The organism is Pseudomonas prosekii, from assembly GCF_900105155.1.
Taxonomy (GTDB): Bacteria; Pseudomonadota; Gammaproteobacteria; order Pseudomonadales; family Pseudomonadaceae; genus Aquipseudomonas; species Aquipseudomonas prosekii.
This window is the reverse complement of the sequence record NZ_LT629762.1, coordinates 4,215,136-4,272,806: the sequence shown is the minus strand read 5'-3', so window position 1 is coordinate 4,272,806 and position 57,671 is coordinate 4,215,136. Positions and strand designations below refer to the sequence as shown.

At 60.3% G+C, this 57,671-nt stretch carries 42 protein-coding genes and 1 pseudogene (1 of these 43 running past the window's edge); 20 read left to right on the top strand and 23 right to left on the bottom strand.

The genetic code is table 11. From position 1 onward, the window contains the following. The 3 genes in view from aauS to BLU01_RS19505 are tightly spaced (at most 8 nt apart) and all read left to right on the top strand, a layout consistent with a single transcriptional unit that may run on beyond the window. A protein-coding gene (aauS, locus tag BLU01_RS19515; protein WP_092278596.1) for a two-component sensor histidine kinase AauS crosses the window boundary here: on the top strand, positions 1 to 216 show its 3' end. The gene continues 1,686 nt to the left of window position 1, outside the view; 216 of the gene's 1,902 nt are visible here — the last part of the coding sequence; its start codon lies beyond the left edge, outside the window; its stop codon occupies positions 214 to 216. Next, positions 213 to 1,541, top strand: coding sequence for a two-component response regulator AauR (gene aauR, locus BLU01_RS19510; protein ID WP_092278594.1), 1,329 nt, complete (start codon positions 213 to 215; stop codon positions 1,539 to 1,541). The genes aauS and aauR overlap by 4 nt, the downstream gene beginning before the upstream one ends. Positions 1,542 to 1,549: 8 nt before the next feature. Next, on the top strand, positions 1,550 to 1,879 hold the full coding sequence (locus BLU01_RS19505; RefSeq protein WP_178076567.1) for a GlpM family protein: 330 nt from the start codon (positions 1,550 to 1,552) through the stop codon (positions 1,877 to 1,879). Positions 1,880 to 1,918: 39 nt separating this feature from the next. Here the strand turns inward: BLU01_RS19505 and BLU01_RS19500 are convergent, their stop codons facing one another. The 4 genes from BLU01_RS19500 to BLU01_RS19485 form a co-directional block, all read right to left on the bottom strand. Further along, positions 1,919 to 5,476, bottom strand: a complete 3,558-nt coding sequence (locus BLU01_RS19500) for a hypothetical protein (protein WP_157720174.1) — start codon at positions 5,474 to 5,476, stop codon at positions 1,919 to 1,921. 123 nt (positions 5,477 to 5,599) lie between these two features. Beyond that, positions 5,600 to 7,147: a dermonecrotic toxin domain-containing protein gene (locus BLU01_RS19495; protein ID WP_092278588.1), complete on the bottom strand. Its 1,548-nt coding sequence runs from the start codon at positions 7,145 to 7,147 to the stop codon at positions 5,600 to 5,602. Between the two features lie 139 nt (positions 7,148 to 7,286). Further along, positions 7,287 to 7,952 (bottom strand): DsbA family oxidoreductase, encoded by a 666-nt coding sequence (locus BLU01_RS19490; RefSeq protein WP_092278586.1) that lies wholly within the window; start codon positions 7,950 to 7,952, stop codon positions 7,287 to 7,289. Between the two features lie 207 nt (positions 7,953 to 8,159). Further along, positions 8,160 to 9,179 (bottom strand): alpha/beta fold hydrolase, encoded by a 1,020-nt coding sequence (locus BLU01_RS19485; protein ID WP_092278584.1) that lies wholly within the window; start codon positions 9,177 to 9,179, stop codon positions 8,160 to 8,162. Positions 9,180 to 9,495: 316 nt separating this feature from the next. Between BLU01_RS19485 and BLU01_RS19480 the strand changes: the two genes are divergently transcribed. Continuing rightward, positions 9,496 to 10,608, top strand: coding sequence for a hypothetical protein (locus BLU01_RS19480; protein ID WP_092278582.1), 1,113 nt, complete (start codon positions 9,496 to 9,498; stop codon positions 10,606 to 10,608). A gap of 34 nt (positions 10,609 to 10,642) precedes the next feature. After that, the gene (locus BLU01_RS19475; protein ID WP_092278580.1) at positions 10,643 to 13,546 is read left to right on the top strand and encodes a carboxypeptidase-like regulatory domain-containing protein; all 2,904 of its coding nucleotides are present in this window, start codon (positions 10,643 to 10,645) and stop codon (positions 13,544 to 13,546) included. 78 nt (positions 13,547 to 13,624) lie between these two features. Here the strand turns inward: BLU01_RS19475 and metE are convergent, their stop codons facing one another. Beyond that, entirely contained in the window at positions 13,625 to 15,949 is a 2,325-nt protein-coding gene (gene metE / locus BLU01_RS19470) for a 5-methyltetrahydropteroyltriglutamate--homocysteine S-methyltransferase (RefSeq protein ID WP_092278578.1), read from the bottom strand. Between the two features lie 119 nt (positions 15,950 to 16,068). On the opposite strand from metE, the gene metR reads away from it, so the two are divergent. Continuing rightward, positions 16,069 to 16,986 (top strand): transcriptional regulator MetR, encoded by a 918-nt coding sequence (gene metR / locus BLU01_RS19465; RefSeq protein WP_092278575.1) that lies wholly within the window; start codon positions 16,069 to 16,071, stop codon positions 16,984 to 16,986. A gap of 95 nt (positions 16,987 to 17,081) precedes the next feature. On the opposite strand, the gene BLU01_RS19460 is transcribed toward metR, so the two are convergent. The 4 genes from BLU01_RS19460 to BLU01_RS19445 form a co-directional block, all read right to left on the bottom strand. Further along, positions 17,082 to 17,615: a GNAT family N-acetyltransferase gene (locus BLU01_RS19460; protein ID WP_092278574.1), complete on the bottom strand. Its 534-nt coding sequence runs from the start codon at positions 17,613 to 17,615 to the stop codon at positions 17,082 to 17,084. Positions 17,616 to 17,617: 2 nt separating this feature from the next. After that, the gene (locus BLU01_RS19455; RefSeq protein WP_092278573.1) at positions 17,618 to 18,256 is read right to left on the bottom strand and encodes a LysE family translocator; all 639 of its coding nucleotides are present in this window, start codon (positions 18,254 to 18,256) and stop codon (positions 17,618 to 17,620) included. A gap of 25 nt (positions 18,257 to 18,281) precedes the next feature. Beyond that, a complete protein-coding gene (locus tag BLU01_RS19450) occupies positions 18,282 to 18,704 on the bottom strand; it encodes an NUDIX hydrolase (RefSeq protein WP_092278572.1) in 423 nt (140 codons plus the stop codon). Positions 18,705 to 18,841: 137 nt separating this feature from the next. Next, entirely contained in the window at positions 18,842 to 20,203 is a 1,362-nt protein-coding gene (locus BLU01_RS19445; RefSeq protein WP_092278571.1) for an HD domain-containing phosphohydrolase, read from the bottom strand. Positions 20,204 to 20,466: 263 nt separating this feature from the next. Between BLU01_RS19445 and BLU01_RS19440 the strand changes: the two are divergent. The 5 genes and pseudogenes from BLU01_RS19440 to BLU01_RS19420 all read left to right on the top strand — a co-directional run. Further along, positions 20,467 to 21,027: pseudogene (locus tag BLU01_RS19440) on the top strand (two-component system response regulator); the annotation flags it as partial. A gap of 53 nt (positions 21,028 to 21,080) precedes the next feature. Beyond that, positions 21,081 to 22,955 (top strand): putative bifunctional diguanylate cyclase/phosphodiesterase, encoded by a 1,875-nt coding sequence (locus BLU01_RS19435; protein WP_092278569.1) that lies wholly within the window; start codon positions 21,081 to 21,083, stop codon positions 22,953 to 22,955. 34 nt (positions 22,956 to 22,989) lie between these two features. Next, a complete protein-coding gene (locus BLU01_RS19430) occupies positions 22,990 to 23,952 on the top strand; it encodes a cytochrome-c peroxidase (RefSeq protein ID WP_092278568.1) in 963 nt (320 codons plus the stop codon). Further along, positions 23,949 to 25,760, top strand: a complete 1,812-nt coding sequence (locus BLU01_RS19425; protein WP_092278567.1) for a DAHL domain-containing protein — start codon at positions 23,949 to 23,951, stop codon at positions 25,758 to 25,760. Before BLU01_RS19430 ends, BLU01_RS19425 begins: the two co-directional genes overlap by 4 nt. Next, positions 25,757 to 27,160, top strand: coding sequence for an ATP-binding protein (locus BLU01_RS19420; protein ID WP_092278566.1), 1,404 nt, complete (start codon positions 25,757 to 25,759; stop codon positions 27,158 to 27,160). Before BLU01_RS19425 ends, BLU01_RS19420 begins: the two co-directional genes overlap by 4 nt. Before the next feature lie 285 nt (positions 27,161 to 27,445). Here the strand turns inward: BLU01_RS19420 and BLU01_RS19415 are convergent, their stop codons facing one another. Both BLU01_RS19415 and BLU01_RS19410 read right to left on the bottom strand, forming a co-directional pair. Beyond that, the gene (locus BLU01_RS19415; protein WP_092278565.1) at positions 27,446 to 28,771 is read right to left on the bottom strand and encodes an APC family permease; all 1,326 of its coding nucleotides are present in this window, start codon (positions 28,769 to 28,771) and stop codon (positions 27,446 to 27,448) included. A gap of 565 nt (positions 28,772 to 29,336) precedes the next feature. Further along, entirely contained in the window at positions 29,337 to 30,158 is an 822-nt protein-coding gene (locus BLU01_RS19410) for a carbon-nitrogen hydrolase family protein (RefSeq protein ID WP_092278564.1), read from the bottom strand. 126 nt (positions 30,159 to 30,284) lie between these two features. On the opposite strand from BLU01_RS19410, the gene BLU01_RS19405 reads away from it, so the two are divergent. Continuing rightward, positions 30,285 to 31,085, top strand: coding sequence for a helix-turn-helix transcriptional regulator (locus BLU01_RS19405; protein WP_092278562.1), 801 nt, complete (start codon positions 30,285 to 30,287; stop codon positions 31,083 to 31,085). A gap of 261 nt (positions 31,086 to 31,346) precedes the next feature. Continuing rightward, positions 31,347 to 32,966 (top strand): FMN-binding glutamate synthase family protein, encoded by a 1,620-nt coding sequence (locus BLU01_RS19400; RefSeq protein ID WP_092278560.1) that lies wholly within the window; start codon positions 31,347 to 31,349, stop codon positions 32,964 to 32,966. Between the two features lie 12 nt (positions 32,967 to 32,978). On the opposite strand, the gene BLU01_RS19395 is transcribed toward BLU01_RS19400, so the two are convergent. Together BLU01_RS19395 and BLU01_RS19390 are read right to left on the bottom strand one after the other, a co-directional pair. Continuing rightward, positions 32,979 to 33,350, bottom strand: a complete 372-nt coding sequence (locus BLU01_RS19395; protein WP_092278558.1) for a GtrA family protein — start codon at positions 33,348 to 33,350, stop codon at positions 32,979 to 32,981. 109 nt (positions 33,351 to 33,459) lie between these two features. Further along, the gene (locus BLU01_RS19390; RefSeq protein WP_092278556.1) at positions 33,460 to 34,959 is read right to left on the bottom strand and encodes a glucosyltransferase domain-containing protein; all 1,500 of its coding nucleotides are present in this window, start codon (positions 34,957 to 34,959) and stop codon (positions 33,460 to 33,462) included. Between the two features lie 226 nt (positions 34,960 to 35,185). Between BLU01_RS19390 and BLU01_RS19385 the strand changes: the two genes are divergently transcribed. Next, positions 35,186 to 36,334, top strand: coding sequence for an OpgC family protein (locus BLU01_RS19385; RefSeq protein ID WP_092278554.1), 1,149 nt, complete (start codon positions 35,186 to 35,188; stop codon positions 36,332 to 36,334). A 68-nt stretch (positions 36,335 to 36,402) separates the two neighbouring features. On the opposite strand, the gene BLU01_RS19380 is transcribed toward BLU01_RS19385, so the two are convergent. Beyond that, complete coding sequence (locus BLU01_RS19380; protein ID WP_092278552.1) at positions 36,403 to 37,824, bottom strand: amino acid permease; 1,422 nt, start codon at positions 37,822 to 37,824, stop codon at positions 36,403 to 36,405. 758 nt (positions 37,825 to 38,582) lie between these two features. Between BLU01_RS19380 and BLU01_RS19370 the strand changes: the two genes are divergently transcribed. Both BLU01_RS19370 and BLU01_RS19365 read left to right on the top strand, forming a co-directional pair. After that, the gene (locus BLU01_RS19370; RefSeq protein WP_092281666.1) at positions 38,583 to 39,041 is read left to right on the top strand and encodes an REP-associated tyrosine transposase; all 459 of its coding nucleotides are present in this window, start codon (positions 38,583 to 38,585) and stop codon (positions 39,039 to 39,041) included. A 611-nt stretch (positions 39,042 to 39,652) separates the two neighbouring features. Then, positions 39,653 to 42,778: a transglycosylase domain-containing protein gene (locus BLU01_RS19365; protein ID WP_092278548.1), complete on the top strand. Its 3,126-nt coding sequence runs from the start codon at positions 39,653 to 39,655 to the stop codon at positions 42,776 to 42,778. Here BLU01_RS19365 and BLU01_RS19360 read toward each other — a convergent pair. The 6 genes from BLU01_RS19360 to BLU01_RS19335 form a co-directional block, all read right to left on the bottom strand. Further along, positions 42,775 to 44,013: a hypothetical protein gene (locus BLU01_RS19360; protein ID WP_092278546.1), complete on the bottom strand. Its 1,239-nt coding sequence runs from the start codon at positions 44,011 to 44,013 to the stop codon at positions 42,775 to 42,777. The two genes, BLU01_RS19365 and BLU01_RS19360, sit on opposite strands and share 4 nt — an antisense overlap. Then, positions 44,010 to 44,504, bottom strand: a complete 495-nt coding sequence (locus BLU01_RS19355) for a CS1 type fimbrial major subunit (RefSeq protein WP_092278545.1) — start codon at positions 44,502 to 44,504, stop codon at positions 44,010 to 44,012. The genes BLU01_RS19360 and BLU01_RS19355 overlap by 4 nt, the downstream gene beginning before the upstream one ends. After that, positions 44,501 to 45,241 carry a pilus assembly protein gene (locus tag BLU01_RS19350; RefSeq protein WP_092278543.1) on the bottom strand — a complete coding sequence of 247 codons (741 nt, stop codon included), beginning with the start codon at positions 45,239 to 45,241 and terminating at the stop codon, positions 44,501 to 44,503. Before BLU01_RS19350 ends, BLU01_RS19355 begins: the two co-directional genes overlap by 4 nt. Positions 45,242 to 45,291: 50 nt before the next feature. Continuing rightward, the gene (locus tag BLU01_RS19345; protein ID WP_092278541.1) at positions 45,292 to 46,515 is read right to left on the bottom strand and encodes a hypothetical protein; all 1,224 of its coding nucleotides are present in this window, start codon (positions 46,513 to 46,515) and stop codon (positions 45,292 to 45,294) included. A 3-nt stretch (positions 46,516 to 46,518) separates the two neighbouring features. Then, on the bottom strand, positions 46,519 to 49,041 hold the full coding sequence (locus BLU01_RS19340; protein ID WP_092278539.1) for a CS1-pili formation C-terminal domain-containing protein: 2,523 nt from the start codon (positions 49,039 to 49,041) through the stop codon (positions 46,519 to 46,521). Positions 49,042 to 49,148: 107 nt separating this feature from the next. After that, the gene (locus BLU01_RS19335) at positions 49,149 to 49,643 is read right to left on the bottom strand and encodes a CS1 type fimbrial major subunit (protein ID WP_092278537.1); all 495 of its coding nucleotides are present in this window, start codon (positions 49,641 to 49,643) and stop codon (positions 49,149 to 49,151) included. A 507-nt stretch (positions 49,644 to 50,150) separates the two neighbouring features. Between BLU01_RS19335 and BLU01_RS19330 the strand changes: the two genes are divergently transcribed. Both BLU01_RS19330 and BLU01_RS19325 read left to right on the top strand, forming a co-directional pair. After that, positions 50,151 to 50,726 carry a PadR family transcriptional regulator gene (locus tag BLU01_RS19330; RefSeq protein WP_092278535.1) on the top strand — a complete coding sequence of 192 codons (576 nt, stop codon included), beginning with the start codon at positions 50,151 to 50,153 and terminating at the stop codon, positions 50,724 to 50,726. Further along, complete coding sequence (locus tag BLU01_RS19325) at positions 50,723 to 51,508, top strand: siderophore-interacting protein (protein WP_092278533.1); 786 nt, start codon at positions 50,723 to 50,725, stop codon at positions 51,506 to 51,508. Before BLU01_RS19330 ends, BLU01_RS19325 begins: the two co-directional genes overlap by 4 nt. 139 nt (positions 51,509 to 51,647) lie before the next feature. Here the strand turns inward: BLU01_RS19325 and BLU01_RS19320 are convergent, their stop codons facing one another. Both BLU01_RS19320 and BLU01_RS19315 read right to left on the bottom strand, forming a co-directional pair. Beyond that, complete coding sequence (locus BLU01_RS19320; RefSeq protein WP_092278531.1) at positions 51,648 to 52,304, bottom strand: Pr6Pr family membrane protein; 657 nt, start codon at positions 52,302 to 52,304, stop codon at positions 51,648 to 51,650. 2 nt (positions 52,305 to 52,306) lie between these two features. After that, on the bottom strand, positions 52,307 to 52,540 hold the full coding sequence (locus tag BLU01_RS19315) for a VF530 family protein (RefSeq protein WP_092278529.1): 234 nt from the start codon (positions 52,538 to 52,540) through the stop codon (positions 52,307 to 52,309). A gap of 744 nt (positions 52,541 to 53,284) precedes the next feature. Here BLU01_RS19315 and BLU01_RS19310 point away from each other — a divergent pair. Together BLU01_RS19310 and BLU01_RS19305 are read left to right on the top strand one after the other, a co-directional pair. Further along, complete coding sequence (locus BLU01_RS19310) at positions 53,285 to 54,667, top strand: carbohydrate porin (protein ID WP_092278527.1); 1,383 nt, start codon at positions 53,285 to 53,287, stop codon at positions 54,665 to 54,667. Positions 54,668 to 54,890: 223 nt separating this feature from the next. Then, a complete protein-coding gene (locus BLU01_RS19305) occupies positions 54,891 to 57,302 on the top strand; it encodes a glucose/quinate/shikimate family membrane-bound PQQ-dependent dehydrogenase (RefSeq protein ID WP_092278525.1) in 2,412 nt (803 codons plus the stop codon). Positions 57,303 to 57,453: 151 nt separating this feature from the next. Here BLU01_RS19305 and BLU01_RS19300 read toward each other — a convergent pair whose 3' ends face one another. Further along, positions 57,454 to 57,642: a hypothetical protein gene (locus BLU01_RS19300; RefSeq protein ID WP_092278523.1), complete on the bottom strand. Its 189-nt coding sequence runs from the start codon at positions 57,640 to 57,642 to the stop codon at positions 57,454 to 57,456. Between the last annotated feature and the right edge of the window lie 29 nt (positions 57,643 to 57,671).

Sequence of the window (57,671 nt, the reverse complement as noted above, 5' to 3'; positions counted from 1 at the left end):
GGGCACGGCATCGACGCCGAAGCGCGCAAGCATCTGTTCGAACCGTTTTTCACCACCAAACCCGGCGAGCAGGGCCTGGGCCTCGGCCTGACGCTGTCCGCCAGCCTCGCGGCGGCCACCGGCGGCCATTTGGGTGTCGAACACCCGGCCAGCGGTGGTACCACTTTCGTCCTCAGTTTACCGTTGGTAAGCCCCACTCCCGCCGAGCCAATATGAACCACGACCTTAGTGTGCTGATCGTCGAAGACGACCCCCATGTGCTGCTCGGCTGCCAGCAGGCGCTGACGCTCGAAGACATTCCCTGCGTCGGCGTCGGCAGCGCCGAAGAAGCCCTGGAGCGAGTCGGCGACAATTTTGCCGGCATCGTCATCAGCGACATTCGCCTGCCCGGCATCGATGGCCTCGAACTGCTGACCCGCCTCAAGGCGCGCGACCGCAGCCTGCCGGTGGTGCTGATTACCGGCCACGGCGACATCTCGATGGCGGTCGGCGCGATGCAAAAAGGCGCCTACGATTTCATGGAGAAACCGTTCTCCCCGGAACGCCTGGTCGACGTCGCGCGCCGCGCGCTGGAGCAACGCAGCCTCGCCCGCGAAGTCTCGTCGCTGCGCCGGCAATTGGCCGAACGCGATTCGCTTGAAGGGCGGATCATCGGCCGCTCGCCGGCCATGCAAAACCTGCGCGAACTGATCGCCAACGTCGCCGACACTTCGGCCAACGTGTTGATCGAGGGTGAAACCGGCACCGGCAAGGAACTGGTCGCGCGTTGCCTGCACGATTTCAGCCGTCGTCACACTCAGCAGTTTGTCGCGCTGAACTGCGGCGGCCTGCCGGAAAACCTCTTCGAAAGTGAAATCTTCGGCCACGAGGCCAACGCCTTCACCGGCGCCGGCAAACGACGGATCGGCAAGATCGAACACGCCGACGGCGGCACGCTGTTTCTCGATGAAGTGGAAAGCATGCCGTTGCCGTTGCAGATCAAATTGCTGCGCGTGTTGCAGGAACGCACCCTCGAACGGCTGGGTTCGAACCAAAGCGTTGCGGTGGATTGCCGGGTGATTGCCGCGACCAAATCCGATCTGGATGAGTCGAGCAAAAAAGGCCAATTCCGCAGCGACCTGTATTACCGCCTCAACGTCGTCACCCTGGAATTGCCACCGTTGCGCGAACGCCGTGAAGACATCCTGCAACTGTTCGAGCACTTCTTGCAGCAGTCTTCGCTGCGCTTCGACCGCGCGGTGCCGGAGCTCGACAACCAGACCGTGTCCAACCTGATGAGCCACGACTGGCCGGGCAACGTCCGGGAACTGCGCAACGTCGCCGAACGGTTTGCCCTCGGCCTGCCGGCCTTCAAGAAGTCCGGCGCGAGTGGCAGCAACCACGGCTTGGCGTTCGCCGAAGCGGTGGAAGCGTTTGAGCGCAACTTGCTCAACGACGCGCTGCAACGCAGCGGCGGCAACCTGACCCAGGCCAGCCTGGAACTCGGCATGGCCAAGACCACGCTGTTCGATAAAGTCAAAAAATACGGGCTGAGCCACTGATGGACCTGATTCTGAAAGCAGCGCTGGGCGCGGCGGTGGTGTTGATCCTCGCCGCGCTGGCGAAGACCAAAAACTATTACATCGCCGGGCTGGTGCCACTGTTTCCGACCTTCGCCCTGATCGCCCATTACATCGTCGGCAAGGGCCGTTCGCTGGACGATTTGAAGACCACCATTGTGTTTGGCATGTGGTCGATCATCCCGTACTTCATCTACCTCGCGACGTTGTACGTGATGGTCGACCGTTTGCGCCTGGAGGCGTCACTGGCCGTGGCGGCGCTGGCGTGGTTGATCGCTGCCAGCGTGCTGGTGTCGGTGTGGGTGCGGCTGCACAGCTGAGCTGAGCTGAGCAAGTGAGCTGGACAGCCGCGTTTTGCCTCAGGTCTGGAACAGCGGTTCGAAATACAGCTCTGCGAACGGTTTGCCGATCGGACCGCGCCAGATCGGGTCGACCGCCGCGCCACTGCTGGCCTGTTTTTGTTGCCACTTCAGACCCAGATCGCGCTGATCCGGTGTTTTCAGGTGCGCCTTGTCGAAGCGATTGAACAGCGGTTTGGCCGAACTGAAATGAAAATGCGCGTACCACAAAGGTTGCGGCGGATCGACGGTCAGGTTGAGCACTTCGAACTCCTGAAGCAAATCCAGGCGCCCATCGGCGCGCCTGCCTTGCTCCACCAGCGTGCCGACCTTGCGTATTTTTATCAGCGGTTGCCCCGCAGGTGCCAACTCGTGCAGCTCATGCAGGTAGCCTTCGGTCGGTGTCGTGCTGGCGAGCATTTTTTCGATACGCAAATCACGCCCGACCTTGATCAATTCATCTGCCTTGGCATGCAGTTGGGCGATCAGCGGATCGTGCGCCGCAACGCGGTCAACGCGTCGCGCGCGCACGCGCAATTCAGCCGCTTCACTGGTCATCATGTGATCAAGGTCGGCGGGCGACATGTTTTGGCGCGCATAACCGTCGACCTTCCTGCGATAGTCGGCCTGCGCCGCCAAACGCTGACGGGCTTCGCTCAATAGCGCCTGGCGGTCGATGATGACGTCTGGCTGCAACGGTTGCGGTGGCAACTGACGCTGATATTTACCCGCACTGGCGGGTAGCCAGTGTTCAACGCGGCCGTCTTCGCCGCTGGTGGCAAAGCTCGTCTGGCGGGTCAGCGGGTCGACCTGTTTCTCACCGACCATCAAGCGATTGCCATCGGTTTCGAAAATTTCCTTGCCGCTGTTCCGGGCATTTGCCGATTGCTTGATGCCGTTCTTGATCCCGTGGCGCGCGTGGTTGCTCATGCGTGTCAGTTGTTCCAGCATCGGCGCAATCCAGAGCCTATCGAAGTGTTGCCCGTAACCCGTCGACCAGACGATCAGGTCACGACTGAACTCGTCGTAGGCCTCGATGCACTCGCTGAGTACCTGATTACGCCGGTGCACGTTGGCAATCACATCCGGCAAATCCTGTTGTGTATGCAGCGCGTCATACACCTTGGCCCGTGCGCGCGCCACGCGTCGATGGAGGTAGATCCACGACGAATCAAATACCCGATCGTAGCGCGTCAGCATCGGCAAATAATTAAGCGCCTTGAGGTAATCGCGATTGTTATCGGACAGGGAAACGTTGGCCTTATCCAGCTCCTGGCCCACGTAAGCCTTGTCCGCGCGCGTCTTGATGCGTTGGCGCCACACCTCGATGTTCGCCACGATCGTGTCGATGCTGCGCAGCTCCTGGATCAGCCTCGTGCGTATCTGGTTCATTTGCCGGGCAAGTCGCAAGGCAACCCGGACACTGCCCGCCGGCAAACCGAGCATCTGACTGTTGAGCGCGCCGATGTCGCTCAGGTAATCCAGACAACGATCCCTCGCCAGGCCGCTGCGGTGCAGACTGCGCTCGACCACCACCAATGCCGACTGGCTCATCACCTCCAACGTATTCTGGCGCCGGTTGCCGTGGCTCACGGAAAGCATCTGGCTGGCATGCTCATAACGTTGCGTAGCCAGCTCGATGTCGTAGGCACATTTGCCATCCACCGCGTCCACGGTTGCCCGGCGCGTAGCGGCATCGGCGTTCTGATATTCGCCGAGGGCCGCGTTGCCTTGGCGATGCTGCACGTCGAGTTGCCGCGACAGGGCGTCAATCGTGCGACCCAATCGGCGCTGATGCTCAACTGCGCGATCGGTCAGCCAGCGCGGCAACCAGCGACGAATTACGGCGGGCCACAACGGCTCGAGCCCATCGGCCAGATGCCCGAGCAGATTGCCGCCACCGGCCAGACCGTCCCCCGCCAGCGTGCCGTGCAGCGCAAAACGTGTATCCCACTGCCCCGCCTCGTCCAGCGCAATCGCCTGTTGATAAGCCCGAGCGCGCGTGCCGGACAACCGCATCGTCCGGTCCACCAGTCGCACCTGATAAATCCGCCCCTCGCGCAGAATGAAATCCCCCGAGGCATGCCGATAAACGTTGCGATACAGGCCGTCGCTGTGCGGTTGCAGGCCTTCCAGCGACACCGCGCCTTCGTACTCATAACCGGCAAACCGGTCGAGGCGAGACTTCACTTTGCGCATCGACGAACGCTGCCATCCCACAGTGCCTGTGAGCAACGCCTTGACCTGGCGCTGGCGAGTCAAAGCACGCGCCACGCCCGGACTGGACGACGCGCCGGGAAGGATATCCATCGCGGCATCGATCAGCGACAACAACACCGATTCCAGTTGCGTCAGCCCATGCCCCGCTTCGCCGCGCAAAAACGCCGCCGCGGCGAGGTTGGCGCTGTCCCAGGCGTCGTACAGCGCGACGGCGCTGCCCACAAACGGCAGCATGCCGAGGGCCATTTTCAGGTAGTTGAACAGCGCGCCGCCCTGCAAGGCGTAACGCTCCAGCGCCAGAGCGAGGTTGGAACGCGAGTTCGCCCGGTGCGCTTCGATCAAACGGCCCATGTGCGCATTGAGCAAATGCGCAGCCAGCGAAGTAGTCGCCGGCCACGCGGTGCCGGCACCGATCAAGGCATCAAAATTGCCCCTGCGCGCCTGATTGATCCGGCTGACGTGGTGGGCAACATCACCCTTCGAGGCGCGGCCCGCGAGGTAGTCGACCATCACCGGACGCAGGCACAGGTTGAACAGCAGTTCGCGGGCCAATTCAAGCGTGGCTCGCTGGTGGAAGAACTGACCGTCAGGGCTGTCCGGCAAGTACAGCAACGTTGTCCCGCTGACTTGTTCTTCAATAAACGTCAGCCCCGACAAACTGCTCGGGCCGTCGTCGGTATCGGGCCCGCCGACAGTCAGATTCACCGGCCGCAAGATAATGCGCTGGCCATTGGCGGCGAACGCCTGGGCCGTATCGGCATCGATTGCCGTGTTGAGAATTTTCCAGCCATCCTCCTGAATCTGCTGTTGCAGCAGCGCCGAGTCGCCGCGCATTTTCAACATCTGGCGGAACGGTTCGGTCAGGCATTCGCGGCGGTGCTCGTTGGCAAATGCGGTGGCGGCGGTCGAGCCCATGAAGGCACGGTAAATCAGCCCTTCATAGTGCCCGGCCAAATCCAGGTCGGTGATTAACTGGCGCAGGTACGGCAAGGTCACACCCTGCAGCAGTGCTTCGCGCTCAGTGGCCGAATCGGCGATCACCTCGACCTTCATGAAGGTCATGCGCAACCACAACGGCTGATCGATATTGCCCGGCGCCAATTGCGCGATCGACAGCGTGCTGCGCTGGCTGCTGGCGGTCAGCACATTGCGTTGTGGTGTGCCCGGCGCGGCGCCTTCGACGAGCGTTTTCTGCCAGCTCGTCGAGTCCGGCAGGTCCAGCGTGATGCTGAATCCCTGTTTGAGCGAGAAGTCTTTGCGCAGGCGTTCCTCGACTCGCTTGCGGGCGAAATCATCGCGATGCGGCAGGTCACGCTCAAGCAGCGCGTGCGAGTTTTTCATCGCGTCGATGAACGCCATGACCGCCGTCTTCAGGCTGGCGCGCCGGACCGGTGACGCTTGGCTCAACCACTGCGGCAAATGCCCGGCCAACGCGTGCGTCTGCTGCTGTTCGAGGACATCCAGGTAAGCCTGCTCGCGCGCCTAATGTACTGGCACGCCAAGACTGTCGAGGGTTTCCAGCAGGGATTTTTCCAGTTCGACGCGACGCGGCTGCTCATGCGAGGGCAGCGGATTGTCGGTCAACACCTTCGCGACCCGCTGTTCGCAGGCGTACAGCTGATTTTGCAGACTGTATTCAAAGGGATCGCCGGACAGCGGCGACAATTGCAACGACCATTCGCTGTCGATGGCCCCGAGTTTGAACACCGCGTGTTCCAGCGCCTGCAACGAGGCAAAACGCTGCAAGCCGCCAGCGCTGCCGGGCCAGTAGAGCAACAACGCGTTGCCCGCGGTTTCAGAGGTGATGACCAGTGGCCCGTCGAGCGTGGTGCCAAGCGTCGGACTCGATACAAGGCTCAAACGGGCGACCATGACTGCCTGGTTGCGGTCGGCGCGTTTGGGATTGTCCAGCACCGCTTGCAGCCACGCCTGCTCAACCTCGCTGATTTGCTGTAACAAACGCTGCACGTCAGCCTCGGCGCGCAACCCAGCCAAACGGGCAAGGTGCAACTCGTCGTAATCGGCGTTCGGCCGCTGGCGCAATTCGAGCAAACGCAATGCCGGGCGGCGCTCGAGCAACGCCTTGGCGGCCGTGCGAGCGTTTTCTTCGGCGCTGTCGAGCGCGTCGAGGCAGCGTTTCAGCTGCGCGAGCCGCTCCGGTTGCGCTACGGCTTGTTCATCATCAAGCAGACTTTCGATGGCCAACCGCTGCTGCTCGATTGCGTTACGCCGATGGCTCAATGACAGATCAGCGTTCAGTGAACCGAACAGCGGCTCGGCGCGTTCTTCATCTTCGACATCGGTCACGGCAAAGTCGCCGGGCAATGGCGGTGCAGCGAACAGCACTTGTACGAGCCGCTGGCGACTCCACGCTTGCGGCGTTTCGAGGCAATGCGAACGCCAACGTGTCAGCGCTTCGAGCAGCGGATCGGCCGGCGGGCTGTCAGTGATGATCGCGGGTGCGATGGAGTCGGTGGTGTGTTGCGACAATCGCTCCAGGCCCAAATGCGCTTGCAGCGCTGCCCGCGTATCGAACGCCAGCAGCGCCGGTTGTCGCGCGGGCAAGTACAGCAGCGGGCCGCTGACCGTGGTGATCACCAGTGCCGCAGCCCATTGCGCGTCTTGCGAAACCTGAGCGCCACCCAGTCGCTCGGTAATCAGCGGTGGCTCCTGTGCCGGGAGTTGCGCGGGGTTTATCAGCGCCTGTGCGGTTTGCAGTTGCGCGGCACTGAGCTGACCTTGGGCGAAGGTCGTCTGCGCAGCGGCATCAAAATGCGTGCGAAAAAGCTCGATCGCGCGCGTCCAGCGTGACACCGCTGTCCCTCGTGCGCGCGCGTTCCACCAATCGTCCCAGCGTTGGCGTAGCGCAGAGTCAGGCGCGTCAGCCATGAGCGCGGCGAATTTTTCCTGGCAGTTTTGCCAACGCCGTACAGCAGCGAGATAAAGGCTCTGATCGTGTCGAGGCAGGTCGTCGAGGGCATCGAAACGAATGTCGCGAACCGGAGCGTGATCGTGAGGTTGTCTGTCCATCCATGGGCCTGATCGAGTCGTCGGCGAGGCCGATCCTCGCCGCTGTTCGGGCCCATTAGAAGGCGTCGGCGATCACGCCGGGTGGTACATAGTTATCGCATGTGCAGAGTTATCGCATGTGCAGAAAAATCGAGGACGGTCAGCTAACCGTGCCGCCCCTGGCTTCGCTGATGATCTGGCGAATCGCCCCGACAAACGTTTCGACCGGTTGCCCACCGGTGACCGCGTATTGCCCGTTGAACACCACGGTCGGCACCGAACTGACGCCGCGCGACAGCCACAGTTGCTCTTCTTCTTTTACTTCCTTGGTGTATTCATCCGAGGCCAGAATCTGCTCGGCGCGCTGACGATCCAGCCCGACGCTTTCAGCAATCGCGGCCAATTGCGCAGGGTCGGACGGGTTGCCGCCGTCGGTGAAATACGCCTTGAACAGCGCCTCTTTCAGATTGAACTGCAAACCCTCCAGACCTGCCCAGTAGAGCAAGCGATGCGCGTCGAAGGTGTTGTAGATGCGGCTGTTGCCATCGGTGCGAAAGGCAAACCCGACCTCGGCGCCACGGGCGCGGATCATTTCGCGATTCTGCTGCGACTGCTCAGGGGTCGAGCCGTACTTTTCAGTGATGTGTTCGGTGATGTTCTGGCCGTCGGGGCCCATGTTCGGGTTCAGCTCGAACGGCTGGAAACGGATCTCGGCCTGCACCTCGTCACCGAGCAAATCCAGCGCCTGGGTCAAGCCGTACAGGCCGACCACGCACCACGGGCAGGAGACGTCGCTGACAAAATCGATTTTCAGGGAATTACTCATCGCGTACCTCGCAGGTTCATCGCGCCACAAAACATGAACCATACACCCGACGACCGCAAGCGTGCACTCGGCCCCTGCCCTCACACCTGACCCGCAGGAGCAGAGCTTGCTCGCGAAGAGGCCGTCACCTGCAAAGTTGATGGTGGCTGATGCACCGCTATCGCGAGCAAGCTTTGCTCCTACGAAGGTAAAAGCAGGATTGATGGGTTACAGGAGATTCGGGGTTGCGGCCGGTTCAATCCGCGCCCAGTGCGAGGTGTCTTCGCGATGACTCTGCAAGTACGGCAACACCGCCGCCAGCAACGGTGCCTTGAACGCTTCCTGAAAACGATGGGCCATCTGCGGAATCAGCTTCAACTGACTGCCGCGAATATGCGCCGCCAGGTGTACGCCGTGCATGACCGGCAACAGCGGATCGGCCGTGCCGTGCACCACCAGCGTCGGCACGCGCAATTGATTGAGCAGCGCTACCCGGCTCGGCTCCGCGAGGATCGCCATGATCTGCCGTTTCACGCCTTCGGGGTTGAACGCGCGGTCATAGGAGGCAGCGGCCTGCTCGAGCAACAGCTGCCGATCATCCGTCACCGCCGGACTGCCCAGCGCCGCGAGCAAATCGGCCTGTTGCTGCAGCGCCACCTCGCGATTCGGTGCGCTGCGCCGCGCCAGCAATTGCACCAGCGCCGCGTTCGGTGCCGGCAAACCTTCGGCGCCGGAACTGGTCATGATCAAGGTCAGACTTTCAACTCGCTGCGGCGCCATTGCCGCCATGTGCTGGGCGATCATCCCGCCCATGCTCACGCCCAGCACGTGAAATTGCTCGACGTGCAACGCGTTCATCAGCGCCAAACCGTCGTCGGCCATGTCGGTCAGCGAATACGGGGCCGACACCGGCAAACCGAGCTTGTAGCGCAGCACTTCGAAAGTCAGGTTGGCGTTGTCCGGCGTCTGCCGCCACGTCGACAGACCGACGTCTCGATTGTCGTAGCGAATCACCCGAAAACCCTGCTGACACAGCGCAACCACCACCTCATCCGGCCAGTGAATCAGTTGCCCGCCCAGCCCCATCACCAGCAACAGCGCCGGGTCGGACGCACGGCCAATGCTCTGGTACGCCAGGCTCACCTGACCCAGATCGACCTGTTCGGTTGGAACATCGACATCACAACGCGAAGACGCGAAAACCGGCAGGCTGAACAACAGCGCCGCCGCCAATAAAAATGCACGCATGAAAAACACCGAAACGCAGAACCCCAGTAGAGCGCGAGTCTGATGAAGTTTGTACAAGCGCGCTGCCACAGTTGCGTGACAGTTTGATGAAGCCTGCTGAACGGTAGTTTCGAGGTTTGCGAGAAAGGCCGCCGACAACTGGAAATGGGCAGTGATCAGGGTCGTTTTCCGCACGTTCCGTTAGCTACCGCTCGTCTGAAAAGACCCACTACCTGTCAACTCTGACAGTAGCCATGCCCTGCGTCCGGGCCTCCAATCCACCACTCATAAATCCCCAGACACGGGATTGCTCCTCACTCACTCGCGAGCGCCAATCATGAGTACCGACGCACAATTAATAGGCGAGAGCCCGGCCCGGTTCGCCGGCGCAATCCTGGGCGAAAGCAGGATTGATGTACCCGGCGCCCTCACCTTGATCGCAGGCGCGGATGTCGGGATCAACCGAGCGCTGGCCCGTGAAGACATCAACGGGGTGGCGATCCTCATTGCGCCTACCGACGTCTTTGTCGGCGACCAGATAGAAGTTTTCATTCGCCATCCGGACTCGCCCGTCCTGCCGATCATCTGGTTCACCGTGCCCGCAGATTACGACGGCGGTCCGCTCGTGAGAAGAATCCCGGCCAATGCCATTCCCGAGGGTTTCAGTCACTGGTTCTATCGAGTCAATGGCGTCGAGTCGGGGCACCTGAAGGTGTTGGTCAAAACCGAATTGCCCGGGGGCATCGACCCCCAATCGGAATACCCGGGCCACCGATTATTGCGGCCCCCCGTCATCGCCCCATCGATCATCGACGGCACGCAGGACGTCATTGTCACCGTGCCGCCATGGCAAGGCATGCGCCACAACGACAGCGTAGCGTTTCAGTACGTCGACTGGCACATCACCCACCGGGTTCAGAGGTCGGAAGTCGGCCAAGCGGTTGCGCTGACGATTTCCCGGGAAATGATCGAGGCCGACGGTAGTGGCCAGGCTTTGCTTCAGTACTGGATAACCGATGAGGTAGGCAACATGGCCTCCGACCACTCCATCGGTTTGATGGTCGATATCCAGGACGCCAATCACGCACAACGCCTGCCCGCCCCGGTGGTGTCCGAAACCGATCAGGACAACGCCATCTACATGACGACGCTGGGGGCCAAGTCCGTCAGCGTCACCATCGCCACCCCGGCTGCGCTGTTCGCCGCGACGGATGTCGTGGAACTCGACTGGCGAGGCGAACCCCGTACCGGCCTGCCCCAGCCATTCACCGAGTCGCGGACCGTCGCCGCCCAATCAGCGTTGACCTTCGAAGTGTCGAACGCGGTGGTCCAGCGCCTGGCCGGTGGTTTTGCCCACGTGGCGTATACGCACATTACCGCCAGCGGCGAGCGCCGATCCTCCAGATACGTCCAGGTCTTCATCGTCGGCAACACCCGCCGAATCGACTGACTCCCATTGCCAAGCTCTTCAAAGGTTATTCGCCATGAGCATTCTCACCCCTGAATCCCTCGTCAAAGCGCGGCAAATCGACTTGCTTGGGCCGCTGTCAGATACCGGGGATTCCAGCATCCTGCGCATTACCCCGCTGCTGATACCCAACTTGATCAGTAATCTGCCGGCGGATGAGGAGACCGAGTACGGTCTCAACGGCCTCGCGTTCCTGGACGAGACAAACCAGCCCACTGGGCTGGCAACAGTGATCGACCCATGGACCAGCATGGCGCAAGGCGATGTCTGGAAAGTTGAAGCGATCTACGCGCCAGACAATCCCATCACCCTGGCGAGCGACACCGTCAGTGCCACCCAGGTGAATCAACGGCTGTTCCCGGTCATCTCACAGAATGATCTGCGCGATGGTGTGTGCGAACTGGTTGTCGGCGTACGCCGAGTCAGCAATGTCGGGGGCGACTACGAACGCTCGCCACCACTCAAGGTACTGATCAAAACCACCCGTCCCGGCGGACCGGATCCGGATGAGAAAGAGCCTTACCATCAGGGCCTGGCGCCTATAGAGATGGAGCGAGACGCCCTTGAGAGCGGTGTTACCAAGGACTATCTGGACGACAACAACGGCGTGCCCATCACCGTCGCGCCCTACGAAAACATGCGCAAGAACTCCACTGTGTTTGTCTTGTGGGGCGATCTGGAAATCAGGCTGCCGCTGATCACCGACGCGCAGGTTGGCAAGCCTGTGAAGTTCACCATTCCCAAAAACCTGCTGGCAAATCTGCCCCCCGCCAACCCTTTGCTTCTCACTTATCGTCTGCAGGATGTGGTGAATAATCACAGCGCTGCCACTGCGCCGCCGATCTTTATAAATTTCAGCCCGAGCCTCGTTCTGCTGGAAGCGCCGGTCATCGACAAGGCTGACGGCGACCACCAGCTTGATCTGGATGCACTGCTGGGCGAAGACGTCGAAGTGCTTTTATTTTCGTCGAAGGTCAGCTTTGTCCCGGGCGACACGGTCGACCTGAGCTGGCGCGGCGTCAGCGCCGGTGGTCGTCAGGTCCCGGTGGATATGCAATGGAAACCCGAAGCGTCGAGCCGCTCTCACTCATTCATCATTGATTATTACCCGGTGCACTTGATTGCTCGGGGTTTTGTCAAAGTCGACTACCGCCTGACGCAGGGCGCCACGCCCGCCGACCCGCGCTTTTCGCGGACGGCCTACGCGAAGATGATCGGCATGCCCCTGAAACTGGCCGCGCCGGTGGTGCCTGAAGCCAAGGGAGGGTCCGTGCCGATAGACACCAACCCGGCCCACGTGATTGTGACCAGCCAGCCGGGCGCGATCATTCTCGGCGATCTGATACTCGTCTATTGGTACATCAAAACGGTGTCAGGCACTGAAGATCTCTACGTCACCTCCAGCATCGTTGACGGGGACATGGTGGGCAAGGACGTCGAGTTCACCATACCCGGCGCCTACATTGAAAATTGGGAAGGGGCCAACGTCCTGGTCGAGTACACCGTGCGCCGCACCGATACCGAAGACGTTGGATCTGAAGCGCTGGTGCTGGAAATCGGCGATATCACAGCGGTGTTGCCGCGACCGGAAGTCCACGACGCGGTAGACGGTGTATTGATCCCCGAAGCAGTGCCCAATGGAGCCGTGGTCACCATCAAGCCTTATCTCGGCATGCGCGCTCTGCACGTCATCCGGCTCGACTTCATCGGCGCCAATCAGCAGGATTCCTGGTCGTCGCCGCCTATAGAGTTGCTGCCGGAAATGGTCGGTGCAGACATTACGCGGGTCGTGCCCTTCGACAAACTGCTGGTCAATCGCGGCAACACCGTCGAGTTTGTCTATACCGTTACCAATCCCTTTACCAAAACCCAACGAGTCTCGGAACGACTGCGATTGATCATCGGCTCGCCGATTCCGAACCCGGACATCATCACCGTCACAGACAGCAATGGCATCGCCATCCCCCGCAACAGCCAGACGTATTCCTCTCGGGTAACGCTGGCAGGCACTGGCGGGGCGAGCGTGCCGGTGGAACTGCGCAACCACGGGGTGGTCGTCACCACGCTGACCTCCACCGCCGGAAAAACCTGGTCACACACGCTCACGTCCCTGGCGCCAGGCTCATACAGTTACACCGTGCAGACACCCGGCACCAACCGACCCTCCGCCCTCTGGGCCTTTACCGTGCAGCAACTGGACACCCCGTCCGTCACCGTCGTCAATGCCGGTGGCCGCCTGGTGCCCCATAACGGTGGCACTTACTACCAGAACAACATCTTCATCCAAGGCACGGCCACCCCGCGACAGCAGGTCGATGTTTATGATGGCGGCGTCAGTCTCGGGCGCTTCCCGGTGACAGACGCCGGTGTGTGGACAGTCCCGGCGCGGGGATTCGCAGTGGCCTGGCATTCCATCACTGCCCGAACGATCGATGGTTCCAAGCAATCGCTGCCACGCGCTTTCGCTGTCCAGCAAGGCCTGCTGAAAGACACCGCAAACTTTAATAACCGGCACCTGCAAGGCTGGGTCTGGGGCGGCGCGGGAGGCGCTAACGACTTTTCATTTTACGTCGGTGCCGGGAGGAACTATTACGCACTGAACAACTACACCTATACGATGAATTCACACGGGGTGGTGCTCTATAAATCCTTCAGCAACCTGCAACCGGGGGCCACTTACCGCTACCAGTTTGCCGTCGCCCGACAAGACGGTCGCTTCGACTATCCGGTACTTCGTGTGCGCACCAGTACCGGCGCCGCGACGGCTTATCAGACGATCAGCGCCTTCAACTTTATTATTCTGGATTTATATTTCGTGCCGAACGTTCCTGAAGTCACGCTATACCTCGACAATGCCCAGCCCAGTGGCCAAGGCAATGATTACGACATGGCCTGGGTCGATATCACCAAAGTGAGTTAAGCAGTAAAAACCCCGCCGACCCTTTAACCGGTCGGCGGGTTTTGTCTGGCCGCCAATAACTGGCTGCAGGACGAGGACCTACGCCAACTGACTGCGCAACTGCCGCGCTGCCGCCACCATGTTCACCAACGCCGCTTCAGTTTCTGGCCACGCCCGCGTCTTCAAACCGCAATCGGGGTTGACCCACAAACGCTCGGCAGGAATGCGCTGCACCGCTTTGCTCATCAACTTGACCATCTCAGCCGTGTCCGGCACCCGTGGCGAGTGAATGTCGTAGACGCCCGGGCCGATGTCGTTGGGGTAGTCGAACGCGTTGAAAGCCTCGAGCAATTCCATGTCCGATCGCGAGGTTTCGATGGTGATCACGTCGGCGTCCATGGCCGCGATGGCTTCGATCACGTCGTTGAATTCGCTGTAGCACATGTGCGTGTGGATCTGCGTTTCGTCGCGCACACCGGATGCCGTGAGACGGAAGGCTTGCACCGCCCAATCAAGGTATCCCTGCCATTGCGCCCGGCGCAGCGGCAAGCCTTCGCGAAACGCCGCTTCGTCGATCTGCACGATTTTGATCCCGGCGGTTTCGAGGTCGACCACTTCATCACGCAGCGCCAACGCCAACTGCTGCGCCTGGACTTTGCGCGAAACGTCTTCGCGCGGGAACGACCACATCAGCATGGTCACCGGCCCAGTCAGCATGCCCTTCATGACTTTGTCGGTCAGGCTCTGCGCATAGCTGATCCAGTCGACCGTCATCGCCTTCGGGCGGCTCAGGTCGCCGTAGATGACTGCCGGTTTCACACAACGCGAACCGTAGCTCTGCACCCAACCGAAACGCGTGAACAGGTAGCCGTCGAGTTGCTCGGCGAAGTACTCGACCATGTCGTTGCGCTCGGCCTCACCGTGCACCAGCACGTCCAGCCCCAGGCGCTCCTGGATTTGCACGGCGTGGCGGATTTCGCTGTGCATGGCGTCGGTGTAATCGTTGGCCGACAGCTTGCCTTGCTTGAACGCTTGACGCGCCAAACGGATCGAACCGGTCTGCGGGAACGAGCCAATCGTGGTGGTCGCAAACGCCGGCAGTTTCAGGCGTGCACGTTGTTGCTCGATGCGTTGGGCAAACGGTGAAACACGCTGACTGTCCTTGGCGCCAATCGCAGTAAGTCGCGCCTGCACTTCAGCTTTATGAATGCGCGGCGATTGCGCGCGGCTGGCCTCGATCGCGCGGCTTTCGGCCAACGCAGCTTGCACTTTCGGCGCTTGCGGATCATTGAGGGCATCGCGCAGCACGGCGATTTCTCCGCACTTCTGCACGGCGAACGCCAGCCACGATTTCAGCTCCGGGTCGAGTTTGTCTTCACGCTCCAGGTCCACCGGGCTGTGCAGCAACGAGCAGGAACTGCTGACCCACAAGTTATCGCCAAAACGCTCTTGCGCCGGTTGCAGTTGCGCCAGCACTTGCTCCAATTCGCAACGCCAGACGTTGCGACCGTTGACCAGGCCCACCGAGAGAATCTTGTAGGTCGGCAGGCGATCCAGCACTTGCCCGAGTTGGTCCGGCGCGCGCACCGCGTCGATGTGCAGACCTTGCACTGGCAGGCTGACGGCGAGGCCGAGGTTGTCCTCGAGGCCGCTGAAGTAGGTCGCAACGAGTTTTTTCAGCGGCGAATACTGGAGGATGTGATACGCGCGTTCGAAGGCACTTTTCCACGCTTGCGGCAGGTCGAGGGTCAGGATCGGCTCGTCGATCTGCACCCATTCCACGCCTTGTTCGGCGAGACGACCGAGGATTTCGTTGTAGACCGGCAGCAGGCGTTCGAGCAGTTCGAGTTTGTCGAAGTCGTTGCCATCGCCGCTGGATTTGACCTTGCCCAGCCACAGGTAAGTCAGCGGGCCGATGATCACCGGTTTGACGTTGTGGCCCAGCGCCTTGGCTTCTTCGACTTCATCAAACAGCTGTTGCCAGCTCAGTTTGAATTGCTGATCAACGCTGAATTCCGGGACCAGATAGTGGTAGTTGGTGTCGAACCACTTGGTCAATTCCTGAGCGTATTGCGCTTGGTTGTGTTCACCGCCGCAGCACGAAGTGGTCGCGCCGCGCGCCATCGCAAACAACGTGTCGAGGGTCGGCTGGCGGTTGTCATCGAGGGTGCTGTCGAAACGCTGCGGCACCACGCCGAACGCCAGCGAATGGCTGAGCACCTGGTCGTACCAGGCGAAATCGCCGACCGGCAGCAAATCAATCCAGGCGTCTTTCTGCAATTGCCAATGGGTGGCGCGCAATTGGCGGCCAACGCTCTTCAGCGCGTCCTGATCGATGTCGCCCTTCCAGTAGGATTCGAGGGCTTTTTTCAGTTCGCGATCAGCGCCGATGCGTGGAAAACCAAGTGTGTGAGCCAGAGCCATGGTGAGTTTCTCCCTTCAAATGATGTTGTAAAACATGGCCCTATTGTCGACAGGCAAGCCAACATGAGACAAACTCAACCTTTTCGTGTTGATCACAAGTTTTCCTCATGGAGCCCCCGGTGCTTGAAATCCGTCACCTGAAGACCCTGCATGCCTTGCGCGAGGCCGACAGCCTCGTCGATGCCGCCGACCGCCTGCACCTGACGCAGTCCGCGTTGTCCCACCAGTTCAAGGAGCTGGAAGAACGCATGGGCATGCCATTGTTCGTGCGCAAGACCAAACCGGTGCGGTTCACCAGCGCCGGTTTGCGTTTGCTGCAACTGGCCGACGCGACCCTGCCGCTGCTGCGTGGCGCCGAGCGCGATATCGCCCGACTGGCCGGCGGCACAGCTGGGCGTCTGCACATGGCCATCGAGTGTCACAGTTGTTTTCAGTGGCTGATGCCGACCATCGACCAGTTCCGCGATGCCTGGCCGGAAGTCGAACTCGACCTCGCTTCGGGGTTTTCCTTCGCGCCGCTGCCGGCGCTGGCCCGCGGAGATCTGGACCTGGTGGTGACGTCCGATCCGCTGGAACTGGCGGGCATCACCTATGTGCCGTTGTTCACGTATGAAGCGATGGTCGCGGTGGCCAACCAGCACCGTTTGGCGAACAAGGCGTACATCGTTCCGGAAGATTTGCGCAGCGAAACCCTGATTACCTACCCGGTCGAGCGCGATCGCCTGGACATCTTCACGCGGTTCCTCGAACCGGCCGACGTTGAACCGGCGCTGGTGCGCACCTCGGAATTGACAGTGATGATGATGCAACTTGTCGCCAGCGGTCGCGGCGTGTGTGGCATGCCGCATTGGGCGCTGCATGAATACAGCTCACGCGGTTATGTGAAGGGCAAACGACTGGGCGAGAAAGGTTTGTTTGCGACGCTGTACGCGGGGATTCGCGCCGACATGCTCGACGCGCCGTACATGCGCGACTTCCTGCTGACGGCCAAAGACACCTCGTTCTCGACGCTGGATGGCGTCAGCGCCGTGCGCTGATTGGAACGATCCGCGGCGACTGAACTTGTGGGAGCGAGGCTTGCCCGCGAAGGCGTCCTCAAGGCGGGCAAAGGCTTCGCGGGCAAGCCTCGCTTCTACAGGGTTGGGGCGGTCTGGAGGGTTGAGGCGGTCTGGATTTCGCGCCACATGTGGATTTTGTCGAAGTAGTCTTCGCCGACGCGCACCGCCAGGGGTTCGAGGCCGTACTGGATGAAGCCGCAGCGTTGATAGAGCTTGAACGCGGCATCATTGCCGGCCGTCACCGTCAACTGCACCACGCGCAAACCCGCGTGGTTTTGCGCCTCCGCCAGCGCCGCTTGCACCAGCTCGAACCCCACGCCGCGCTGGCGCACCCGGCCCGACACGTACATGCCAAACAAGGTTGCCTTGTGCCGAGCCTTTTCCCGAGGTTCGAACGCCAACCCGACGATCCCCGCCAACTGCCCGTCCGCAAACGCGCCAAACAGCACGTCGTATTTGCTGGTCAAGCGTGCTTCCCACCAACTCAGCGGCATCACCGCGCGTTCGCGCACGCTGGAAGTGAACGCCTGCGGATGCAGGTCATAGGCTTCGAGCATCAGTGCCCGATAATCCAAAGCATGGCTGGCATTCAGGCGTTCGATCCACATGCTCAGGCCGCCTTGCGTTGTTCAAGCATCAGCCGCACCGCCAGCGCCGCCAAGACAAAACCCATGAAATAACGCTGCGCCGCCAGCCATGTCGGGTTGTTGACGAACCACGAGGCAATCCCCGCAGCGAAGATCGCGATCAACAGATTGACGCAGAAACTGACGCTGATCTGCGTCAGGCCGAGGATCAGGCTTTGGGTGAACAGCGAGCCGTGTTCCGGCGAGATGAACTGCGGAAACACCGACAGATAAAACACCGCGATTTTCGGGTTCAGCGCGCTGGTGAGAAACCCCATGGTGATCAGTTTGCGCGACGAATCCGCCGGCAACTGCTGGGCCTCGAACGGTGAGCGCGCGCCCGGTCTGACGGCTTGCCAGGCCAGCCACAACAGGTACACGGCGCCGGCCCATTTCAGCACTTCATAGGCCATCGGCACCGCGAGAAACACCGCAGTCAAACCCGCTGCAGCGGCAAACAGATGGACGAAAAATCCCGCGACCACACCGAGCAATGACGTTATGCCAGCCTTGCGTCCCTGACAGATCGAACGCGAGATCAGATAGATCATGTTCGGCCCCGGCGTCAGCACCATGAGCAACGCGGCGGCGGCGAAAATCAGCAAGTCCTGGAGCGGGATCATTGGGCGGCCTTTGGTTTTGTAGTGATCAGGCGGTTGTCTGCAACGAGGCTCGATAAAACGGCAGGATCACGTCGCGTGTCAATGGCGCCAGCGGCAGATCGCCGTCGCTGATCGGGTCGATCCATTGCACTTCTTCGATTTCGGCTGCGGGGCTGACGTTGGCATCGATGGTCAGCAAGAACAGTTCGGCTTCGACGATAAAACCCGGTTCATTCACGGCGGGCGCCGAGAACTGGCCCAGATAGGCGGCGTGCGCCGGGTCGATGTGCAAATCGAGTTCTTCTTCGAGCTCGCGGGCCAGGGCGTTGACCGGTTGTTCGTGCGCCTCGATCTTGCCGCCCGGCTGCATGAACGCGACGGTGCCGCGTTTGCGCACCAGCAATGTGCGGCCGTTAGGGTCGATGAGCAGAGCGGCGGCGATGCGGATGATGCGGGGGATGGTGGACATTGGTCGGGGTCGGCCTGAATTGAAAGGCCGACAGAATACCCTGTAGGCGCCAGGCTTGCCGGCGAAGGCGTCTTTGAAATCGCCTTCGCGGGCAAGCCTTGCTCCTACAAAGAGCCGCGGTGTTCGGCAACCTGCATTCAGGAGTCGGCCCGTTCCAATTGCGCTGCGACTTCTTCAGGGATTTTTACGAAGACGCTGTACTTGGCGCCTTCCATGGTTTCGAAGGCAATCAGCTTGTCCACCAGCGGCGCGTTCAACACCTTGCCGGCATTGAGCAGCAACATGCCGTTGTCGGCGTTCAGATTGCGCGCCAGCAGCATGCCCGGCGCCAGGTCGCGGGTGGTCAGGACCTTGACCGACGGATCGGCCAGCGTCACGTCGCTGAGGTACGCGGCGCAGACCTGAATGAAATCCTCGACCAGATCCGGGTCGTAAAGCCGCCCGGCGTAGTTGCGGATATACACCAGCGCTTCGTCGCTGTTCATCTGCCGTTCGAGGATCAAGCCGCGCTGCAATTCGATGAAATCCACCGCCAATTTCAGCAACCGTGCACCCAACGGAATCGCCTCGCCCTTGAGCCGATCCGGGAAACCGTTGCCGTCCCAGCGCTCCTGATGGTGCAGGATCAGCCGCGCGGCGTCCTTCATCGGGTCGAGGGTCATCAGCAGCGATTCGCTTTGCTTGGGGTACTCGCGATAACGGTCGCGATCCAAGTGATGGAGCATGTCCGACGGCGTGGTCATCATGCTGTCGGTCCAGCTCAATTTGCCGATGTTATAGAGCGCGGCGGCCATGGTCAGGTCGCGGCTGGTGCCCTCGTCCAGACCGTGGAGTTTGCAGTACACGCGCACCAGTTCGATGATTTGCCGGTTGGTCTGCTTGGCCGGCGGCAGGCGCAGATTGGCCAGCAACGAAAACACTTCGGTGCCGGTGACATAGCTGTGCTTGAGCTCTTCATAGGCCAGATCGAGCATGTCGGCGGTTTGCTGCAGCTCGGCGGTGCGCGCCGCGACGTGTTTTTCCAGGGTCGAATTGAGGGTTTTCAGTTGCTCGTTCTGCTGCCGCGTGAGTTGCACAAGCCGCTGGCGTTCGCGCTCGGAATGCTGATGCTGCAAGACCTGGCGCAAGGTCAGGAGCATCTCGTCGTCGTTCCACGGCTTGCTGATGTAGCGATGAATCTGCCCGTCATTGATCGCCTTGATGATCGTCGGCAAATCAGCGTAACCGGTCAGCAGAATGCGCGTGGTGTTCGGGTAGAGGTCGTGGATATGCGCCAGCAACGTCGCGCCGTCCATGTTCGGCATGCGCGCGTCGGTCATTACCAGATCGATGCGCTGCTGCGCCATAATTTCCAGGGCTTGCGCACCGCCGCTGGCCAACAGCACCTCGTAGGGCTGGCCGCGCAGCAGACGACGCAGACTGTTGAGGATTGATTCCTCGTCATCGACCAGCAACACCGTGGGTCTATCGGTCAAAGTCGTCGGGAGTAGCTCTTCCATGGCGTTACCTCGAGTGAAACGGGTGGCTCGTTGAGCCAGGCCGGCGACAAAAATCCGCTCTTGCCGGAGCCTGACCTACAGGCTAGATGATATTCGCCCGCAGCCGGCAACTGATTCAGCCCCGCGCCCGAGCGAACTCCAGCCAAGGCGACTATGCTCACCCCACTCGGACCACATTCTGTAACCGCTCGGCCAGGTGATCAGGGAAAGGATGCCCCTATGAACAGACCGTTTCGAACTGCAGTCGGCCCAGGCGCAACCCAATGAATGCGCTGCCTGCAACCGTCAACCGGCGCATCCTGATCGTCGATGACGCGGCTTCGATTCACGCCGATTACGCGAAAATCCTCAGCCCGCAATCGATTGACGACCACGATCTGGACAGCACCGAACGCGCACTTTTCGGATCGACGGCAGCCGCCACCGCACAGGGCTTCCTCCTCGATTCGGCGTTTCAAGGCCTCGAAGCCCTGCAAAAAGTCGAAACCGCGCTCGCCAACGACCTGCCCTACGCCCTCGCGTTCATCGACATGCGCATGCCGCCGGGCTGGGATGGGCTGCTGACCATCGAACGCCTGTGGCAAGTCGATCCCAAGCTGCAAGTGGTGCTGTGCACCGCGTATTCCGATTATTCCTGGGAAGATATCGACGCCCGTCTGGCGTTCGGCGACCGCTTGCTGATCCTGAAAAAACCCTTCGACGCCATCGAGATTCGCCAGATGGCCAATGCGCTTACGACCAAATGGCAAATCAGCGCAGACGCTGCGCTGAAGATCGCGCTGCTCGAACAAGCGGTCAAAGCGAATGATCCGCAACCATCAGAATTACCCGCTGCACAGGGTTCGGACGCTCCGCCGCCTCTCACAGAGGACAACCGATGAAGACGCCTTTCGTGCGGACCAACCGGCGCATCCTGATCATCGATGACACGCCGTCGATTCATCTGGATTTCCGCAAAATCCTCGACCCCGACGCGGAAATCGAACAGAGCCTGGCCGGCGCCGAAGAAGCGCTATTCGGCATCCCGCAACCGGAGCGGCTGACCTTTCAACTCGACTCCGCGTATCAGGGCGAGGAAGCGCTGCAACTGGTCAAACGCGCGCGCGCCGAGGGTCGGCCGTATGCGTTGGCGTTCATCGACATGCGCATGCCGCCAGGCTGGGACGGGCTGGAAACCATCGAGCAACTGTGGAAAGTCGATTGCAACCTGCAAATCGCCCTGTGCACTGCGTATTCCGATTACAGCTGGGAGGCGATGGCCGAACGCCTGGAATTCGGCGACCAGTTGCTGGTGCTGAAAAAACCTTTCGACAGTCTGGAAATCCGCCAGATGGCCAGCGCCTTGACCTGGAAATGGCAGATGGCGCAAGACGCGGCGATGAAAGTGCTGAGCCTGGAACAGACCATCGAGGCGCGGGTGCACGAACTGCTCAAGGTCTCGCATTTGTTGCAGTACGACGTCCTCACCGAATTGCCCAACAGCACGTTGCTTGGTGATCGCCTGAACCAGTCGCTGGCACTGTCGCGGCGCCATGACAAACAACTGGCGGTGATGTTTCTCGGGCTCGACCGTTTCAAGCGCATCAACAATGCGCTGGGCCATCCGGCCGGTGACGAGATGCTCAAGCGGGTCGGGCAAAACCTCGTGGCGACAGTGCGCGAATCCGATTCGGTGTTTCGCTACGGCTCCGACGAGTTCGTGGTGATCCTCGCTGACATCCGCCATCCGCAGCAGACCAAAGGCATCGCCGAAAAACTCTTGAGCGCAATCCGCGCGCCGCAGCACATCGCTGGCCACGACTTAAGCGTGACCGCCAGTCTGGGCATCAGCATTTACCCGGATGACGGCCTCGACGCCATCGCGCTGATCAAGAAAGCCGAGACCGCGATGCGCAGCGTCAAGGAAAACGGGCCGAACGATTTCAGCTTCTTTATCGATGAAATGAATCAACTGGCGCGCGAACAGCAAAGCATCGAGTCGGGCATTCGTCTGGCGCTGGAGCGCAACGAATTCGTCTTGCATTACCAACCGAAAATGGACTTGAGCAGCGGCCAGGTGGTCGGTGCCGAAGCGCTGATCCGCTGGAAGAAACCGGGGCAAGGCTGGGTCTATCCGTCGGACTTTATCGCCGTCGCCGAGGACAGCGGGCTGATTGTGCCGCTGACCAAATGGGTGATGGCGCAGGCCTGTCGTCAGGCATGCCTGTGGCAGGCTGCCGGGTTGCCGAAAATCTGTATCTCGGTGAACGTCTCGGCCATTGATTTTCGCCAGCGCGACTTTGTCGACAGCATCGAATTGATCCTCAAGCAGACCGGCATGCAGCCTACCCTGCTCGAACTGGAAATCACCGAAGGCGTGCTGATGCAGAACGTCGACGCCACGGTCACCGCGCTGAACCGCATCAAAGCGCTCGGCGTGCGGCTGGCCATCGACGATTTCGGCACCGGTTATTCGAGCCTGAGTTACCTGCGCCGCTTTCCCATCGACGTGCTGAAAATCGACCAGTCATTCATTCGCGGCTTGCACCGTGACAGCAGCGATGCGGCGCTGGTCAGCGCGATTATCAGCCTCGGTAAAAGCCTCAAGTTGACGGTGATTGCCGAGGGCATCGAAACCCTCGAACAACTGGAATTCCTCAAGTCCCATGATTGCGAAGAAGGCCAGGGTTATTACTTCTGCAAAGCCGTGGCGCCGGATGCTTTTGCGCATTACCTGATGCTGGTGAAACCGCTGCCCTCAGCCCAGTCATGAGCGACACGCTGCTCCACCGCCAAGGAATTACCTGATGTCGTTCAACCGGGGCCGTTTGTTGTTGTCGCTTGTTTTGCTGGCCATCAGCCTGAATCTCAGTGCCGCGCCATTGGACGAGCCGCTGAAACCGTTACCCGCCGTGCCGCAACAGAACCCCGAGCGCGTCGAACTCGGCCGGCAGTTGTTCAACGAACCGCGCCTGTCGCTCAACGGCAATCTGTCGTGCGCCAGTTGCCACCGAATGGAGCATGGCGGCGCTGACACCACGGCGTTTTCCATCGGTTTCGACGGCCAACCGGTGGCCGTCAATACGCCCAGCGTGTTCAACGCCAGCCTGAATTTCCGCCAGTTCTGGGATGGCCGCTCGACCAGCCTCGAATCGCAGATCCACGAAGTGCTGCAAAGCTCGGCGCAAATGGGCAGCACCTGGGACCACGTCCTGCAAACGCTCAGCGCCGATCCAACCTATAAAAACGCGTTCGCCAAGGCTTACCCGGACGGCGTTACCCAGATTAATGTGCAGAACGCCCTGACCAGTTACGAGCGCACGCTGGTCAGCGCCAATTCGCGGTTCGACCAATACCTGCAAGGCAATACCGACGCACTCACCACTGAGGAAAAGTACGGCTACCAGCGCTTCAAGAGCTACGGCTGCATCGCGTGCCACCAAGGGGTGAACATCGGCGGCAACATGTTCCAGAAACTCGGGGTCATGGCCGATTACTTCGAGGCCCGCGGCAATCCCACCGAGGCCGATCTCGGGCGTTATCTGGTGACCAAGGGCGAAGAGGACCGCAACGTTTTCAAGGTTCCGAGCCTGCGCAATGTCGCGGTGACCGCGCCGTACTTCCACGACGGTTCGGCAAAAACCCTCGAGGACGCCGTGGACGTGATGTTCAAGTTCCAGCTCGGGCGCGTGCCTTCCGACGAGGACAAGACCCTGATCATCCAGTTTCTGAAAACCCTGACCGGTGAATGGGAGGGCAAGCCCTTATGAAAATATCCCGCCATCGCAACCTCGCCTTGCTCGCCATGGTCGCGCTGATCCTCGCCTCGGTGTTGCTGTTTCTTTACCTCAAATCCAGCTCCGACCAGACCACCACCTACACCGAATCGCGCGACGTCATCGGCCGAATGAAACAGCTGAATGCGCAGTGGGAAACCGAGATTTTGAAGGCGCGCATCACCCTCAATCACAACTACGATCCGCTGGTCACGCCGCTGACCGAAATGACCGAACTGTGGCAACACTTCGAAAGCATGGAGTCGAACCACGGGCGCAATGCCTCGCCCGAATGGAAGGAAAGCCACGACGCTTATCTAGCGGCGATCAAGGAAAAGACCCGGCTGGTCGAGCAGTTCAAATCACACAACGCGGTGCTGCGCAATTCCCTGGCATTCCTGCCGACCGCCGAAGACGACATCCAGCAACCGCTGACTCAAGTGGTCGGCGTCGACCCGCTGCAACTGCAGAACATCGCCACCGACACCTATGACTTGCTGCTCAGCAGCCTGGAGTTTGCACAGGTCACTTCCGATGAGCGCGCCGCCGACATTCTGGTTGGCCTGAACAAGTTGGGCGTGAACCAAGAGCGCTTGCCCGAAGCCTTCCACGTCCCGCTCGACACCTTGAGCAACCACGTCGCGCTGATTCTGCGCGAGCAACCGATCGTCAACGGCCTGCTGGAAAAAATCGAAGCGGTGGCGGTCGCGCAACGCCTGGACAACATCAACAACCTGCTCAACGAGGACCAGCAGCGGGCCGACGCAGTGAATCAGCGCTACCACTTTTTCATGCTGGTGTTTTCGGTGTTGCTGGTGCTGTTGCTGGTGTATCTGGCGATTCGCCTGATGCGCAGTTTTTCCGAGATCAGTCGCGTCAACAGCGCCCTGCAAACGGCCAACAATGACCTCGAACAGCGCGTCGAAGAACGCACCCGCGAACTCAAAGACACCCAAAGTGAATTGCTCGACACCGCGCGCCAAGCCGGCATGGCCGAGATCGCCACCAACGTGTTGCACAACGTCGGCAACGTGCTCAACAGCGTGAATATTTCCGCCGACCTGGTCACCCGCAAACTGCGCAACAGCAAGGCATTGGGGCTGGGCAAAGCCATGCAATTGATCAATCAGCATCCGCATGATCTGGGCACGTTTCTGGATGACGACGAGAAAGGCAAGTTGCTCCCCGGCTACCTCAATCAACTGGTGGAAGCGATTGCGCTGGAGCACCAGGGCATGGCCGACGAACTGGCGCAATTGACCAAGAGCGTCGATCACATCAAGGACATCGTCTCCACCCAGCAGTCCTATGCCGGCGCCAGTAGCCTGCTGGAACCGCTGCACATCAGCGAACTGCTGGAAGACGCCTTGCGCATGAACTCCGGCGCCCTCACCCGCCACCACGTCACGGTGGTCAAGGATTACGCCGAAGTGCCGCAGGTGATGGGCGACAAACACCGCTTGCTGCTGATTCTGATCAACCTGATCAGCAACGCCAAATACGCGATGTCCGACCTCAGTAACCGTCCACGGCAAATAACCCTCGGGGTGAAAATCGTCGACGCAAATCTTCTGCAAATCAGCGTCAAGGATGACGGCGAAGGCATCCTCGAGGAAAACATGACGCGCATCTTTGCCCACGGTTTCACCACTCGCAAGGACGGCCACGGCTTCGGTTTGCACAGCTGCGCGCTGGCCGCCATCGAGATGAACGGCCACCTCACGGCGTACAGCGACGGACCGGGCAAAGGCGCGCGGTTCACCCTGCAAATTCCCTTGAAAACCGTGGAGGACGACGCATGAGCACGGTTTTGAACCGCCGCATTTTGCTGATCGATGACACGCCGTCGATTCACGTGGATTTTCGCAAAATCCTGATGCCGGAACCGCCGCTGCACGAACTCGATGAGATGGAAGCGACGCTGTTCGGCGGCGATAGCAAACCCGAGCGCGCGTTGTTCGAACTCGATTCGGCGTTCGGTGGCCAGGAAGGCCTCGGCAAACTCAAATCCGCCCTGAAGGAAGATCGGCCCTACGCCATGGCGTTCGTCGACATGCGCATGCCCGAAGGCTGGGACGGAGCGCAGACCATCGAACATCTGTGGCACGAAGACCCGCGCCTGCAAGTGGTGGTGTGCACCGCCTACTCGGATTATTCGTGGGACGAACTGCTCGAGCGTTTGCACGCGCATGACCGCGTGCTGATCCTGAAAAAACCCTTCGACAACATCGAAGTCCAGCAGATGGCCAACACCTTGCTGACCAAGTGGCACATGACCGAACGCGCCAGCGTCCAGGTCGATCATCTGGGGCAAATGGTCGAGCACCGGACGAGGCAATTTCAGGAGGCCAGCGTCGAACTGCAACGGGAAATCGACGAGCGCAAATTGCTCGAATCACAACTGGTGCAATCGGAGAAACTCGCCTCGCTGGGGCAACTGGCGGCGGGCGTCGCGCATGAAATCAACAACCCGATCGGCTTCATTTCTTCCAATCTCGGCTGCCTCGACGGCTACTTCAAACAGTTGCAGGAAATGCTCGACGCCTACCGTGGCGCCGAAGAAGCAATCAGCTCGCCCGAAGTCATCGAACGCCTCGGCGTGCTGCGCGAACGGGTGGAGCTGGAGTTTTTGCGCGAAGACATTCCGTTGCTGATCAAGGAATCCAAGGACGGCATCAGCCGCGTCGGGCAGATCGTCAAGGACCTGAAGGACTTCTCGCGGGTCGACTCCAATCAGGAATGGCAGTGGGCCGATTTGCATCAGGGCATCGAGTCGACGCTGAACATCGTCGCCAATGAGCTGAAGTACAAGGCTGACGTGGTGAAGGATTATCAGGTTTTGCCGGAAATCGAATGCCTGCCGTCGCAGATCAACCAAGTGATCATGAACCTGATCGTCAACGCCTCGCAGGCGATTGGCACGGAACGCGGGGTGATCACTTTGCGCACCGGGCTGACGGGGGAAACGGCGTGGTTCGAAGTCGCCGACACCGGCTCGGGCATCGAGGCGCAATGCCTGAAGAAAATCTTCGACCCGTTCTTCACCACCAAACCGATTGGCCAAGGGACCGGGCTGGGGTTGTCATTGTCGTACGGGATCGTCAAAAAGCATCACGGCGAAATCTCGGTGAGCAGCGTCGTCGGCGAAGGCACAACCTTTCGCGTCGAATTGCCACTGCGCCAAACCAAATTAGCCAGCTAACCCGCACTCCTGTAGGAGCTGAGCTTGCTCGCGAAGGCGTCGGGTCAGCCAACTCATTCGCTGACTGACACACAGCTTTCGCGAGCAAGCTCGGCTCCCACAAAAAGCGAGGTCTTGCGTTGGCCGTTGTCCCCCCCCGATCCCTGTAGGAGCTGAGCTTGCTCGCGAAGGCGTCGGGTCAATCAACTCATTCGCTGACTGACACACCGCTATCGCGAGCAAGCTTTGCTCCTACAAGAGCGGGGGCTGGCGTTGGACGTTGTCCCCCCCGATCCCTGTTGGGGGTCAGGTGGTTTCCTGGAAGTCCATTTCCGGCGGCTGGCGGCGGAAGCCGCTGGTGAGGATCGCGAGGTACACCACGCCGATCGCCAGCCAGCTCAGGCCGAGGTAAATCGCCAGGTGGTCGAGGCTGACCATCAGCCACAAATCGGCGAGCAGGCCAATGAACGGGAATACCAGGAACAGCACAAACTCCCGCGCACCGCGATTCTGTGCGCCGATCCAGTAATGAAAAATCACCGACAAATTCACCAGGCTGAACGCGAGGAACGCGCCGAAGTTGATGAACGAGGTCGAGGTCGTCACGTCGAGTTTCAGCGCCAGCAACGCCACCACTGCGCACAACAGGATGCTGTTGACCGGCGTGCCGAAACGCTCATGCAGGGTGCCGAAAAACGACTTTGGCAGCACGCCGTCGCGGCCCATGGCGAACAGCAATCGCGAGCCGCTGGCCTGCGCCGACAGACCCGAAGCGAATTGGCCGACGATCAGGCCGATGAGGAATATCGAGACAAACAGGTCGCCGCCGATGTTGCGCGCGATCTCGTAAGCCGCCGAGTCGACGCTGTCGAACTGGAACGACGGGTGCGCGATCTGCACGAAGTACGAGACGCCGACGAAGATCAAGCCGCCGATCAAGGTGATCAGCATGATCGCCCGCGGAATGGTGCGGCGCGGGTCGCGGGTTTCTTCGGTGAGGGTGCTGACTGCGTCGAAGCCGAGGAACGAATAACAGGCGATGGCCGCGCCGCTCATGATCAGCGGCATGTGCATGTCGCCGTTGAAGAACGGTTTGAGCGTCCACAGCGGCGTGCTCGCGTCGCCGCCAATGTAGTGGATGCACAGCACGACGAACGCAATCAGCACCAGAAATTGCACGAGCATCAGCAAGGCGTTGATGCCGTTGGCGAGTTTCAGGCCGACGATGTTGATCGCGCTGGTGACGCCGATGAACGTCAGCACCCAGACCCACTGCGGCACTGCCGGGAACGCCGAGTTGAGGTACGCGGCGCCGATCAGCCAGATCGCCATCGGCAGGAACAGGTAATCGAGCAGCACCGCCCAACCGGCGATGAAACCGAGTTTCGGGCTGATGGCTTTGCGCACGTAGCTGTACGCCGAGCCGGCCACCGGGAACGCGGCGGCCATGCGTCCGTAGCTCATGGCGGTGAAGAACATGGCCACCAGCGCCGCGAGATACGCGGCCGGAACCATGCCGGCGGTGGATTGCGCGAGGATGCCGAACGTGCCGAGCACGATGATCGGCGTCATGTAGGCGATGCCGAACAGCACCACCGAACCCAATGACAGGGTGCGTTGCAAACGAGCCATGAGCGACTACTCCGAATTTATTGGTTTTATGGCAGAGCCGAGTTCGGCAAAAATTATGTCAACGTCAAAAGCCACCCCTCACCCCAGCCCTCTCCCCAGAGGGGAGAGGGGGAAAGGGGGCAGATCTCCATAGGTTTCAGATCCTGGGTTCGACTGGGTATTCCTTTTCAATCCTGGATTCGACTGGGTATTCCTTTTCAATCCTGGGTTCGATTGGGTATTCCTTTTCAATCCTGGGTTCGATTGGTTATTCCCTTTCAATCCTGGATTCGACTGGGTATTCCTTTTCAATCTTGGGTTCGATTGGGTATTTCTTTTCAATCTTGGATTCGACTGGGTATTCCTTTTCAATCCCGGGTTCGACTGGGTATTTCTTTTCAATCTTGGGGTTCGACGGGGTATTTCTTTTCAATCCCGGGTTCGACTGGGGACTTTTTTTCAACTCTGTGTTCAGCTCGATATTTCAGGTCGCCGCAAAATGTCCAGTCACCTCGGTCAGTCCCCTCTCCCCCTTGGGGAGAGGGTTAGGGTGAGGGGCGGTTCCAACTGACACACCGCTTGATACCTAGCGCTGCGGAATCAGCAACTCGCGCAATCCATCGGCATGCTCGACAATCTCCCCCGGCAATTTCAGCCGCTGATCATCCAGATAGCGATAGTCCTGGCGCGCCGCCGCCAACTGCGGCAAATCCAGTTCAACGGCAAACTGCCCTTCCTCGCGCCCGGCCTCGAACAACAACGTGCCCAGCGGATCGACCAGCGCACTGCCGCCGGCAAACAGCAACCCGCCGTCACCCTCCTCCACCCGATTGACCATCAGCGCGAACGCCTGGTTTTCCTGGGCGCGGGCCATGATCGCGGTGCGATGGGTCGGGCCGTACGGGTCCATGTTGCCGTTGGTCACCAGCAACACTTCGGCGCCCAACTGCGCCAGGGCTCGCGCGCTTTCCGGGAATTCGATGTCGTAGCAAATCAGCAAACCGACGCGCACCCCGTTCCACAGACACGTGGCGTAACGGTCGCCCGCTTCATAAACGCCGCGATCCGAGGCCCACAAATGCGTCTTGCGATAACGCAAGGCAATGCCTTCGGGGGTAATCAGCAACGTGGTGTTGTAAAACCGGCCGTTGTCGCGCTCGGCCATGCCGACCACCACGGCAATATCGCGCTCGCGGGCAGCGGCGAGCACCGCGCGGACGGTCGGGCCGTCCAGCGTTTCGGCGACTTGCGCCACGGTTTGTGCGGAGGGGAAGCCCATCAAGTGGCCTTCGGGGAACATGATCAGTTGCGTGTCGGCAGCGCAGGCAGCAATCGCCGCCAGCGCGCGTTCGAGGTTGTAAGCCGTGTCATTGTCACGGCCAGCCAATTGGGCGAGTTCGACCTTCATGGGTATTCCTTGTTATGGCGCCGGGGCAGCAGAAAGATTGCCCGGTCGGTGTCTGTGCGCCAGTATGCGCAGCAAGCAACCGGCCAGGGAATCACGCGGCCGGGGTAACCCGATAGGGGTAGACGCATGACACTTTCGCTGGATGACATCGCCTGGCACCGCTCGGTCGGGCAATTGATCGACGCCCTCGACAAGCCCAATTTCTGGACGCAACTGCTGCGTTTGCTCGATCAATACGTGGATTTCGACAGCTGGGTGGTGCTGCTATTCAGCGCCGAGCAACACCCGCAGGTGTTCGCCGAATGCCCCGGCGAGGACGGCAGCCCCGATCAGCTGTTTCAGGATTACCTGCGCGGTTTGTACCTGCTCGATCCGTTCTACATTGCCTGCCGCGAACAATCGCGCACCGGGCTTTATCGACTCTCGGAAGTCGCGCCCGAGCACTTCGAGCTGACCGAGTATTACCAGCGCTACTTTCGTCTGAATGTGGTCGCCGACGAAATCCAGTTCAATTGCCAACTAGAAGGCGACCGCACGCTGTGCCTGTCGCTGGGCAGCAAACAACGCTTCAGCGCGCAGCAGATTGCCTTGCTGTCGCTGATCCAGCCGTGGGTGCTGGGCCTGTTACGCCAGCGCCTGCCCTATGAAATCAACGAAGTCGTGGCGCTCGCCCCGGCGCCGCCGCAAACCGATTGGCGGGTGCAACTCGAAGCCTCGGTGCAACAACTCAAAGGCGCGCAACTGACCGCCCGCGAGCTCGACGTCGGGCGCCTGATGCTCAGCGGTTGCTCCAGTAAAGAAATCGCCCGCAAGCTGGAAATCTCCGTCGAAACCGTGAAAGTCCATAAGAAACACATGTACAGCAAGCTCGGGATCAAATCCCAACAGGAGCTGTTTTCAATATTCCTGCAAGCACAAAATGCCTGAAGCAACACGATCCTGTAGGAGCAAAGCTTGCTCGCGAAGAGGCCTCCACATTCAACATGGATGCTGGCCAATACACCGCCATTGCGAGCAAGCTTTGCTCCTACAGCAAACGCCACGGTCCCTGTAGGAGCGAAGCTTGCTCGCGAAGAGGCCATCACATTCAACATGGATGCTGGCCGACACACCGCCATCGCGAGCAAGCTTTGCTCCTACAGGGGATAGCGTGTTGCACACAACCGAGTCCGAACCCAGGGAAACCGTATGAGCCTGTCACTCCTGAGCCGCTACGCGTTCTTTGCCGCGTGCGTCATTTTCACCCTCGCCAGCCTGCCATTTCTGCACCACGAATGGCTTTGGCCATTCACCGCCGTCACCGGCGTCCTCAGCCTGATCGGCCTGTTCGATCTGCTGCAGAGCCCGCACGCCGTGCGCCGCAACTACCCGATCCTCGGCAATATCCGTTACCTGGTCGAAGGTATTCGCCCGGAAATCCGCCAATACCTGCTCGAATCCGACAGCGACGCCCTGCCCTTCTCCCGGGCCCAGCGCTCGCTGGTGTACTCGCGGGCGAAAAACGAAAGCGCCGATAAACCGTTCGGCACCTTGATCGATGTCTATCAGGCCGGTTTCGAGTTCATCGGCCACTCCATGCGCCCGGCGCCGTTGACCGACCCGAGCAGTTTTCGCGTCACCGTCGGCGGTCCGCAATGCACCCAGCCGTACTCGGCGTCGGTGTTCAACATCTCCGCGATGAGCTTCGGTTCGCTCAGCGCCAATGCGATTCGCGCGTTGAACCAGGGCGCCAAGCTCGGCAATTTCGCCCACGACACCGGCGAAGGCAGCATCAGCGCTTATCACCGTGAAAACGGTGGCGACCTGACTTGGGAACTCGGCAGCGGCTACTTCGGTTGCCGCACCGCCGAAGGCCGTTTTGACCCCGAGCGTTTCGCCGCACAAGCGCAAACGCCGCAAGTGCGGATGATCGAAATCAAGCTGAGCCAAGGCGCCAAACCCGGCCACGGCGGGATCCTGCCCAAGCACAAGGTGACCAAGGAAATCGCCGAAACGCGCGGCATCATGATGGGCGAAGATTGCATCTCGCCGTCACGCCACAGCGCGTTCTCGACGCCGGTCGAATTGATGCAATTCATCCAGCAACTGCGTGAACTGTCCGGCGGCAAACCCGTCGGTTTCAAGTTTTGCCTGGGTCATCCGTGGGAATTCATGGGCATTGCCAAAGCGATGCTGGAAACCGGCATCCTCCCGGACTTCATCGTCGTCGACGGCAAGGAAGGCGGGACCGGCGCCGCCCCGGTGGAATTCACCGACCACATCGGCGTGCCGATGCGCGAAGCTTTGCTGTTCGTGCACAACACCCTGGTCGGCCTGAACCTGCGGGACAAAATCAAACTCGGCGCCAGCGGCAAAATCGTCAGCGCTTTCGACATCGCCAGCGTCCTCGCCATCGGCGCCGACTGGGCCAACTCGGCGCGCGGCTTTATGTTCGCCATCGGCTGCATCCAGTCGCAAAGCTGCCACACCAACAAATGCCCAACCGGCGTCGCCACCCAGGACACCCTGCGCCAACGCGCCTTGGTGGTGCCGGACAAAGCCCAGCGCGTGTTCAACTTCCACCGCAATACGCTCAAGGCACTGGCGGAAATGCTCGCCGCTGCGGGGCTGGAACACCCGTCGCAACTGTCGGCCAAACACTTGGTGCGACGCATGTCAGCGACCGAAATCAAGTTGTTCTCGCAGTTGCATGTGTTCCTGAAACCGGGGGAATTGCTCACCGGCGAAGTCAGCGGCGAGTTTTATTCGCGGATGTGGCAGATGGCGCGGGCGGACAGTTTTGAGCCCAATGAGGTGGCGGCTGCTTGAGTGTCGGTATTTTCAAGACTCCTGTGTGCGAGCCAGCACCAGTTTCGAAAACGGAAAACCGCACACCAGGCTGATCAGCGCAAAGCAGACCACGGTCACAAGCCCCGGTAGCTGGCGCATATCGGCAAATTCACCGACGCCGTAACTGACGACACCCATCAACAACATGAACAGCAGATACGCCAACAGCGGTATCTCGCTTTCAACGGTGTAGAGCGTATTCAAATACAACGAAAACACCGCTGCCACACCAAACGCCGTCAAATTACTGATGGCCTGAGTGAGTTCCGCAGCGGTGTAGAGGACAAAAAATACCTGCGCATGAATCAGTGTGTTGACCACGCCGATGGTCGCGTATGCGCTGAAGCCTTTCCAGAAAGTCATGCCGGCTCACCTAACCCTGATCGCGACTGCGCGAGCCTCTCAAACTAGGGTCATGCCTGAATGCCGTCTACTGTCAGAAGTTACAGTCAAACGATCCGCAGACGTGCGCTCACCAGCGCAACTCCACTACCGGCGCCGGTTCCTTCATGACGATAAAACCGTAATCGCCGATCAGGTAAATGCGGTAGTACAAGCTGTCGACCACCGGGGCAAAACCTTGGTAACCGACCCGCGTCGCATTACGCCGCTCGCGCTCGGCGACGACGTTGGTGATTCCGACTTTCGGCAGGTTTTCGGCGAGCATGTAGTAGTCGGTGTTGAGCAGATAATGCAGCACCGGCAGTTGCCGGAACGAACCCGCCGCCGCCGTCAGCCAGTGATCGGAATAAGTCACCGACAGATAAATGCGTTTGGCGTCGCGCAGCGCCGGGCGTGAGGCGATGTCGTAGCTCAAGGCATTCAGCGCGGCGGTGGCGAAGGTTTTCTGCAGCACCAGCACGCGGCCGTAGGCGTAGGACAGCGAAAGCATCGCCAACAGGGGAATCAGCAACAGCAGTGGCAATCGCCGGTGCACGCGGGTTAACGCCAGATGGCTGAGGTAGAACACCAATAACAGCAGCACCGAAAACCCCATCAAGGTGCGCGCGCCTTCATTGAAATCACGGAACAACAGCGCGGCGCCGGGGACGAGCAGAACAATCAGCGCCACGCTCAGCAGGCACAGCAAAGCGAATCCGGCGCGCTGCATACGCGTTGTCTGACGCTCGATCACCCGCCGCCCGATAAGAACGCTGCCGGTAATCGCGGTCAGCAACAACGCCGCGAACACCCAGGCGAATCCGCCGTGAAACAGCAGCCCGACTTTTTCCAATACTCGGCCGATATTGATGCCGACTTGCAGCAACGGGTCCGCCGAGCCATCAAGCAAACCGGTGCGGCCCGGTTTCATGTAGGCGTACGCCGTGACGCCATAGATCAGCAGGGCCAAACCCAATTGCGCGAGTTTCCAGGCGATCAATCGATGCCAATCGGGCTGCCGATGATGTGCCCAGCGCAGCAATTCCAGGCAACACAAACCGAGGAACACATTGATGCTGACCTGATAGAGACCAAGCCCCAAGGCAATCAGCAACGCGGGAATGGTCAAGGTCTGGACCCGCGATGCACCGCGAAAGGTCATCGCGCCGATCACCGCCACCAGGCTCAACGTCATCGCCGGGCCATCGTATTGATAGGAGAGGTTCTGCAGGAAAAACGGGTTGTACCAAAACCCCAGCACCACCAGGCAATGGCTCAACGTCGGTGCGACAAAGTAGTGGAACGTCAGGCGGGTCAACGCCCAGGCCATCGCCAACGTCGCGAGCAACAGCGGTAACGGAAAGATGTTCGGCGCCGCGTCGGTGAAAGTCAGCCCGTTGTAGAACAGCTGCGTGAACAACCGCCCCTCCCCGGCCCAACCCGTGCCGGCGGCGAGCGAACGCCAGTTGTCATCGATGTATGGGTGGTCGGCGAGGATCAGCGGCAACACGTAGGCAAACGTTGCCAGCACAAAGAATAATCCGACGCGGCGGGCGCCGAGTTCTCTGTCGAGCCAGTCGCGCATCCTCATGTCCGCGCCCCTTGGGGTGACTGCGTTTAACCCATAAGGTATTGAACGCAGCGCTGGCGATTGCTCTGCGATTTTTCGACCAACGGTGGGGCCGGGCAATATCCCGTAATATCCCGACTTTGCATTTGTCGCCCGATCACGCGACCCTGCGCGCCGCCGATGTGCGGCACGCACCCTTTTGTATTGCGTGACACTCCTTTTAATACACGTTCAAGAGCACTCAGCCATGACGTCTGAACGCGATCATCGAATCGACTTTTTCCGCGGCCTGGCGCTGATCTTCATTTTCTGGGATCACGTGCCGCACAACCCGCTGGGGCAAATCACCCTGCGCAATCTCGGCTTCAGCGATGCCGCAGAAATCTTCGTGTTTCTCGCCGGCGTCGCGGCGGTGATGGCTTACGGCAAGATCCTCAAGCGCGACGGTTATCTGATCGCCTGCCTGAAAATCCTTCGGCGCACCTGGGTGCTGTACGTGGTGCATATCTTCTTGCTGGCGATGCTGATGGGCATTGTGTTCTTCGCCAACAGCCACGTGGAAACCCGCGATCTGGTCGAGGAAATGGGCCTGCACCACTTCATCACCAACCCGCAGCAGGCGTTGACGGACGAACTGCTGCTGCGCTTCAAACCCAACCTGATGGACCCGTTGCCGCTGTATATCGTGCTGCTCGCGGGTTTGCCGCTGGTGTTGCCGTTGCTGGTGCGCGCGCCGTGGGCGGTGGTGGCGGTGTCGACGGCGGTGTACTTGCTGGCGCCGCCGCTGGGCTGGAACCTCGCGGCGATCAAGGACGGCGTCTGGTATTTCAATCCGGTGACCTGGCAATTGCTGTTTGTGCTCGGCGGCGCGACGGCGATTATCGGCCAACGGCCACGGGCGCCCGACACCCGCTCGCTGCTGCGCCAGCCGTTATTCATGGCGGCAGCGGTGTATGTGCTGCTGGCCGGGGTGATTACGCTGTTGTGGCGCTGGCCGCAAATCCATGACGCGCTGGTGCCGGCGTGGCTGAGTAATCTGCTGTATCCGATCAGTAAGACCGATCTGTCGCCGGTGCGCCTGGTGCATTTCCTCGCGTTGGCCTACGTCACCGCCAAGCTGTTGCCGGGCAGCGCCTGGACGCAAAACTGGCTGGCGCAGCAGAGTTGCCGGATGGGCCGTTATTCGCTGGAAATCTTCTGCCTCGGCGTGTTGCTGGCGCCGCTGGCGGACATGATCAATGCGATGACCGGCGATGCGTTCGCGATGCAGATCTTCACCGCACTGGTGGGTGTTGGTTTGATGGCGTTGCTGGGCGCGTGGCTGGATCTGAACAAGCGGCTGACCGCGCCAGTTGCCACTCATTCGGCGGCGCCTGCGCAGCGTCTTCCCTCGTAGCCAGTGCCGCTGTAAACGCAAAAGCCCCGATCATCACGACCGGGGCTTTTGTGTTTCAGGCATTGGATTTACGAAGCTGAACGCACCGCACCTTGGGTGACGTTAGTCGGTTGCAGCTTGAACACGTAGAACAACACCGTCAGCAACACCAGGAACGCCGGGCCGACATACAGCGCCACGCGAGTGTCCGGAAAGTAGGCCATCAGACCAACCACCAGCACCAGGAACGCCAACGCCAGGTACGAGCTGACCGGGTACAGCCACATCTTGTATTTCAGGCCGGCACGTTCGCTGGCGCTCAGGCCTTTGCGGAATTTCAGCTGCGCCAGGAGGATCATCACCCAGGTCCAGATCGCGCCGAACGTGGCAATCGCGGTAACCCAGACGAAAACTTTTTCCGGGACCAGATAGTTGAGCAGCACGCCGACCAGCAGCGCAGCAATCGACAGCAGCAGCGCGCGACGCGGCACACCGTTGCTCGACGTGGTGGCGAAACCGGCCGGGGCCTGGCCATTCTGCGCCAGGCTATAGAGCATGCGCCCGGTGCTGAAAATGCCGCCGTTGCACGACGACAGCGCTGCGGTGATCACCACGAAGTTGATGATGCCAGCGGCAGTTTTGATCCCCAGACGCTCGAAGGTCATGACAAACGGGCTGCCCTGGGTGCCGATTTCGTTCCACGGGTAGATCGACAGGATCACGAACAGCGCGCCGACGTAGAACAGCAGGATCCGCCAGAACACCGAGCCGATTGCGTTGGGAATGGTTTTCTGCGGGTTTTTCGCTTCGCCGGCAGTCAGGCCGATCATCTCGACGCCGAGGTAGGCGAACATGACCATTTGCAGTGACATCAACACGCCTTGCACGCCGTTCGGCATGAAGCCGCCGTGGGCCCAAAGGTTGGAGACGCCGAGCGCCACACCATCGTTGCCGAAACCGAAGGCGATCACGCCGATGCCGCCGATGACCATGGCGATGATGGTGACGATCTTGATCAGGGCGAACCAGAATTCGAATTCACCGAAGGCTTTGACCGCGATCAGGTTGATCGTGCCCATGCTGACCAGCGCCGACAGCGCCCAGATCCAGCGCGGCACGTCGGGGAACCAGACGCCCATGTAAACGGCCACTGCGGTGATTTCGGCAACGCAGGTCACCAGCCACAGGAACCAGTAATTCCAACCGGTGAGGAAGCCGGCCAATGGCCCGAGGTAGTCTTGGGCGTAACGGCTGAAAGAGCCGGCGACCGGGTTGTGCACGGCCATTTCGCCGAGGGCGCGCATGATCACCAGGATCGCCAGACCGCCGATGATGTAGGAAAGCATGATGGCCGGGCCGGCCATTTCAATCGCCTTGGCCGAACCGAGGAACAGGCCGACACCGATACAGGCGCCGAGCGCCATCAAGCGAATATGCCGTTCGCCAAGTTCGCGTTTAAGCGGACCGCCCTGAGCGGTCTCGCCTTGGGGCAGATGATTGCCTGCTGGCATGGGGGTACAACCTCGTCTTGTTATTGGATATGACCACCGAGTATCGAAGCGTCGACCGATAAGCCGTTGCTTGCCTGAAACCGCGCTTGCCTTTTGAGCAAACGCGTCTTGTAGGACAAAACCTGCAAGATCAGCGGGGCGTGCAGTATAAAAACCTTCCCGCAGGGTTTTTCACTCTATAACCCACAACATTCAGCGACAACTCTCGCCAAAAGCCCGGTTTACGGAGGGGCATTACCTGCGTTTTGTCAGATTATTCGTCGCAAAAACGCTGGCGATTATTGCACAGCAATGGTGCATCGTCATGTCTGCGGATGGCTTGGGGAGGCGGTTGAGGTGTCTAGCGCGCGGATTGTGGGTGAAGACATCCTGTGGCGAGCGAGCTTGCTCGCGTTTGAGTGTGCAGCGCTCACAAAACCTTGGGGCCGCTGCGCAGCCCAGCGCGAGCAAGCTCGCTCGCCACAGGGGGTGGTGCTCGTGCATGACCTGATGGCAGCAGGCTCATTTGCTGAATTGTGCAGGCTTCTGGACCTAACCCCGACTTGTGGCGAGCGAGCTTGCTCGCGTTTGAGTGCGCAGCGCTCACAAAACCTTGGGGCCGCTGCGCAGCCCAGCGCGAGCAAGCTCGCTCACCACTGGGGCAGGTTGGATGTTCGACTCCTGCAAGAGCTTCAGACTTTTCGCACAGCATTTGCCGGCGGGAGTAGGAAGGTGGAGCACTAGGGTTAATGCAGGTCATCGTGAAAGGACGCCATGGAATGCATCCACATCCAAATTCACACCTGTTGCGTCTTGGCCGCTGGTCAGAGCCGGGACGAGGTTATCTCATTACGGTCGTGGTGCATGAACGACGACGGATCTTCAGTGATTGGCGCTCGGGGCGGCTACTGGTTGCTGAACTCAGGCGCGCGCATGACGAGCAATGGGTTAACTCGATTGCCTGGGTGATCATGCCGGACCACCTGCACTGGCTGGTGCAACTCGAACAACGGTCGCTGGCAAAACTGATGCAGGCCATCAAGTCGCGTAGCACCCTGACAATAAACAGAGCCACGGGAAATAAAGGGGCGTTCTGGCAGCAGGGTTATCACGACCGAGCGCTCCGCGATGGCGAGGATCTACGGCCCTATGCTCGATACATCGTCGCCAACCCATTGCGTGCGGGCCTGGTGAAAAACATCGGCGACTACCCACTGTGGGATGCCTGCTGGCTATGAATAACACTCAACCCTGTGGCGAGCGAGCTTGCTCGCGCTTGAGTGCGCAGCGCTCACAGAATCTTGGGGCCGCTGCGCTGCCCAGCGCGAGCAAGCTCGCTCGCCACGGGGGTTGTGGTTGTGCATGGCTTTGAGGAAGCAGGCTCGGGTGCTGATTGAACGGGCTTCTGAGCATCAACCGTCACTTGTGGCGAGCGAGCTTGCTCGCGCTTGAGTGCGCAGCGCTCACAGAATCTTGGGGCCGCTGCGCTGCCCAGCGCGAGCAAGCTCGCTCGCCACGGGGGTTGTGGTGGTGCATGGCTTTGTGGAAGCAGGTTCGGGCGCTGATCGAACGGGCCTCTCAGCATCAACCGTCACTTGTGGCGAGCGAGCTTGCTCGCGCTTGAGTGCGCAGCGCTCACAGAATCTTGGGGCCGCTGCGCTGCCCAGCGCGAGCAAGCTCGCTCGCCACAGGTTTTTTGGTGTGATTCATGAGCCGATTGGAAGCAGGCTTCCTGCTTGGCAAACTCCCGGCCTCGGAAATTTCTCCACCCACAATTTTTTCACCAACGCCAACCACCGACTAAGCTTCAGACAAGTCCGATCAATCTGCGTGAATGGATCAGTCGACTATGGGCGCTTTATGGCAAACCGATTCGAGTAAAACCGTGGTTCCGACTGAACGTGTGGATGAAGCGCCTTTACCTGAAAAATCCCGTCGTAACCGGCACGGCTGGAAGGCGTTCTGGTTGTTGCTGCTGATTATCGCGGTTGCCTTGGGGTTGGCGGCTGCCAAGGAAATGCGCACATCGAAATTTCAATCCACCGAGGTCAGCAAATTTGCCGCGTCCCTGAGTTATGAGCTGCAACCCGGCCCCAGCGATGCGATTCGCTATCCGGGCGCCGGCCCGTTTGATTTGCGTTTGGGCTACAGCGCCATGGACGATTTCCTGCCGCGCCTGCTCAAGCGAAATTACATCGTTGCCGCGCAAACGCGTTTTTCCCCGGAGCTGATGAGTTATAGCGACCGGGGCTTTTTCGTGCCCTACGCGGAAAAAATCCAGGCCGGCCTGACCATCACCGATTGCCGCGCGGCGCCGCTGTATCAGTTCAACTACCCGCAACAGCTCTACGCCAGCTTCGACGCGATTCCGCCGGTGGTGGTCAACAGCTTGTTGTTCATCGAAAACCGCTTCCTGCTCGACCCGAAACAACCCATGGCCAACCCCGCCGTCGACTGGCCGCGCTTCGGCATGGCGGCGTGGTCGCAAGTCGCGAAGATCATGCACTTGCCCGGTCAATCCGCCGGCGGCAGCACCCTGGCGACGCAACTTGAGAAGTATCGCCACTCCCCCGACGGCCTGACCGTGTCCGGCGCGGAGAAGATTCGGCAGATGATTTCTGCCAGCGTGCGCGCCTATCAGGGCGGGCCGCAGACCTTGCAGGCGCGGCAGAATGTGGTGCGCGATTACCTCAACAGCGTGCCGTTGTCGGCCGTGCCCGGCCACGGTGAAGTACATGGCATGGCCGAAGGTTTGCGCGTCTGGTACGGCGCCGACTTCAACAAGGCCAATGAAACCCTCGCGAGCACCGCCACCGACGCGAAAACCATGGCCGACAAAGGCCTGGCCCTGCGCGAAATGCTCTCGCTGATGATCGCCCAGCGCCGCCCTTCGCACTACCTGACCAAGGGCCACGACGAACTCGCCAGCCTCACCGACAGCCACGTCCGCCTGCTCGCCCAGAACGGCGTGATCGACGCACCGTTCGCCGCTGCCGCGCTCGCCAGCAAAGTCACCTACCGCGATTGGCAGACGCAACCGACGATCCAGCCGATCGAATCCAATAAAGGCATCAGCACCGCACGCAGCCGCTTGGCCTCGATGCTCAACCGTCCGTTGTATGACCTCGACCGCCTCGACCTCTCCGCCACCAGCACCTTGCAAAGTGACCTGCAAAAACAGGCCACCGAATACCTCAAACACCTCGCCGACCCGGCGTTTGCCGGGCAGATCGGCCTGATCGGCGAACGTTTGCTGACGCCGACCAGTACCACTCAGGTGCGCTACAGCTTCACCCTGTTCGAACTGACCCCGGACGGTTCGCGGGTGCGGGTGCAAACCGACAGCACCGACCAGCCGTTCGACATCAATGAAGGCAGCAAACTGGAACTTGGCTCCACCGCCAAGATGCGGGTCATGACCACGTACTTGCAGATCATTTCCGAACTGCACGAAAAATACGCCGACAAAACCGTCGCCGAACTGAAGAAAACCGAAGTACCGGATCAGGATCGCCTGAGCCGCTGGGTCGTCGATTACCTGATCCAGAACAGCGACCGCAGCCTGCCGACACTGCTCGGCGCGGCGCTTGATCGCAAATACTCGGCGAGCCCCGGCGAGGCGTTTTTCACCGGTGGCGGGCTGCACACCTTTCACAACTTCCGTAACGAAGACAACGGGCGTATTCCGACCCTGCGCGATGCCCTGCGTGAATCGATCAACCTGCCGTTCATTCGGCTGATGCGCGACATCGTGCGCTACACCACGTATTCCGGGCCGAGCAACAGTGCCGAGCTGCTCAAGGACGACCGCGACCCGCGCCGGCAGGAATACCTGGCGTCATTCGCCGACCGTGAAGGCACGTCGTTTCTGCTGAAATTCTGGAAAAAGTACAAAAACAAAGACACCGACGCGCGCCTCGAAACCTTCCTCGACAGCATGCGCCCGACGCCAATTCGCATGGCGGCGGTGCACCGTTACCTGTACCCGGAAGCCGAGCAGACTGCGTTCAACAGCTTCGTGCGCTCGCACTTGAAGGGCGCCAAGCTCAACGAAAAACTCACCGACGAACGCCTCGAACGCCTGTACCTGAGCTACGGCCCCGGCTCGTATGACCTGCCGGATCAGGGTTTTATCGCCAAGGTGCATCCGCTGGATTTGTGGCTGATCGGCTACCTGCTCAATCACCCGGAAGCCAAGTTCAGCGAGATTGTCAAAGCCAGCCAGTTCGAACGTCAGGAAGTGTATAGCTGGCTGTTCAAGAGCAAACACAAAGGCGCGCGCGACAGCCGTATTCGCACCATGCTCGAGATTGAAGCATTCCTCGATATTCACCAGCGCTGGCAGCAAGTCGGCTACCCGTTCGACCACCTCGTGCCGTCATTGGCCACGGCGATTGGCAGTTCCGGCGACCGCCCGGCAGCGTTGGCCGAGCTGATCGGCACGATTCTCAACGACGGTGTGCGCATGCCGACCTTGCGCATCGACAGCCTGCACTTTGCCGCTGATACGCCGTACGAAACCAAAGTGGTGAATGACCCAAATGTCGGCAAACGGGTGATGCCTTCCGAGGTTGCCACGGCGATGCGCGAAGCCTTGTCGCAAGTGGTGGATGCCGGCACCGCGAAACGTGTGTCCGGCAGTTTCAAAACCCCGGACGGCACCGCGTTGGCGATGGGCGGCAAGACCGGCACCGGCGATAACCGCATTGAAGCGATTGGCTCCGGCGGGCGGATTCTCAGTTCAAAATCGATCAACCGCACGGCGACGTTTGTGTTCTATATCGGCGATCACCACTTCGGCACGTTGACCGCGTTCGTGCCGGGGCGCACCGCCGAGGCCTTCAAGTTCACCTCGGCGTTGCCGGTGCAAGTGCTCAAAGGCATGGCGCCGATCTTGACCCCGTACCTGCAACCGGGGCGCAACACCGAATGTCTGGCGCCGACGGTGACAGCGAGCAACCAGACCCAGGGCTAGATTTCGGAATCCCAGATCACCGTGACGTCCCCGGCAAATTTATCGCTGCCCGAGTCGAGCATTTGCTTGACGCCCTCCTGCGCCACGGAAAAATGCACAACGCCGGGTTTGCGCGCCACGTAGACGTTGGGTTCGAACCGTTCAGTGCCCTGACCATCGAGCCGCAAGGGTTGGTTGACCACCGACTGGCCGTTGCGCACCAGCCCGTGGGGCAGCGTCACGGCGACGTCGACCGGCACTTGATTGCCCGCCGCGTCCTGCAACGCGCAGGTATTGCCGAGGTTGGTGGCACAGCTCAATTGCATCTTGAACGGTGTCGACGTCCAGATATTGAAGGTCTGGTCGCGGAAGATCCGTTCCGGCCGACGATTACGCTGCAGCCACGCTTGCCAGCCGCCGTGCGGCACCAGTTGCACCTGATTACCGCCGGGTGGGATTTCCACCGCCAATACGTGATTGACCGTCAGGGTGAAGTCGAGCTGCAGCGTGTCCGGACTGGCGAGCATGTTGTCGCCCATGTCGAAATCGGCGCCGGGGCCTAATCGATAAAGGGTGCTGCCGGTATAGGTCCCAGGAGCCATTTTCAACGGATCGGGTGTGCGGATCTGGTAGGCAAAATTCAATCGGAGATAGGAGAAACCTGGTATGTCGAAACGGGCTTTCGTTGCGCAAGTGCCGAGCACAGAAGTGCCCCAGAAAAAAGCAAAATCAGTGTCCGTCAGGCCCGCTCCCGCGCGTCCGGTTTCGCAAGGTCTGGGCGCAATACCCCAGTCGCCGGTGTCCCATAGGCGCGAATGAGAGGTGGATACCGGCAAATCCTCACGCCCGATCAGTTCCTGAACCCTGCGACTCAGCCGATAACGTCCGCCAACCCCCGCAATGCGCACCTGCACCATCGCCGGACGGCCTTGGTCATCCTGTACCGGCACATCGCGCCATTGCGCCGCCGAGATGTTGAACATCGCACCTTGGCGTGGATTGGAGTGATTCGCTGGAATCGGATTGATCGACTGCACATCAATCGAGCTCTCGATGCTGAACAATTTGTCGAACCCACCCGTTCCGTCACAAGACGACGGATTCTCGGCGCAATAACCGCTATCAGGCGTGGTGTTCTTGAACTCATTGATGTTCGGACGCGCCGGATCGGGGGCGAACTCGGCGGTTATCTGCACCACATCGGCCTGCGCGCCGAGGCAAATGAACAACAGCAAGCCACTGCACGGGCGCTTCATGGATTCACCGCATCGAACATCAATTGCACCGTGCCGAAATACTGCCCCGGCACATAACCGGTAACAGGTTTCAGCGCCGCAATCTCCAGGCGCACGCGCTGGCCAACACGCGCCTGCTGTTCATCCACCACCGGTGTCGCCAGCAACGACAAACGCTGCCCATTGAACTGCACGGCCAGGTCAATGCGCTCGCGCCCATTGAACAAAAACGGCTCAGCCGCCAGCCGCGCGGAAATACTGCCGCTGGTGTTTTTCACGTCGAAATGTTCGCGCAACGGTGTGAGCTCGGCGGTCACCGGGTTCCACGCCATCACCTGCTCGCGCTCCAGAAACATCGAGTTGACCGGCAATACGTAAAACTCGCTGGTGGGGATCGTCACCGAAACGTGAAAGGTTTGCTCCTCACGAATTGCCAGCGCGTGCGTGCTGGTCAACGACAAAACAGTAGCCAGCGAAACGAGCAATGCGCGCTTGAATCCCGGGCGTTTCATCCCTTCACCTCAACGTTTTTCTGCGCCGCACCTTCCACCAGTTTGAAGCGGTACTGGCGCCCGGCCTGTTTCTCGAAACGAAACGTTCGGCCCGGCAGCACATGAGTTTTGGTCACCGGTTGGCAATCGTTTTCATCGCTGACGGCGCAGTCCTTGAGGTCGTCGACCACCACCACGGTGTTGCCGTCGTTGCGCAATGCGTATTGGCCAGGGCGCTCGTCAATCTGCGTGTTGAAACGCGCGTCTTTGGGGCGCACAAAAAAGATCGTGCCGTAACCCGCCAACACGTTGACCCCGGCCGCCAGCGTCTGTTGATAGGCGTCGCGCTCTTCGACGGAGACGGCAAACTCATCTTCTTTCTCCGGCACCACCGGGACGAATCGCACGCGAAAATAACGCTCGCGCTCACGTTCGCCCATAAACAGCAGCCGAGTACCCTGCATGCCATTCACCGGCACAATCAAGCGCGCCGGGCTGGCCATCAGACCGTCGCGGGCGCTGCTGTCGGCCAGGCTCTTTACCGGCAATTCCGTGGGTCTGCCGTCGGCGTCATAGATGATTTCGTGAATATTGATTTTGACGAACGCCGTGCTGTCGCCGCCATTGAAAACCCGTTTCAGGTAGGTGCTTTTATCGCCGTCCAGATAGTCGTACACCACGCCGACATTGATCGCCGGCCCAGCCTCGGCCAACAGCGGCAGCAAACCTGCACCCAACAATACCCATAGCCGTTTCATTGTTTTCGATCCTTCAGTTGAACGCTGCGCGGACATTCCGGCAGCGGTGATCAGATTTCCGAATTCCAGATAACCGTGACATTGCCCGCGTAGGTTTTGCCGACGCCGGTGAGCATCTCGGCCACTTGTTCGCGGGCGATTTCGAAGTGCAATTGACCGGGTTTGCGATCGACATAAAAACCTGGCTGGAACAGTTCGGTGCCACTGCCGTCACGCATCAAGGGCCGGCGGTTAACCGCTTGCCCGGCGCCGTCGGTCAAACCGTTGGGCAACGTGACGCTGATGTTCACCGGCACCGCACCGCCCGATTGCGGTTCGCGCAACAGGCACTGGTTGCTGCCGTCGCCGTACTGACAATCGAGCTGCATCTTGAAACGGCTGGACGCCGAGATATTGAAGGTCTGGTCGCGGAACAAGCGCTCCGGGCGACGATTGCGTTGCAGCCAGGCTTGCCAGCCACCTTGCGGCACCAGCTCGACCCGATTGCCGCCGGGCGGCACTTCGACTTTGAGGGTGTGTTGCACGTCGAGGGTGAAGTTGAAGACGAATTCAGTTTCGGCGGTGCTCATGTTGTCGCCGAAATCAATGTCGCCTCCCGGCCCGACGGTGTAGCGCATGGTGCCGGTGTACTGACCCGAGGACATGCCCAGCGGGTTGGGGGTTTTCAGCGCATAGGCATATTCGAGGTTGGAGTATTGCAACGCCGTAATATCCATTCCCGGTTGGCGGCTGCACACGCCAGCCCCTTCCGGGACCAGCCAGAAGAACAGCGCGAAATTGGTCCCTGCAGCAACGTAACCGGTGCCTTCACAGGGGCTGGGCGCATAACGCCATTGCGATTGCCAGGTAATTCCGGGTTGGGCCCAGACTGCTACGCCAGGACGCACATCCCAGCGATGACCAATGCCGGCGATGCGCATTTGCACGGTGGCGACCTCCCCGGTGCGCGAATGCGTGACCTGCAGGTCGCGCCAGTCCGAAGGCATCTTCCACATTGCGCCGTCGCGGGGGTTAGTGTGGTTGGCCAGGATCGGCGTTTTGGTGTGCGCATAAAAAGCCGTACGAATGGTGAAAATGTTCAGTTGCTTGCAGCGCGCCGGGATGTGAAAGGTGCACACGCCGCTCTCCGGTGTGGTGTTGACGAACTCGTTTTTCAGCGGGTTTGCCGGGTCCGGCGTGAAGACCGCGCTGATCTCCTGAGTCAGGGCATTGGCCGCTGGCGCCAACCCGCACAACATGCTGAACCCGATGAGGTGTCGAAGTGTTCTGTTCATCAATCAGCCTGCCGTTTCAGAATTAAATGAGCTGTCGGCCAGCGTGTCCGGTGTGCAGCGCAGATCGCCGATCATCAGCACATCCTGTTCGATACGCGCCGCGCGGGTATCGAGGCGGAACTGGCAGAGCAACTGATCGCCCCGACGCACTTGCAGGGTCGGTGAACTGGCGTTCATTTCCATCGAGAAGAACCCATCGACCTCGCTCACGCCACGGCTGGCGTGGTTGATGATGTGATGCCCTTTCAATGGATGCCCTTGCGGATCGATCAGGCGCCCGAGCACGGTCACGGTTTTCATCACCTGGACCTTGCGATACGCCACGCCGCCCTTGTTCAGGTGATAACTCATGCGCGGCGGCTGAATGTTGGCGGCCGGCACGTGGTTGCCCTCGAAATCGAAACTCACCGCGCCGTTGCGGTACGCGGTGATCGGCACAAAGTTGCGCCCCGCACGCAACGCGGTACTGCCGCCGCTGAGGTCATCGGCGCGCAGGGCGATGTCCTCGACATCGGATTCGACGTCAATGATCATCCCGGCGCCGCGGCCCTGATGCTGACTGGTCAGGACCATTTTCTGCCCGCCGACGGCGAACGTGCTGTCCAGGTTGAGGCCGCCGGTGATGTCGCCGCTGTACGACGAGCGCTGGGCGAAGGCATCGCCGAGCACTGTGTCGGTCATGAAATTGGTTGTGCCCGAGATACCGACGCCGTAGGTATCGGCAATCGCCGTGGCCGAGACGCTTTGCAGCACAAAGTCCTGCAGATCCTTGCGATAGGTCAGCGAGGCGTTGTGGTCGCGGCGGCCATCGCGCGAAGTGCGCGAGCCGAGGCTGCCGGAGATTTGCTCGCCCGGCCCGCCGAGCGCCAGGCTCACGCTGAGGTCGACGCCACGGTTGCGTTTGTCGCCGCTGCTGGTGCTGGCCGGCCGATCGAACACGGTGAAACGCCAATTGGCGTCACTGCCGAACAGGTTGCTGCGCTGGGTCCAGCCGAGATCGAGGCCGACGCCTTCGACATTGCCCTCGCTGTGCGACACCCGGCCGTTCAGCGAAGTACGGTTGTTCAAGCGATGGGTCAGCGACAGCGAGGAATTGCTGGTTTCGCCAGTGAACACATTGCGCTGACGAATGCGTGTGCCGTCGGGCAAGGTTTCGTAGGTGTTGCGCGTGTCGAGCCAACTGCGATTGTGGCTGGCGACGACGGTGCCGAGGCCGTAGCTGTAAAGCGCTTGCAGATCGACGCCAGTGCCGTGGTCTTCGGTCTGGTAAATGTTGGCGAACAGGCTGGCATTGTTGGCCACGGTCCAATCGACCGACGAGCCGTACTGCAATTGTTCACGGACCTGGCGCGCCGACAATCCCAGCACCACGCGCGGGTGCAGCAAATAGTTGAGCGCGGCGCCGGCAGACATGCCGCCGTCGGCCTGCTCTTCCCAGTTGCTCAGCAGTTTGCTTTCGCGCCCGGCGAACACGTTATAGCGCCAGCGTTGGTCGTGGTTGCGCCAGTTATTGGGCTTGTAAACCAGTTCCTGGGTCGTCGAGGTGATCTGGCCATCTTCAATCAGCCGCACTTCGACTTCATAGATACCGCCGGGCAACGGCCGGGTGTCGAGGGTCTGCAACCCGGCCGGCACCGGTTGCGTGTTGACCAGCAACCCGTTGCGATAAATCTCCACCGAACCGAGGCGATTGGCGGTGACGTAAATCGGATAAACGCTGGGTTTCGGGTTGTCGATGGCCAGACTGTCGGAGCTGCCATACATAACGCCGACCGCCGTGTCCGGGCTGGGACCAAATGCGCGTGGCTGGCGGCTGAGGCCTTCGGAATTGGGCATGAAATAGCCCAGGCGCAGAAAACTGCCTTGCAGTTCCCGTTGGGTATAGAGCTCGTGCACCGCGTGATAGAGCTGGTCGTCGAAACCACCGAGACGGGCCAGTTGCAGGTTGACGCTCTGGGTCCAGTTGCCGAGGCTGCTGCTCGCCTCCAGGCCGTAGCGTCCGCCGAGGTCCTGGTCCTGGCCACCATTGAGGTTCAATTGATTGCGCACGATCAGGCCGGTGCTGCCGTGCTGAGGTTGTTCGTAGTAAGCCTGGGGTTGGTCGTCGCGTTCAGCGTTTTCGGTAACGAGCGAAACCAGGGAGTTTTCCAGGCTGTAATGCACGGCCAGCAAGTTGGCCGGACAGTTGGCAGAGCACGCCCCAAGAGGCACGCCTTGTTTGAGATAAGTCGCCAGCGCGTCGCGTTCAGGGGCTTTGAGGTCACTGTCTCGAATGTCGGTCATTTCAAGTAACGTAATACGATCGTCACGTGATAACACCACCATTGCTTCTCCCATGAACTGTTGATCACGTTCAATTCGAACTGCCAACGGAACATCAAAGAAGTGTTCTTCAAACTCCGCAGGAAGACCTTTGGCCTGAGCCAGCAAAGAGCGCGGCGCAGTATTACCGTTAGTTGGCGCAGCCAGCACTGATGAACAAAACAGCAAGGCGAGCGCTGTCGCGATGGGCGTCATCGGGAACATGAACCAGATACTCTGAATACGGACGGTAGATACGGTGGAACCCGGTCGGCCGGTCAGGGTGACGAGCCGATCGGGGTATTTCAGTCAACGAACCGAAGGGTTGCCCTTCACGGCGTGACGGTGCGCGGAACGGCGTCGAACATCACCACTGGACTGCCGGTAAACAGGCCCGTTTGGGTATCTGTAGGCTTGGTGGCGGCGATGATCATGTCCGCTTGCATGCCTGGGTTGGAGGGCACATCACCGGCAATTTCCTTGGACGTGCCGTCCAGCACGACACCGCCGATGGAGATGGTCAGCGGGATTGCCGAAGCACCGTTGTAGAGCGCAGCTGTACCGCCCTCGATGTAGGCATTGATGGAACCGTCAGTGTTTTTCAGGTCGTACGTCTGACGCAGGCTATTGAGTTCACCGGTCACCGTGTTGAAGACCATGGTTTCGTCGCGACCGAAGTTCGGATCGCGCGGCTGGGCATGAAACTGCTTGGTCGGAATTTCAGCCTTGATGTTGATAGTAGTGCTGGCGTCATCCTTGGCCAATGCAGCGGTCGAAGCAAAGACCAGAACAGCCAGCGGCGCGGAAACTGCAAACTTCTTGAACATGGTTAACTCCCTGTTACTTAAATGAGATAGATCGTTGAAGGTTCTAACAAGTCGTGGACTTGAACATTGAACGCGGAGGCATGATCAACCAATTGAAACTTTAAGTAAGCAGGACGCTTCTGGCGAGCGCGTAGTCCTCAAGGCATATGGCGGGAAGAAAAATAACCAAAAAACCGCAATAACGCCGAGTGACCGTAAGAATAAGACTACCGACAGATTAGTTGTGTTTCCCATACAGAAACATGGGGTACGAGTTCAATATCCGGGACTCAATGAACATTAGGCGAAAACACTGTTTTAGAGAAGTAGCACTAATTTTCGAGGGGCAAATATATACATCCGGTTACTTCCATTCTTCCTCCGATGCATTGCGAACAATCGGACGCCGGCGAGGAACAATTTCCCACGCGCGAACCAGCAACGTCCCGCGCCGTTGGTCGAATCGCCTTGCTTGACGCCAAAGATATATCTTAAGTTGTATCTAAACACGTCAGGAGAACTGGAAAAATGAGAGACCATCATTCCCACCACCGCGAACACGGTGACGGCCGCGACGGCTTCGAGAAACGCCCCGGACGCGAACGCGGCGGCCGTGGCCCACGGGTCTTCGCCCCGGGCGACCTGAAATTGCTGCTGCTGGCGCTGATCGCCGAACAGCCGTGCCACGGCTACGACTTGATCCGCCAGATCGAAGGCATGTTCGACGGCGCCTACAGCCCCAGCCCCGGCGTGATCTACCCGACGCTGACGTTTCTGGAAGAAAGCGAAATGATCAGCGGCGACGCCGAGGGCGGGAAAAAACGCTACAGCATCACCGACGCCGGGCGCTTGTCCTTGAGCGATCAGGCGATTGCCCTGGAAGGTGTGCGGATGCGCATCGACGTCAGCAAACGTTCATTGCGCGGACATGATCGCCCGGCAGAAATTCACGAGGCGGTGCACAACCTGCGCCACGCCTTGCAATTGCATCACGGGCGCTGGAGCGCCGAAGAAATCGTGCGTGTCGCGACCCTGCTCAACAACACCGCCAAAGCCATTGTCGACGGCCCCGCCGTTCAAGCCGCACAGGAGAAACCCGAATGACTCCCGTTGATACCCAGACCATTCACCGCGTGATGCATGAAATCAAACGTCGTCGGCTGGAGGTGCTGCGGGTGGTGGACCTGACGCCGCGCATGCGCCGCATCACGGTCGGCGGGCCGGAATTGGCGGGGTTCGTCAGCCTCGGCACGGATGACCACGTCAAACTGCTGTTCCCGCAGAACGCGGCGCAAACGGCCGCCCTGGAAACCCTGGTGCTTGGCGCCGGCAAGTCCGATCAGCCGATGCCGCCGATGCGCGATTACACGCCGCGTCGCTATGACCTCGACGCGCTGGAGCTGGACATCGATTTCGTCCTGCACGGCGACGGCCCTGCCTCGACCTGGGCAGAACAGGCGCAACCGGGGCAATCGCTGCACATTGCCGGGCCACGCGGCTCGATGATCGTGCCGGACATTTTTGACAGCTATCTGCTGATCGGCGATGAAACCTCCCTGCCCGCTATCGCCCGCCGCCTCGAAGGCCTGGCGGCCAATCGCCGCGCGCTGGTGATCATTGAAGTCGAGAACGGCGCTGAACAGCAGGCTCTGCAGAGCGCGGCGCAGGTCAATGTGATTTGGGTATTGCGCGATGGCGGCACGAATAATCTGCTCAACGCAGTGAAGCAACTGCAAGTGCCGAGCGGCGATTTGTACGCGTGGGTGGCGACGGAAACCAAGGTGTCGCGACAGATTCGCCGGGTGCTGCTGGATGAGCATGGGCTGAATGAGCAGTTCGTCAAAGCCGCCGGTTACTGGCGCGCCGAAGGCAGCGACGAGGAATAACCCGCCTCAATCCACATCCCCTCGACGCCGAGCCCCTGTAGGAGCGAGGCTTGCCCGCGAAGGCGGTGTGTCAGTCGACAACTTTACTGACTGACACAGCGCTTTCGCGGGCAAGCCTCGCTCCTACAGGTCTGCGGTGTTATCGGATCGGTTTTCGCCAGCGATCGAGCCCGATCATCAGCAGCGCCATCAGCACAAACCCCGCCAAAATCCCCCCGGCATTGATAAACACCTGTGGATAACCCAGCGTCGGCACGTCAATGAATGGATACGGGTAAGCGCTCAGCACGTGCCCGCGCAGCAGCGCGAAAGCAAAATAGACCAGCGGATAAATCACCCACAGCGCGATGTGGCGCAGGCGCAAAGTGCCTTTGGGCACGCAGCACCACCAATAGATCAGGAACAGCAGCGGCATGATGTCGTGGAGCAATTCGTCGGCGATCAATTGCCAACCTTCGGGATGCCACAAATGCCGCAGCAATACGCTGTAGGCAATGCCGACCACGGCGATGCTGACGGCTACGCCGCTGCTCACCGACGGTTGCAGAAACCAGCGCCGCGCCGCCGATTCGCGCGTGGTCAGTGCATAGCTCAGCACCACTGCGACCAGGGTGTTGGTGACCACGGTAAAAAAACTGAAAAACGCCATCAGCCCGCCGAGCAGGCTGGCGCCGATGCTCCAGCGTGAGCCGAGAATCAGGTACAGCTGAATGCTCAAACCGGCCCAACCGAGCACGGCCGCCACGGCGATACACCGACGCCTTGCGGCAGAACCCGGCGTCGATAAGGCACGCATAGTCAGAGGGGACGCTTGGTGCGCATCAGTTTGACGTACAGGCGCTCGACTTTCTCCCGCGCCCACGGGGTTTTACGCAGGAAGGTCAGGCTCGACTTGATGCTCGGATCGCTCTTGAAGCAACGAATGTCGATGCGCTCGGCCAGCCCCGCCCACTCGTAGTGTGCGACCAGGGCGTTGAGGATTTGCTCCAGCGTCACGCCGTGCAGCGGGTTGTCGTTGTTGTGTTCGGTCATGCCGGGCCTTTGCGCAAAGAAAGTTTGAAGAAGCCGCGCACCTTAGCCGAGGCCTTCGTCGGGTGGAAGCGCTCCGTTAACTGTAGGCCATCCCGACCACCAACCGTGGGAGAGAAGCTTGCTCGCGAAGGCGTTCGCATCGGCAACATCTTCGTCGACTGACCCACCACCCCCCACTGTAGGAGCAGAGCTTGCTCGCGAAGACGTCCGCATCGGCAATATCTTCATTGACTGACACACCGCCATCGCGAGCAAGCTCTGCTCCTACAGGCGTCCGCATCGGCAACATCGTCGTCGACTGACCCACCGCCATCGCGAGCAAGCTTTGCTCCCACAGGCGTTCGCATCGGCACATCGTCGTCGACTGACACACCGCCCCCCACTGTAGGAGCAGAGCTTGCTCACGAAGACGTCCGCACCGGCAACATCTTCGTCGACTGACACACCGCCCCCCACTGTAGGAGCAGAGCTTGCTCGCGAAGACGTTCGCACCGGCAATATCTTCATTGACTGACACACCGCTTTCGCGAGCAAGCTTTGCTCCTACAGGGTCGAGGAATGTCGTGCGACGCGCGGTCGCAGGCGACTGTTACCGAATCCGAAATGATCCATGTCAGGAAAAGCGCTTTCTCTATTTGTAACAGGACATTATCCTTGCGCCCGTCAAGCTGAATCGCTTCTGCTGCCCGCGACATACTGCCGCTTCAGTTCACCCCCCTGAAAAAGATCAAGAACGACTTACCCATGCCTGATTTTCCTACTCTGCGAGACAGCGCTGTCCGCATGCCTGTTGCCCAGCGAAAAGCCCTGAACCTGATCGGCGGCCTCAGCGCCTTCGGCCTCGCCACCTGCGTTCACGCCGCCCCGGCCTTCGACAGCGAGTCGCCGTGGATGCTCGGCGACTGGAACGGCACGCGCACCGAACTCGCGGAAAAAGGCTACGACTTCAAAGTCGATTACACCGGCGAAATGGGCAGCAACCTGCACGGCGGTTATGACCACGATCGCACGGCGCGCTACAGCGACCAGTTCGGCCTCGGCACGCATCTGGACTTGCAGAAGATCCTCGGTTGGGACGATGCCGAATTTCAGCTGACCGTCACCGAACGCAGCGGCAACAACATCAGCAACGACCGGATCAACGACCCACGGGTCGGCGGTTTCACCTCGGCCCAGGAAGTCTGGGGCCGTGGCCAGACCTGGCGCCTGACGCAGATGTGGTATCAGCAGAAATTCTTCGACCAGAAGCTCGACATCAAGGTCGGCCGCTTTGGCGAGGGCGAAGACTTCAACAGCTTCCCGTGCGACTTCCAGAACCTGGCGTTCTGCGGCTCGCAGGTCGGCAACTGGGTCGGCGGCATCTGGTACAACTGGCCGGTCAGCCAATGGGCGATGCGCGTCAAATATCACCTGACGCCAGAGCTGTATGCGCAGGTCGGCGCGTATGAGCAGAACCCGTCCAACCTTGATCGCAACAACGGCTTCAAGCTCAGCGGCAGCGGCACTCAAGGCGCAATCCTGCCGGTCGAGCTGGTGTGGACGCCGAAGTTCAACGGCCTGCCGGGCGAGTACCGCGCCGGTTATTACTACAGCAATGCGAAAGCCACCGACGCCTACAAGGATCGCAACGGCCAGCCTGCGGCCCTGAGCGGCGAAGCCTATCGCAGCGCGTCGAGCAAGCACGGCGTGTGGCTGGGTGTGCAGCAGCAGATCACCAGCCGCGCCAGCGATAATTCCCGTGGTTTGAGCGTGTTCGCCAACGGCACGATGCACGACAAGAAGACCAACGCCATCGACAACTATGTCCAGGCCGGCGTCGTCTACAAAGGCTTGTTCGATGCACGCGCCAAGGACGACATCGGTTTTGCCATGGCGCGGGTTCACGTCAACCCGGCCTATCGCAAGAACGCCGAGGCGATCAATCAGGCACGTGGGGTTTATGACTACGACGACGCGACGTTCGTGCCGCCGCAAGACACCGAATACAGCGCCGAGCTTTATTACGGCGTGCACGTGACCAACTGGCTGACCGTGCGCCCGAACCTGCAATACATCCGCCACCCGGGTGGCGTGGACAAGGTCGATGACGCGCTGATTGGCGGGATCAAGATCACCACTTCGTTCTGAGGCTGCTGCAAACCTTGTAGGAGCGAGGCTTGCCCGCGAAGAGGCCATTACATTCAACGTTGATGTTGACTGACACGCCGCCTTCGCGGGCAAGCCTCGCTCCTACAAGACCGCACAGGTTTTCATTTAACTGAACACTTTTTAACTGAACCATGCCCACGCCGGATCGTCATCTACAGTGAACTTGCGCGGGACTACTTAAAACGTCACGGAGAACCACACTATGAGCACTGATGGTGCTTTGAGTCGAAGCCGCCTGCTACCGAGCCTGCTCGGTATCCTGCTTCTGCTAATGGGCCTGGCCATGCTGGCCGGGGGTATCAAGCTGAGCATGCTCGGCGGCTCGCTGTATTACCTGCTGGCCGGTATCGGCCTGGCGCTGAGCGGCATTTTGCTGATCATGGCTCGCCGTGCGGCACTGGGCCTGTACGCGCTGGTGCTGTTCGCCAGTACCGTTTGGGCATTGTGGGAAGTCGGCCTCGACTGGTGGCAATTGGTGCCGCGTCTGGCGCTGTTGTTTGCCCTGGGCATCGTCATGCTGCTGCCGTGGTTCCGCCGTCCGCTGTTACGCACCGGCGCTGCACCGATGGGCACTGGCGCGCTGAGCGTGGCCGTGGTGCTCGCGGGCGCCGCTGCACTGGCCAGCCAGTTCACCAACCCGGGTGAAACCAAAGGTCAACTGGATCGCGACAGCGTTCCGGGCATGACCAACACTGCCCCGGCGATGCCGGACGGTGACTGGAATTCCTACGGTCGCAGCGCGCACGGCGATCGTTATTCGCCACTGGCGCAGATCACCCCGCAGAACGCCCACAAGCTGGTCCCAGCCTGGACATACCGCACCGGTGACATCCCTGGCCCTAACGATCCGGGCGAAACCACCGCCGAAAACACCCCGCTGAAAGTCAACGGCATGCTCTACGTCTGCACGCCGCACAGCCAGGTGATCGCGCTGGACCCGGACACCGGCAAGGAAATCTGGCGTTTCGATCCGAAGCTCTCCACGCAAAACGCGGCGAACTTCAAGGGTTGGGCGCACATGACTTGCCGTGGCGTGTCGTATCACGATGACGCCGTCTACGCTTCCGAACAGAGCCCGACCGGCACTGCGAGCACCGCGCCAGTCAGCGCCGTGTGCCCACGCCGGATCTTCCTGCCAACCGCCGACACTCGCCTGATCGCACTCGACGCCGACACCGGCAAAATGTGTGAAGACTTCGGCGACAAGGGCCAGGTTGACCTGCGCGCCAACATCGGCAGCTTCGCCGCCGGCGGTTACTACTCCACCTCGCCTCCAGCCGTCACCAAAGACCTGGTAGTGATTGGCGGTCACGTCACCGATAACGTTTCCACCGACGAGCCAAGCGGCGTGATCCGCGCGTTCGACGTGCACACCGGCAAACTGGTGTGGAACTGGGACAGCGGCAACCCGGACGACACCACGCCGATTGCCGAAGGCCAGACCTACACGCGCAACTCGCCGAACATGTGGTCCATGTTCGCCGTCGACGAAAAACTCGGCATGCTCTACCTGCCGATGGGCAACCAGACTCCGGACCAGTTCGGCGGTGCGCGCACCCCTGAATCGGAACTGCATGCCGCCGGCCTGACCGCGCTGGACATCGCCACCGGTCAAGTCAAATGGCACTTCCAGTTCACCCACCATGACCTGTGGGACATGGACGTCGGTGGCCAGCCAACCCTGATGGACCTGAAAACCGCTGACGGCGTCAAGCCAGCGGTACTCGCGTCGACCAAGCAAGGCAGCATCTACGTGCTGGACCGTAGCAACGGCCAGGCGATCGTGCCGATCAACGAAGTGCCGGTGCCACAAGGCGCTGTCGAAGGTGATCACACTTCGCCGACCCAACCGAAATCCGACCTCAACCTGATGCCGCCGCCGCTGCAAGAGCGCGACATGTGGGGCGTGACCCCGTTCGACCAACTGATCTGCCGGATCGACTTCAAATCCATGCGCTACGACGGCCCGTTCACGCCGCCATCGCTGCAGGGTTCGATTGTTTATCCAGGCAACTTCGGCGTGTTCGACTGGGGCGGTATCTCGGTTGACCCGGTCCGTCAGATCGCTTTCGTGAACCCGAGCTACATGGCGTTCAAATCGAAAATGATCCCGGCCGCCGAAATCGCCGCGCAAGGCCCGCGTAAAAGCGAAACCGAAGGCGTGCAGCCAAACAAAGGCGCGCCGTACGGCGTAGTCCTCGAAGCCCTGCTCTCGCCAATGGGCCTGCCGTGCCAGGCTCCGGCCTGGGGTTACGTGGCGGCGGTCGACCTGACCACCAGCAAAACCATCTGGAAACATAAAAACGGCACCGTGCGCGACAGCTCGCCGGTTCCAATCCCGCTGAGCATGGGCGTCCCAAGCCTGGGCGGCACGTTCACCACTGCCGGTGGCGTCGCCTTCCTGAGCGGCACCCTCGACCAGTACCTGCGCGCCTACGACGTGAAAAACGGCAAGCAACTGTGGGAAGGCCGCCTGCCAGCAGGCGCCCAAACCACACCGATGACCTACACCGGCAAGGACGGCAAGCAATACGTGCTCGTTGTTGCGGGCGGTCACGGGTCGCTGGGCACCAAGCAGGGTGACTATGTGATGGCGTACAAACTGTCCGAGTAAGGTTTAGCGGCGGTTGAAGGACAAAAGGCGACTCCTGAGAGGGAGTCGCCTTTTTTTGTGGGCGCTGTTTTTGTCTTGCGAGGCACAAATGTGAGCGAGCCGGCGATGATGGCTCAGTATTCAACATCCCTGTCTGCGGACAAACAGCCGCTTAAAACCTTCCGTCGCCCTTAAGCTGCTCTAGCAGATAGTCAATCGAGTCCTGAGCCTGTTTCAAAGACTCGAACAAGCCGCTCTCATTGCCTCCAGGGTAAACAATTCGGAAACGATTACCGGCGTTGGCCGGGCTGTATTCGAGAATGGTCCATCCCTTGTAGGTCGAGCTGATTGGATAGTTCACTGTTTATCTCCCTATGTTTCCCGAGTTGA

What these genes read in the sequence shown, in the direction of transcription:
- BLU01_RS19395 (WP_092278558.1), bottom strand. Translation starts at nt 33,350, where the DNA reads ATGACTTTCTGGAAAGGCTTCAGCGCATACGCGACCATCGGCGTGGTC.
- BLU01_RS19335 (WP_092278537.1), bottom strand. Translation starts at nt 49,643, where the DNA reads ATGTTCAAGAAGTTTGCAGTTTCCGCGCCGCTGGCTGTTCTGGTCTTT.
- BLU01_RS19340 (WP_092278539.1), bottom strand. Translation starts at nt 49,041, where the DNA reads ATGTTCCCGATGACGCCCATCGCGACAGCGCTCGCCTTGCTGTTTTGT.
- BLU01_RS19425 (WP_092278567.1), top strand. Translation starts at nt 23,949, where the DNA reads ATGAAAATATCCCGCCATCGCAACCTCGCCTTGCTCGCCATGGTCGCG.
- BLU01_RS19315 (WP_092278529.1), bottom strand. Translation starts at nt 52,540, where the DNA reads ATGACCGAACACAACAACGACAACCCGCTGCACGGCGTGACGCTGGAG.
- BLU01_RS19475 (WP_092278580.1), top strand. Translation starts at nt 10,643, where the DNA reads ATGAGCATTCTCACCCCTGAATCCCTCGTCAAAGCGCGGCAAATCGAC.
- BLU01_RS19485 (WP_092278584.1), bottom strand. Translation starts at nt 9,179, where the DNA reads ATGCGTGCATTTTTATTGGCGGCGGCGCTGTTGTTCAGCCTGCCGGTT.
- BLU01_RS19345 (WP_092278541.1), bottom strand. Translation starts at nt 46,515, where the DNA reads ATGAACAGAACACTTCGACACCTCATCGGGTTCAGCATGTTGTGCGGG.
- BLU01_RS19325 (WP_092278533.1), top strand. Translation starts at nt 50,723, where the DNA reads ATGACTCCCGTTGATACCCAGACCATTCACCGCGTGATGCATGAAATC.
- BLU01_RS19435 (WP_092278569.1), top strand. Translation starts at nt 21,081, where the DNA reads ATGAAGACGCCTTTCGTGCGGACCAACCGGCGCATCCTGATCATCGAT.
- BLU01_RS19420 (WP_092278566.1), top strand. Translation starts at nt 25,757, where the DNA reads ATGAGCACGGTTTTGAACCGCCGCATTTTGCTGATCGATGACACGCCG.
- BLU01_RS19370 (WP_092281666.1), top strand. Translation starts at nt 38,583, where the DNA reads ATGCATCCACATCCAAATTCACACCTGTTGCGTCTTGGCCGCTGGTCA.
- BLU01_RS19490 (WP_092278586.1), bottom strand. Translation starts at nt 7,952, where the DNA reads ATGAGTAATTCCCTGAAAATCGATTTTGTCAGCGACGTCTCCTGCCCG.
- BLU01_RS19385 (WP_092278554.1), top strand. Translation starts at nt 35,186, where the DNA reads ATGACGTCTGAACGCGATCATCGAATCGACTTTTTCCGCGGCCTGGCG.
- BLU01_RS19380 (WP_092278552.1), bottom strand. Translation starts at nt 37,824, where the DNA reads ATGCCAGCAGGCAATCATCTGCCCCAAGGCGAGACCGCTCAGGGCGGT.
- BLU01_RS19390 (WP_092278556.1), bottom strand. Translation starts at nt 34,959, where the DNA reads ATGAGGATGCGCGACTGGCTCGACAGAGAACTCGGCGCCCGCCGCGTC.
- BLU01_RS19495 (WP_092278588.1), bottom strand. Translation starts at nt 7,147, where the DNA reads ATGGACAGACAACCTCACGATCACGCTCCGGTTCGCGACATTCGTTTC.
- BLU01_RS19365 (WP_092278548.1), top strand. Translation starts at nt 39,653, where the DNA reads ATGGGCGCTTTATGGCAAACCGATTCGAGTAAAACCGTGGTTCCGACT.
- BLU01_RS19410 (WP_092278564.1), bottom strand. Translation starts at nt 30,158, where the DNA reads ATGAAGGTCGAACTCGCCCAATTGGCTGGCCGTGACAATGACACGGCT.
- aauR (WP_092278594.1), top strand. Translation starts at nt 213, where the DNA reads ATGAACCACGACCTTAGTGTGCTGATCGTCGAAGACGACCCCCATGTG.
- BLU01_RS19445 (WP_092278571.1), bottom strand. Translation starts at nt 20,203, where the DNA reads ATGGAAGAGCTACTCCCGACGACTTTGACCGATAGACCCACGGTGTTG.
- BLU01_RS19450 (WP_092278572.1), bottom strand. Translation starts at nt 18,704, where the DNA reads ATGTCCACCATCCCCCGCATCATCCGCATCGCCGCCGCTCTGCTCATC.
- BLU01_RS19320 (WP_092278531.1), bottom strand. Translation starts at nt 52,304, where the DNA reads ATGCGTGCCTTATCGACGCCGGGTTCTGCCGCAAGGCGTCGGTGTATC.
- BLU01_RS19350 (WP_092278543.1), bottom strand. Translation starts at nt 45,241, where the DNA reads ATGAAACGGCTATGGGTATTGTTGGGTGCAGGTTTGCTGCCGCTGTTG.
- BLU01_RS19480 (WP_092278582.1), top strand. Translation starts at nt 9,496, where the DNA reads ATGAGTACCGACGCACAATTAATAGGCGAGAGCCCGGCCCGGTTCGCC.
- BLU01_RS19360 (WP_092278546.1), bottom strand. Translation starts at nt 44,013, where the DNA reads ATGAAGCGCCCGTGCAGTGGCTTGCTGTTGTTCATTTGCCTCGGCGCG.
- BLU01_RS19355 (WP_092278545.1), bottom strand. Translation starts at nt 44,504, where the DNA reads ATGAAACGCCCGGGATTCAAGCGCGCATTGCTCGTTTCGCTGGCTACT.
- BLU01_RS19415 (WP_092278565.1), bottom strand. Translation starts at nt 28,771, where the DNA reads ATGGCTCGTTTGCAACGCACCCTGTCATTGGGTTCGGTGGTGCTGTTC.
- BLU01_RS19330 (WP_092278535.1), top strand. Translation starts at nt 50,151, where the DNA reads ATGAGAGACCATCATTCCCACCACCGCGAACACGGTGACGGCCGCGAC.
- BLU01_RS19310 (WP_092278527.1), top strand. Translation starts at nt 53,285, where the DNA reads ATGCCTGATTTTCCTACTCTGCGAGACAGCGCTGTCCGCATGCCTGTT.
- BLU01_RS19405 (WP_092278562.1), top strand. Translation starts at nt 30,285, where the DNA reads ATGACACTTTCGCTGGATGACATCGCCTGGCACCGCTCGGTCGGGCAA.
- metE (WP_092278578.1), bottom strand. Translation starts at nt 15,949, where the DNA reads ATGGCTCTGGCTCACACACTTGGTTTTCCACGCATCGGCGCTGATCGC.
- BLU01_RS19430 (WP_092278568.1), top strand. Translation starts at nt 22,990, where the DNA reads ATGTCGTTCAACCGGGGCCGTTTGTTGTTGTCGCTTGTTTTGCTGGCC.
- BLU01_RS19455 (WP_092278573.1), bottom strand. Translation starts at nt 18,256, where the DNA reads ATGATCCCGCTCCAGGACTTGCTGATTTTCGCCGCCGCCGCGTTGCTC.
- BLU01_RS19500 (WP_157720174.1), bottom strand. Translation starts at nt 5,476, where the DNA reads ATGGCGTTCATCGACGCGATGAAAAACTCGCACGCGCTGCTTGAGCGT.
- BLU01_RS19400 (WP_092278560.1), top strand. Translation starts at nt 31,347, where the DNA reads ATGAGCCTGTCACTCCTGAGCCGCTACGCGTTCTTTGCCGCGTGCGTC.
- BLU01_RS19305 (WP_092278525.1), top strand. Translation starts at nt 54,891, where the DNA reads ATGAGCACTGATGGTGCTTTGAGTCGAAGCCGCCTGCTACCGAGCCTG.
- BLU01_RS19460 (WP_092278574.1), bottom strand. Translation starts at nt 17,615, where the DNA reads ATGTGGATCGAACGCCTGAATGCCAGCCATGCTTTGGATTATCGGGCA.